At 55.6% G+C, this 53,502-nt stretch carries 42 protein-coding genes and 1 tRNA gene; 31 read left to right on the top strand and 12 right to left on the bottom strand.

What is annotated here, in order from left to right:
- The first annotated feature begins 616 nt into the window (after positions 1-616).
- A complete protein-coding gene (locus tag LAO21_18790) occupies positions 617-1,870 on the top strand; it encodes a hypothetical protein (protein ID MBZ5554770.1) in 1,254 nt (417 codons plus the stop codon).
- A 641-nt stretch (positions 1,871-2,511) separates the two neighbouring features.
- Here the strand turns inward: LAO21_18790 and LAO21_18795 are convergent.
- Complete coding sequence (locus LAO21_18795) at positions 2,512-3,591, bottom strand: hypothetical protein (protein MBZ5554771.1); 1,080 nt, start codon at positions 3,589-3,591, stop codon at positions 2,512-2,514.
- Positions 3,592-3,638: 47 nt separating this feature from the next.
- Entirely contained in the window at positions 3,639-4,076 is a 438-nt protein-coding gene (locus LAO21_18800; GenBank protein ID MBZ5554772.1) for a hypothetical protein, read from the bottom strand.
- A 53-nt stretch (positions 4,077-4,129) separates the two neighbouring features.
- Here LAO21_18800 and LAO21_18805 point away from each other — a divergent pair, with 53 nt between their 5' ends.
- On the top strand, positions 4,130-4,420 hold the full coding sequence (locus LAO21_18805) for a hypothetical protein (protein MBZ5554773.1): 291 nt from the start codon (positions 4,130-4,132) through the stop codon (positions 4,418-4,420).
- 154 nt (positions 4,421-4,574) lie between these two features.
- On the opposite strand, the gene LAO21_18810 is transcribed toward LAO21_18805, so the two are convergent.
- The 4 genes from LAO21_18810 to LAO21_18825 form a co-directional block, all read right to left on the bottom strand.
- A tRNA-Met gene (locus LAO21_18810) sits at positions 4,575-4,651 on the bottom strand.
- 218 nt (positions 4,652-4,869) lie between these two features.
- Positions 4,870-5,310 carry a type II secretion system GspH family protein gene (locus tag LAO21_18815; protein ID MBZ5554774.1) on the bottom strand — a complete coding sequence of 147 codons (441 nt, stop codon included), beginning with the start codon at positions 5,308-5,310 and terminating at the stop codon, positions 4,870-4,872.
- Between the two features lie 10 nt (positions 5,311-5,320).
- Positions 5,321-5,836 carry a type II secretion system GspH family protein gene (locus tag LAO21_18820; GenBank protein MBZ5554775.1) on the bottom strand — a complete coding sequence of 172 codons (516 nt, stop codon included), beginning with the start codon at positions 5,834-5,836 and terminating at the stop codon, positions 5,321-5,323.
- 7 nt (positions 5,837-5,843) lie between these two features.
- The gene (locus LAO21_18825) at positions 5,844-8,183 is read right to left on the bottom strand and encodes a hypothetical protein (protein MBZ5554776.1); all 2,340 of its coding nucleotides are present in this window, start codon (positions 8,181-8,183) and stop codon (positions 5,844-5,846) included.
- Between the two features lie 257 nt (positions 8,184-8,440).
- Here LAO21_18825 and LAO21_18830 point away from each other — a divergent pair, with 257 nt between their 5' ends.
- From LAO21_18830 to LAO21_18915, 18 genes are all read left to right on the top strand, one after another.
- Complete coding sequence (locus LAO21_18830; protein MBZ5554777.1) at positions 8,441-9,187, top strand: NTP transferase domain-containing protein; 747 nt, start codon at positions 8,441-8,443, stop codon at positions 9,185-9,187.
- Between the two features lie 127 nt (positions 9,188-9,314).
- A complete protein-coding gene (locus tag LAO21_18835) occupies positions 9,315-10,757 on the top strand; it encodes a sugar transferase (GenBank protein MBZ5554778.1) in 1,443 nt (480 codons plus the stop codon).
- A gap of 313 nt (positions 10,758-11,070) precedes the next feature.
- Positions 11,071-11,781 carry a hypothetical protein gene (locus tag LAO21_18840; protein MBZ5554779.1) on the top strand — a complete coding sequence of 237 codons (711 nt, stop codon included), beginning with the start codon at positions 11,071-11,073 and terminating at the stop codon, positions 11,779-11,781.
- Positions 11,782-12,061: 280 nt separating this feature from the next.
- Entirely contained in the window at positions 12,062-12,532 is a 471-nt protein-coding gene (smpB, locus tag LAO21_18845) for an SsrA-binding protein SmpB (GenBank protein ID MBZ5554780.1), read from the top strand.
- A gap of 89 nt (positions 12,533-12,621) precedes the next feature.
- Positions 12,622-14,112, top strand: coding sequence for a leucyl aminopeptidase (locus LAO21_18850; protein ID MBZ5554781.1), 1,491 nt, complete (start codon positions 12,622-12,624; stop codon positions 14,110-14,112).
- Between the two features lie 528 nt (positions 14,113-14,640).
- The gene (locus LAO21_18855) at positions 14,641-15,354 is read left to right on the top strand and encodes a Fic family protein (GenBank protein ID MBZ5554782.1); all 714 of its coding nucleotides are present in this window, start codon (positions 14,641-14,643) and stop codon (positions 15,352-15,354) included.
- Between the two features lie 461 nt (positions 15,355-15,815).
- Positions 15,816-17,417, top strand: a complete 1,602-nt coding sequence (locus LAO21_18860) for an APC family permease (protein MBZ5554783.1) — start codon at positions 15,816-15,818, stop codon at positions 17,415-17,417.
- A gap of 32 nt (positions 17,418-17,449) precedes the next feature.
- Positions 17,450-17,722, top strand: coding sequence for a hypothetical protein (locus tag LAO21_18865; protein ID MBZ5554784.1), 273 nt, complete (start codon positions 17,450-17,452; stop codon positions 17,720-17,722).
- Positions 17,723-17,729: 7 nt separating this feature from the next.
- The gene (locus LAO21_18870; protein ID MBZ5554785.1) at positions 17,730-18,323 is read left to right on the top strand and encodes a universal stress protein; all 594 of its coding nucleotides are present in this window, start codon (positions 17,730-17,732) and stop codon (positions 18,321-18,323) included.
- Positions 18,324-18,402: 79 nt separating this feature from the next.
- Positions 18,403-19,557, top strand: a complete 1,155-nt coding sequence (locus tag LAO21_18875; GenBank protein MBZ5554786.1) for an NAD-binding protein — start codon at positions 18,403-18,405, stop codon at positions 19,555-19,557.
- A gap of 6 nt (positions 19,558-19,563) precedes the next feature.
- On the top strand, positions 19,564-20,661 hold the full coding sequence (locus tag LAO21_18880; GenBank protein MBZ5554787.1) for a DUF1972 domain-containing protein: 1,098 nt from the start codon (positions 19,564-19,566) through the stop codon (positions 20,659-20,661).
- 295 nt (positions 20,662-20,956) lie between these two features.
- Positions 20,957-21,412, top strand: coding sequence for a dTDP-4-dehydrorhamnose 3,5-epimerase family protein (locus LAO21_18885; GenBank protein MBZ5554788.1), 456 nt, complete (start codon positions 20,957-20,959; stop codon positions 21,410-21,412).
- A 661-nt stretch (positions 21,413-22,073) separates the two neighbouring features.
- A complete protein-coding gene (gene rfbB / locus LAO21_18890) occupies positions 22,074-23,081 on the top strand; it encodes a dTDP-glucose 4,6-dehydratase (protein ID MBZ5554789.1) in 1,008 nt (335 codons plus the stop codon).
- Between the two features lie 12 nt (positions 23,082-23,093).
- A complete protein-coding gene (locus LAO21_18895) occupies positions 23,094-24,374 on the top strand; it encodes an ABC transporter ATP-binding protein (GenBank protein MBZ5554790.1) in 1,281 nt (426 codons plus the stop codon).
- A gap of 27 nt (positions 24,375-24,401) precedes the next feature.
- Positions 24,402-25,565, top strand: a complete 1,164-nt coding sequence (locus tag LAO21_18900) for a methyltransferase domain-containing protein (protein MBZ5554791.1) — start codon at positions 24,402-24,404, stop codon at positions 25,563-25,565.
- 28 nt (positions 25,566-25,593) lie between these two features.
- Entirely contained in the window at positions 25,594-26,805 is a 1,212-nt protein-coding gene (locus tag LAO21_18905) for a glycosyltransferase (protein MBZ5554792.1), read from the top strand.
- A gap of 19 nt (positions 26,806-26,824) precedes the next feature.
- Complete coding sequence (locus LAO21_18910; protein ID MBZ5554793.1) at positions 26,825-28,090, top strand: glycosyltransferase family 4 protein; 1,266 nt, start codon at positions 26,825-26,827, stop codon at positions 28,088-28,090.
- Positions 28,065-29,279, top strand: coding sequence for a radical SAM protein (locus LAO21_18915; protein MBZ5554794.1), 1,215 nt, complete (start codon positions 28,065-28,067; stop codon positions 29,277-29,279). The genes LAO21_18910 and LAO21_18915 overlap by 26 nt, the downstream gene beginning before the upstream one ends.
- A gap of 262 nt (positions 29,280-29,541) precedes the next feature.
- On the opposite strand, the gene LAO21_18920 is transcribed toward LAO21_18915, so the two are convergent.
- Positions 29,542-30,519, bottom strand: a complete 978-nt coding sequence (locus LAO21_18920) for a class I SAM-dependent methyltransferase (GenBank protein MBZ5554795.1) — start codon at positions 30,517-30,519, stop codon at positions 29,542-29,544.
- Between the two features lie 452 nt (positions 30,520-30,971).
- Between LAO21_18920 and LAO21_18925 the strand changes: the two genes are divergently transcribed.
- The 10 genes from LAO21_18925 (at position 30,972) to LAO21_18970 (ending at position 44,597) form a co-directional block, all read left to right on the top strand.
- The gene (locus LAO21_18925; GenBank protein MBZ5554796.1) at positions 30,972-32,597 is read left to right on the top strand and encodes a glycosyltransferase family 39 protein; all 1,626 of its coding nucleotides are present in this window, start codon (positions 30,972-30,974) and stop codon (positions 32,595-32,597) included.
- Between the two features lie 14 nt (positions 32,598-32,611).
- Positions 32,612-33,991 carry a glycosyltransferase family 4 protein gene (locus LAO21_18930; GenBank protein MBZ5554797.1) on the top strand — a complete coding sequence of 460 codons (1,380 nt, stop codon included), beginning with the start codon at positions 32,612-32,614 and terminating at the stop codon, positions 33,989-33,991.
- Between the two features lie 76 nt (positions 33,992-34,067).
- Positions 34,068-36,293, top strand: a complete 2,226-nt coding sequence (locus LAO21_18935) for a hypothetical protein (protein MBZ5554798.1) — start codon at positions 34,068-34,070, stop codon at positions 36,291-36,293.
- A 205-nt stretch (positions 36,294-36,498) separates the two neighbouring features.
- Entirely contained in the window at positions 36,499-37,470 is a 972-nt protein-coding gene (locus tag LAO21_18940; GenBank protein MBZ5554799.1) for an SDR family oxidoreductase, read from the top strand.
- A 152-nt stretch (positions 37,471-37,622) separates the two neighbouring features.
- Positions 37,623-38,600, top strand: a complete 978-nt coding sequence (gene galE / locus LAO21_18945; GenBank protein ID MBZ5554800.1) for a UDP-glucose 4-epimerase GalE — start codon at positions 37,623-37,625, stop codon at positions 38,598-38,600.
- Positions 38,601-38,888: 288 nt separating this feature from the next.
- Positions 38,889-39,782, top strand: a complete 894-nt coding sequence (locus LAO21_18950) for an NAD-dependent epimerase/dehydratase family protein (GenBank protein MBZ5554801.1) — start codon at positions 38,889-38,891, stop codon at positions 39,780-39,782.
- A gap of 563 nt (positions 39,783-40,345) precedes the next feature.
- Positions 40,346-41,158, top strand: coding sequence for a class I SAM-dependent methyltransferase (locus LAO21_18955; protein MBZ5554802.1), 813 nt, complete (start codon positions 40,346-40,348; stop codon positions 41,156-41,158).
- 9 nt (positions 41,159-41,167) lie between these two features.
- Positions 41,168-42,562, top strand: a complete 1,395-nt coding sequence (locus LAO21_18960; protein MBZ5554803.1) for a glycosyltransferase family 4 protein — start codon at positions 41,168-41,170, stop codon at positions 42,560-42,562.
- A gap of 26 nt (positions 42,563-42,588) precedes the next feature.
- Positions 42,589-43,575 (top strand): glycosyltransferase, encoded by a 987-nt coding sequence (locus LAO21_18965; protein MBZ5554804.1) that lies wholly within the window; start codon positions 42,589-42,591, stop codon positions 43,573-43,575.
- Positions 43,557-44,597: a glycosyltransferase family 2 protein gene (locus tag LAO21_18970; protein MBZ5554805.1), complete on the top strand. Its 1,041-nt coding sequence runs from the start codon at positions 43,557-43,559 to the stop codon at positions 44,595-44,597. The genes LAO21_18965 and LAO21_18970 overlap by 19 nt, the downstream gene beginning before the upstream one ends.
- 898 nt (positions 44,598-45,495) lie before the next feature.
- On the opposite strand, the gene LAO21_18975 is transcribed toward LAO21_18970, so the two are convergent.
- From LAO21_18975 to LAO21_18990, 4 genes are all read right to left on the bottom strand, one after another.
- On the bottom strand, positions 45,496-46,629 hold the full coding sequence (locus tag LAO21_18975; protein ID MBZ5554806.1) for a glycosyltransferase family 4 protein: 1,134 nt from the start codon (positions 46,627-46,629) through the stop codon (positions 45,496-45,498).
- Between the two features lie 323 nt (positions 46,630-46,952).
- Entirely contained in the window at positions 46,953-49,364 is a 2,412-nt protein-coding gene (locus LAO21_18980) for a hypothetical protein (GenBank protein ID MBZ5554807.1), read from the bottom strand.
- Between the two features lie 991 nt (positions 49,365-50,355).
- On the bottom strand, positions 50,356-50,619 hold the full coding sequence (locus tag LAO21_18985; protein ID MBZ5554808.1) for a hypothetical protein: 264 nt from the start codon (positions 50,617-50,619) through the stop codon (positions 50,356-50,358).
- A gap of 24 nt (positions 50,620-50,643) precedes the next feature.
- Entirely contained in the window at positions 50,644-51,429 is a 786-nt protein-coding gene (locus LAO21_18990) for a hypothetical protein (protein MBZ5554809.1), read from the bottom strand.
- Between the two features lie 264 nt (positions 51,430-51,693).
- Between LAO21_18990 and LAO21_18995 the strand changes: the two genes are divergently transcribed.
- Complete coding sequence (locus LAO21_18995; GenBank protein ID MBZ5554810.1) at positions 51,694-52,584, top strand: IS1595 family transposase; 891 nt, start codon at positions 51,694-51,696, stop codon at positions 52,582-52,584.
- Between the two features lie 413 nt (positions 52,585-52,997).
- Here LAO21_18995 and LAO21_19000 read toward each other — a convergent pair whose 3' ends face one another.
- Positions 52,998-53,366: a hypothetical protein gene (locus LAO21_19000; GenBank protein MBZ5554811.1), complete on the bottom strand. Its 369-nt coding sequence runs from the start codon at positions 53,364-53,366 to the stop codon at positions 52,998-53,000.
- Positions 53,367-53,502 lie beyond the last annotated feature (136 nt).

Below are 53,502 nucleotides of genomic sequence, written 5' to 3' on the forward strand. Positions count from 1 at the left end.
TTGGAGAGTGCTGTCGAACTGTTGGAACACGGCATTCGGCAATTGTTTGAGGCAGCCGACACCACGAAGCCCATGACGAGGCGCCGAAGGGGTGTACCCGCGAATCGGCGGAAGGCGCGACCGCGCAAGTAGTCACCGAGCACCGCCTGTTGCAGCCTCTATCCACTTGCGTTGGGTCATGATTCTGGCCTGTCCTGAGGCTCGAATCGGACTGTCTCGACAAGCGGGGATTTCGGCAGAATCCGACGCCGATTCCAATCCGTCCTTGGTGGCCACAGGCCGTTTGTGGTTCACATTCCTCAACCACCGCCGCGGCAGGTCCGGTAACACTCTTCCGCTAGGGCAGGGTGTGTGAAGCGCAGAACCTGATCATCGAACATACTAGGGACAGGTACCTATTTCCGGCGGGAGATAGGTGTGATGGAATTGTCCCGTTGTCGGAACCGATCCCATCTCCCGCTACAACTCGGTCCTGAAAAACAGGGGGTTTTGCAGCAAAATCGAATAAATAGACCCTCAAATACGAAGAGCTAGCAGTCCCTAGAGCGTGTTTCATAAACCCCGAAGCGTCAGCGATGCATTTCAAGTGAATCAGACCCGAAAAAGGAGATTCCTAATGAAAAGGCTGTTGAATAGAGCTCCTCTTATTGTGTTTCTGTTAACGATGCTTTTCAGCGCGGCAGGCTCGGCGCAAGAGCCTGGTAAAAGTCCGCTGCCCCTTCAGGGCCCAACCGATATGCCAGCCCCGAATCCCAAGGGAAGCAATCCGAAACCCGGGGATGCCGAAAAGACTCTTCTCGCTGCGTTCAACAACTACGAAGTCGTTGGCATGAGCGCCGCGCACGGCAATAAGGATCTCGACGATTTTATTCTCCACCTCATCCGCAATCCCGCCTTTCCGAGCAAGGTCAACGTGGTCGCCGTGGAATGCGGCAATTCGCTATACCAGCCCGCCCTTGACCGATACATTGCGGGCGCCGATGTGCCATCGTCCGAAATACGGCAGGTTTGGCGCAACACCACCCAGCCAATGTGTGGCTTGTCCGGCTTTTACGAGGCGTTTTTCCCTTTGGTTCGCAGGATCAATCAAACGCTGCCATCGGAAAAGAAGCTCCGCGTGCTGGCGTGCGACCCTCCCATTGACTGGAGCAAAATAAAGAGCCCCGAGGACTACGGACGAGGACAATACCTGATGCGCGACGTCAGCATTGCCTCTGTGATGGAAAAGGAAGTGCTCTCGAAAGGCCGCAAGGCGCTCATGCTCTTTGGCACAGCACATCTTTTTCATGTGGGAAACACAGCAGTCGGACTCTATGAGAAAGTTTATCCGGGCGTGACCCTGGTGATTGCCGATCACACAGGATTCGGTAACTGGACACCTCTGGCGCAGTACAACGGGGAGTTTGAAGCGCGAATGGCGTCCTGGCCCGTTCCATCGCTCGTACAGATGAAAGGCACCTGGCTGGCAGACTTACTGGACCTGACTCACACTACGGGGAACGTCTTCTTCGGGGTGGCAGATAGCGGCAAGCTTCCGGCAGGCCCGGTTCCACCGAAAGGTACCTTCTCAGAAATGCCGGTCGAAGCGGAAGCCAGATTCTCGAAAATGGTGGATGCTTATCTCTATCTTGGCCCCAGGGATTTGTTGCTGAATGAACCAACGCCAGCGGAAATTGTCATGGACAAAGATTACATGACCGAACTCCAGCGAAGAGCAGCGATCATGGGAGGTGGACCGATGGCAGACCAGGCGAATCCAGAAAAACTTTCCAAGCGTGATTCCAATCCGTTCTTCTACGACCCGGACGAACTCCAGAAACTAATGCATCCTCTCGGCAGCAATTCACCGCCGTCAGGCAAGGAGAACTAATTTTCGGGTCTAAATTTTCAATGGTTCTCCTGCACAGGAATCAAGATTGAAAATTTAGATGTGTGACCCGAATAGCGCTTCCTGGCGTGCGCGACACGAGAATGTTATGACATATGAACAGTTTCGGGAAAACCTGTATCATTCAGCGCTAGACGAAGGGGAGCGGCAGCTTGTGCGACATTAGATATGTCACCCCTAAAGGGGTTCAACCCAAAGAGCAGGAGCAGCCGATCTATAGAGATTCCACTCCTACGGAGTTGAGTCATGGCCACATCGGGAGGATCGTTCAGATCCAGCCTGCCGCCCGACAAGGCCTGACCGCAAATCCCCGCGGATGGTCCGCCTAGGCGGAGGGGATCGTTCAAGCGCAGCCGATCTCCGGCTGCCGCGCCTTCGCTCCAATCCCCCCAATGGCCCGCTAGGCGGAGGGGATCGTTCAAGTTCAGCCTACCGACGATCGGCGCATCTTCACCCCAATCCCCCCGATGGCCCGCCTAGGCGGAGGGGATCGTTCAAGTTCAGCCTACTGGCGCCTTCGGCTTTCCAACCTCCAATCCCCCCAATCGCAGTTGGGGGATACTTCAGGTCCGACCTACGTTGCCTGACGAGCATGCTCGTTGAATCACCCCTTTTACTATCCATCAGGCGGGCCAACGGTCTTGTTCTTGCACTCGCCGGAGCCGGTCTCGGAGTGAAATCATCCTTTCGCAAACGATTCGCCAGTCTTTGAGATCGTATCCCTGCGAATACTCAAACCCGGCGGAGGCGAGGCTTTGACCAGCCTTGCCCACGAAACGCACGCCTGATTTCAGATCGACACCGTCCAAGTGCTCACCCGCTCTGTTCTGCGCAATCGCTTCCTCTAAGGGAATCGTGGAAGGCAGCTCCAGCACGAACTTCCCGTTCCGGATATGGAAGGGATACCCTCCCGGCAGACCGCCGACCCCGGGGACGCTGCGGCGAAGCGATCGGCCGGTCAGTAAAGACATCATGATTGAGACCGCAGTCGCGGCCGTCACTTGATTCAATTCATCGTGGATCGGCCCCAGATTGGGCCGAAATGCGAAACTGTCGATCTCTTGATCGTCAACCCAGACACGCGGTCGCGCCCGAAGCCGCTTTCCCTTCAGCCAAGGGCCGAGGTGGCCATGGTGCGCTATGACGCGAACGTCCTCGCTCTTCACCTTTTCATGAGATCGGCAGAACGCTTCCACAATCGCGGAGTTGCCGATGCCACAGGTGGTGCGGAGGCCCAGCCGGTGGAGCACCGGATTCACACCATCGGGATAACTCGCATTCACGAGGGCCGCTTCGCTGTCCGCAGCACCACGGCTAAGCTCTGCCGCCAGGGCCAACTGCAGAGGGAGGGTGATCCCGAACCCGGCAGCGGCCACCATCTTCGTCCAGCCGCTTGGCCGTTCGACTGCTTCCCATGGGGATTGGAGGGAAGCCACGTGAAGGATGACTTTCGGTTTGAGGGCCCGGATCGCCCGGGAAAAAGCCTGAGCACTAAATTGAGGAATCTCAAACGGCACGAAGGTGACCGCTGTACCGAATGTGATAGATCGTGCGTTGGCGATATGGGCCAATTGCGCCATCTTGAGCGTGGATCGACCGACAATGGCAATTCGAAGTCGTCCGATCGACGCCTGGGAAAGCGAGTTTACGACTGCTGTCGCCAGCGAGCCTGTACCTACAATCAGAATGTCGGCTGTCTTCATAAGCTCTGGTAACGTGGATGGGGCAAAGAAGGAGTCTGCCCGTGCCATCATAAAGCAAGAGCATAGCTTGTACTTCGGCCCCCTGCCGCGCTGCGCCCCAGGATGCCCCGTCCGATGAGTTCCAGAATGTCGCGGTACGCCGTGTCATGAGACGAGTCCGTCAGCTTCGCCCATTGGGTCGTCGTGAGCTTGCCCTCGAACCCATCGAGCAGCTTGTTCAGCACCCGACGCTGGCGGTCGTTCAAAGGAGGCTCGCCGACCCGCTCCCAGAACCGCGCTTTGGCCAGCACACCGCGGAGCAGCGTCTCCGACCCATCGATGGAGCGGCCAAGACAGCCCAGGAACCACACCTGCCACCGCGTAATGTCTGTCCCGCCATTCTGCGTCTCTTCCAGAATGTCGTAATAATCGTTGCGCTCCTCCCCGATCTGCGCGGCTGATTGCCATCGACTCTTCTCCTCAACTTCGCGGGGTGGCGCCCACATGCGCTTTTTGCATGTGGGCGCCACCCAGCCCGATAGGTGCTGCAGGTGATGTAGTGAAGATTGCTCTCTTCATAAAAGCAACGATGGTTGAACATGATGATCATTCCCGGGGGGAGGGTTTAAGAAACAAGGGAGTAAAAACACTAGCAGGGGCTGCGGGGTTGCATCGCATCCGCCTGGGCGGACAAAGAGCGCATGTGGGCGCCACCCGGCCTCAGTTCGCAGGCATTGCAAAGAACGCAATGCCTGCGGCACCCGGTTTACGGCACTTGTCACAAAACAAAAAAGCTCAGCTCCGCATGGGGGAACTGAGCTTTGAAATTGGTTGCGGGAGCCAGATTTGAACTGACGCCGCGGTTCTATGGGCCCGACGTGCGAGCGGGAACCTCAGTTCGCAGGCATTGCGCTCTCTGCAATGCCTGCGGCACCCCGATTTACGGCGCCTGTCACAAAACAAAAAAAGCTAAGCCTCCGCATGGGGGAACTGAGCTTTGAAATTGGTTGCGGGGGCCAGATTTGAACTGGCGACCTTCGGGTTATGAGCCCGACGAGCTACCAGGCTGCTCCACCCCGCGTCACTGAACTGTGCGATCAGGGAAAGGATACACTCGCCTGAGAAAATTCGTCAAGGGTAAAAAAAGTTGCCAGTGGTCAGTTCTCAGTTGTCAGTAGAACAAATAACCAAGGCTCTTGTGCGTCTTGACAAGGGGACTTCTTCACCACGCTAATGGGCTGACCGCGAAGGTTTGCAACTGAGGACTGGGAACTGACCACTGGCCACTGACAACTGCTTTCACCAGCTGCTGTAGGCCGTGCCGTCGATGGAGCTGCCGTTGGCCCCGCTGTGGACGTCAATAATCCCCGATTCGGTCTGGCCGGGGTTGGTGACGGAGTCGTCGAAATCGACTTTCCAGCTCTGATTGGAATTGGTGAAGGGGTCTTTGGGGATCTGGCGGATGTATCCGGAGGTCACCAGATCTTCGAGCGATTGAGGGGCCTTCTGCTTGTCAACAGTGTACTGGTCGATCAGGGAACGCAGATTGTGCAGGTCGTCCTTGAGCACTGCCTCCCTGGCGCGGGTAATGGATTGTCGATAACTGGGCAAAACGACGGTCGCCAGGATCATGATGATGGAAACAACAATCAACAGCTCCAGCAGCGTGAAACCCCGCCTCGCCCGCGGCTGTTCCCGGAGCGGTGACCGGTATCGATTTTTCAACTTGGCCTGAGCCATCACCTTCGCCCTACCAATCGGAGTACTTGGTCCCATCCAGGGCAGTGCCCTGATTCTTCGTAAAGACATCAAACACGTTCTGACCGCCCCAGGACGAGGAATCGGGGTCATCCTGATAGGAGCGCAATCCCCAATCCGTGTTGCCCATCATGGGGTCTTTGGGGATCCGCCTCAAAAACTTGATCTTCTTGTCCACCGTGTTCATCAGCTCGACGCCGTCCACCAGCGTCTGAAGGTCGGGCGGGTACCCTTCAGTATCCAATTTCTTTTCGATCATGTTCTGATCCGAAGCCATCTTGTATTTGTCGATGGCGTCCCTCATTTCGCGAAGGGCGCGCCGGAGCTCGATCTCGCGTTCCCGCTGGATGGTCACCCGCGCCAGGGGAAGCGCCGCGGTCGCCAGGATCGACATGATAGTAAAGGCGACAATCAGCTCGACGATCGTAAAACCCTGCCGGCGTCGACTCTCCGAAGACCTGGGATGCCTCACGCTTACATACCTTCCATCCGGGAGTTTATGACTCATCCGGAGATTATTTCACAACCACCTGGCCGGGCGCGGCGATCGCCGCGATTCGTCCGCCATTGGCGTCCTTTGGAAACATCTGCGTAAAAGCCAGGGTCGTCTGACCCGGGGCCACCGGATCAAAGACCATCGTGAGCAGGCTACCCGAACCGCTGACCGCAGCGACCTCGGGAGGGCGTGACAAGGTGATCACGACGGTCCCCGCCTCGTTGTCGGGTCGTTGAACCAATGCGATCGGTTCATCGTCCTTGCCAAGGAATCCTCCCTCGGAGGCGTCCTTAAGCCGCATCACCTTGGGATCCCAAACCAGCGCAAACGTACAGCCATAGAGATTTTGAATGTTGTCCACATTGACGGTGAGCATAAACGGCCTGCCCATGGGAAACGAGCCAGCGACCGGGTTGATCCTGAAGGCGGCACCCTGACCCGCAGTCGGAACAGGGGATGTCGCTTGTCCTGGGGCAGGAGAGGGAGTCGTGGGCGTCGGAACGGGAGCCTGAGCGCGCGGCGGGGTTTGCACCGGAGGTGGAGCCACTGGGGGCGCGGCCGCCACATCGCCCAGTCGAGGCACTTTGTTCTTGTACTGAATGACCGTGTCGGTCCCGACGTAGAGGCCCCGGAGATTGATCTCATCATACGCGGGCAGGCGCACGATGTGGGGCGTCATGACAATGATAAATTCCTGGGTGTTGCGCTCGGTGTGTTCGTTCGAAAAAAGGAATCGAAGGATGGGGATCTGGGACAACCCGGGAACTCCCGAAACCACCCGCCGGTCGTCGTCAGAAATAATCCCCGCGAGAACGTTCGCCTCACCTTCCTTCAGGGTAATTTCGTGCTCCACGGACCGGTTATTAAAGATCGGTTCGAGCAGGCCGTTGAAATTCTGCTGGCCCGCGATAGAAGATATTTCCACTTTCACGGTCAGCGTGATTTCCCGGTCGAGATGGACCTTAGGGGTGATGTCCAGATTCACACCCACGTCCTGATACTGGAATTGGCTGAAGATATTCCCGGCGGTGGCGCCACCCCCGGTAAAGGGAGTGAAGCTGCCCGTCGAGATGGGCACCTTCTGCCCAATTCGGATCTTGGCCAGCTTTCCATCGGAGGCACGCAGCTGGGGGTTTTGAAGCACCCGGGCCCTCGTATCGGAGAGCAAGGCCTGGGCTGTCGCGGAGGGAATCACTACGCTGAAGCTTCCTCCAGCCAGATGTCCCAGCCGGTTGACCGGGACTGTCCCGGGGGATGCTGAGGTGGTGGTGCCGCCGGTCGTGGTTCCCGAAGTCGTCCCGCCCGTGACGGTTGCGTTCCCGGTCAGCGCATTATTGAATGAGGCGGACGTTCCCACTCCGGCGCTGCTCCCGAAGAAAGGGCTGATCCCAAGGTCCCGGATGCGGTCCCGATCGGCCTCCATTACCGCAACGTCAATAATAACTTCGGGCTTTGCCTTGTCGATCGATTGCACGATCTTTTCGGCGATGGCGACCTTGTCCGGGGTATCGCGAATGATAATGGCATTGAGGGCATTGGACTGGACGATGTTTCTCAGGGAAAGCAACTGACGAAGCGCATTCACGGTTTCGGTCAGGTCGGTAGCCGCCAGCGAGTTGGAGAGATAGATCGTCTTGATGACCTGATCCTCATAATCCCGGCGTTTGCTCTGGTTGTCGGGGATCACCAGCAAGGTGTTGGCGCTCAGCGGCTTCCAGAACGTCCTCGTCTTAATCTGCATGATTTCGAGCGCTTCCAACAACGTCACGTTATTCAGTTCGATGGTAAGGCGTTCCTGACCCTGGGCGCGCTCCCAGTCGGGGTCGAAGACCACGTTGATGCCGGCCAACTTCGAGATCGTTTCGTACACGCGTTTGCTGGTGTCGGTGACTTTAAGCGTGATCGGCGTGGTGATGACCGGAGAAAGCTCAACGGCGCGCGAGGGATTGGTCTCATTTTGTTTCATCAGGCTCTGAATCTCGGGAACCTGCTTGGCGGGACTGGGATTCTCAAGGAACCCTTTGACGCGAGCGTAATCGTCGCGGGCGACATCGTTCGCTCCGTCGATGGTGAAGGCCTTTTCGTATTCAGCCATGGCCTCCGCATACTTCTGGGCTTTTTCAAGTTTCTGCCCGTTCTCGTAATGAATTATTCCGGCTTTCAGGCGGGCACGATCATAGTAGACCTTGTACAGGAGATTGTTGGGATTCTTCTCCAGAGCCTTTTTGAAATCGATCATCGCCTGGTCGAAATTCTTTGCCGCTTCCTGCTCTTTACCCCTTCGAAACTCAGGGTCCCCGCCGCATCCCGACAGCCCGGCGGCAAGACTAACGAGGATCAGTACGGAAAACCATCTCAAGGGTTGAAATCTCACAAAAATTGCTCCATGGATAAAAGGTTTCCTGCCAGTGATTGGGGTATGCGTTGTGATTTATCCTTCGATGAGAGCGCGTTAACTGTCTTGCTAACATCAATTTTGACGAAGAATATCACGGAAAAGTTTGCCTCACAACAAATTCTTTGACACTCTGCGCGGCGCCGCGCTACACTGCGAGCGCCTCCAGAAAGCGCAAAGGCGCTCATTTTTTGCATGTTAGATCCATTGTGGTGAGGACTATGAAGGGTGTGGTGTTGGCAGGCGGACTCGGGACCCGGCTTTATCCTTTGACTCGCGTTACGAACAAGCACTTGTTGCCGGTGTACAACAAGCCCATGATCTACTATCCCATTCAAACACTGGTAGATGCAGGGATCACCGACATCATGATTGTGACGGGCGGCAACCATGCGGGCGAGTTTCTCAAGCTCCTGGGGAATGGCAAGGAATTCGGGTTGCGGCATATAAATTACACGTACCAGGAGGGCGAGGGGGGCATTGCGCAGGCCTTGTCCCTGGCGGAATTTTTTGCTGACGGGGACTCGATCTGCGTCATTCTGGGTGATAACCTCCTGGAGAAGTCCATTCGGGCCTCGACGGAGTGCTTTCAGAAACAAAAACAGGGGGCGCGAATCCTTCTGAAGGAAGTGACGGACCCGGGACGATTTGGGGTGGCACACCTGGACGGCAATCGCGTCGTCGCCATCGAAGAAAAACCCAAGGTCCCCAAGTCAAACTATGCCGTCACCGGCGTTTATTTTTACGATGCGGAGGTGTTTGAGATCATCCGCACGCTCAAGCCTTCGGGACGCGGCGAACTGGAAATCACCGACGTCAACAATGCCTACATTGCCCGGGGCACGATGGCCTACGACATCCTGGAGGGTTGGTGGACTGATGCGGGGACCTTTGAGTCCCTGTTGCGCGCCAACCAGCTCGTCGCACAACCGCGTGTCAGTGCGGCGGTGAACACAGCCGAGTTGTGAAAGCCGCCCGCGCGTCTCATTCCGGATTCGCGGACCTTGTTTTTCATGCCTGGCTGCAGGGAAGACCCCTCCTTCGGCATCTTGACGGATGCCCGAGACCCCGCGCTTCCAATGAACCCGCAAGCGCATGAACTCCAATCCCAACGTCGGCAGCATGCTCAAACGAAAGAATAGGATCACCGCGATCGTCCTGGCGCTGTTGGAGAGCGCCTTGAGCGCCTTGAGCTTCGTCATCGCCTTCGGGGTCCGCCGGGCATTGCCGTTCCAGCGGGAGATTTACCCCCTGGGTGAGTACAGTAGTTTGCTGGCGGCGATTCTGATTCTGTGGGCGATCATCGCCGTCCTGCTGGATGCTTATCGCGTCGTGGAACGGCAGGAGAACATTGTCAGCGTCCGTAAAGCAGTCCAGCAGGTTGCGATTGGAGGCGGCCTGGTGTTTGTTATGGTGGCCGCCCTGAAGCTGGACCTGAGCCGTTCGCTCATCGGTATCTTCCTCATCATCAACCTCCTTTCACTTTCCGTCTTTCGCGTCTCCACGAAGCGGCTGCGGCGGGCTGTGCGCAAACGATTCGGGGGATTCCAGTACTTTATTGTCGTCGGGACCAGCGACGAAGGCCTGGCAATCGCGCGAATGATCCACGATCACGAAGTTCTAGGGGCCAAACTCTCAGCTATCGTCCGCGTCTCGAATGGGGAAGAGAACATCGAGAAGGCCCAGGCCATCTGTCCTACCCTGAAGACAATTGAAGAGCTCCCCGAGCTGGTCCATGGGCGCGTGGTTGATGAGATCATCTTCGCCGTGCCGAAGGAAAAACTGGCCGGCCTGGAGGAAATCTTCCTTCTCTGCGAGGAGGAGGGGGTCAAGACCCGGATCCTGTTGAACCTCTTCCCTCATGTCATCTCGAGAATGCAGTTGGACTGGTTGGAATCGACGCCGTTGCTGACCTTTTCGACCACTCCCGACAACGAATACCTCCTCTTCTTGAAACGCAGCTTTGATTTTTGGGGGGCGTTGGTTTTGGCAGTTATTTTTTCACCGCTGATGCTGGTGGTGTCTCTCCTCGTCAAGCTCACTTCGCGTGGACCGGTGATCTTTCGGCAAACACGATGCGGACTGGGGGGACGGCAATTCACGCTTTACAAGTTCCGTTCCATGGTGGAGGGGGCCGAGGCCCAGAAGTCGGGGCTCGAAGCGCTGAACGAACTGGATGGGCCGGTCTTCAAGGTTTCCAATGACCCGCGCTGCACCCCGGTGGGACGCCTGCTTCGGAAGCTTTCCATCGATGAGTTGCCTCAATTGATCAATATCCTGAAGGGGGACATGTCGTTTGTGGGACCGCGGCCCCCTCTGCCTGATGAGGTGGCAAAGTATCGCCGGTGGCAGCGCCGGCGTCTGCGCATGCGTCCCGGATTGACTTGTCTGTGGATCCTGGAAGGCCGGAGCAATCTGAATTTCGAGCGGTGGATGCAACTGGATCTGGAGTACATTGACAACTGGTCGATATTCCTCGATTTGAAGATTCTCCTCAAGACGGTTCCAATCGTCCTTTCCATGCGCGGCGCACACTGAGCTGGCTCATTTCATCCCTCCCTCCCCACCCCCACCCGAATTCAATGCCGAGATTCCGCGGGAATATCCTTGTCCGGTGTGATAAAATTTGTGAAGGCGGCCTTGGCGGGGCATTAACCGGAAAGGCGCTGAAGAGGTCGATCTGGCATTCCGGCCCTTCGAATAGGATCTTCAGTGGTAACTCTTCGAAGGATCTGAAGACAATCTGGGGCGTGATCTTGCGAGGGACGGGGTATCAGATCCGACCGGGCCAGAGGCCGTCCGGGGAAGCAATCAGGGGCGGATGTCGCAGTGCCAGGAGGGGAGAATTATCATGAGGATTAAATCAGCTCTTAAGAGCTGGGTGGGTTGTTTGATTTGTTTTGGAATGTTGGGTGCTGTCCCGGTTTACTCCCAAACGGCCGCCTCCCCCGTGCTGTGGCAGGATTCAAAACTGTCGGTTCAGTTTGACAACGCCACGATTTCGCAGGTTCTCAATGCCATTTCACGTGCCACCGGGATCAAACTCTCGGTTGATCCAAGCGTGGCCAACGTTCAGCAGAGTATTTCCTTCAGGGACCTCTCACTTCGGGAGGGAGTCTTGAAGGTTCTCGAAGGCAGCGGAATTGATTTCATCGTTGTGGGAACCCCTCAGTCTCCTCAAAGCGTTAGTCAAGTGCTCCTGCTTGGGCTTTCGCCGAAGGGCCCGGTGATTCCGTCGGTTGCCAGTGTTCCCGCTGCGCCTGCGGGACAATTTCAGAGGCCGAATCCGTTCGCCTCGGCGACCCCCCAGAATCCCTTTTCCGGGCAAGCCGCCCCGGAGCAGGCAGGACCTCCCCAAGCAGATTCGGGAGGTTTTCTGCCATTTCCTGAGGCAAGTGACAATCCGAATGGGACAAATCCCCAAGCCCCGCCTGCTCAGAATCCGGTGCCACCGAATCCCTTTAATCCAAACCCGTCTGCCAACCCCCCTGCTCAGCCGCCTTCTCCTACGGCGCCTGTGCCGGATCGACGGGCGCCGGGAACGCCCCCGGTTCGTCGGTAACCGATTTTCCTGAAATGTTTTCTTTGTCCTGCGGTAGAATGAATACCGAAGCACGGCCTTTGACTATTCAGCCACGGTTGGGGTGAACTCACCCTTACTACCGTCTCTCAGTGATCCCTTTCTAACCCGGATTCCGAATTTGAGGCTTACGTTTGGATGCTGCCCTCTCGAAGAGCGCCGCGAAGGTCAAAAGGGGGTTAGGCGAAGGAGCGGAATGAATGCAACCATTCCTCTGCCTTTTGGGGGAGAGGGGCGTGCTGAAAGTTGGGATTAGGACCTCATGCAGCATACGTTCGAGAACAAGGTATTTGCCTTTAACCGGGCAGCTTCCCACAACTATTTTCTCTTCGACCGGTATGAGGCCGGCATTGCACTGCGTGGAACGGAGGTGAAATCGATCCGGGAAGGCCGCGCCAATCTGAAGGACAGCTATGCGCAGGTGAAAGCCAATGAAGTGTGGCTGCTTAATTGTCATATCAGCCCCTATTCTCACGGCAACCGGCAGAATCATGATCCCTTGAGGGCGCGGAAATTGTTGCTGCACAAGAATGAGATTCGACGCCTCATTGGAAAAACCGTGGAACGGGGATTCACATTGGTCCCCTTGCAACTGTATTTGAAGAAGGGAAGGATCAAGTGTGAATTCGCACTGGCCAAGGGCAAGCACACGCACGACAAGCGCGAGACCCTGCGGCGTAAAGAGTCGGATCGGGAGGCCCGTGCCGCCATGCGACGGCGAGGAAAGAATTAGATCGGGGCCGGTGATCTCCACGATGACCATCAAGAAGTGGAAACATAAACTGAAGCACACACACTCTCTTATTTTGGAGAATCGTATTTATGAAATTTGATCTGACGTCCAAGAAGTTCAGTGATTTGCAGGTCGAAGCCCTGGTGGTCTACGTATTTGAGAAGGAACCCGAGTTGAAAGGGAGCATCCGCGATGTGGATCGGGTGACCGGCGGCCTGATTACGTCTCTCTTGTCGAGCAAGGAGCTGACCGGGAAACTCTTTGAGTACGCCTACGCCCGAAACCCGCAAGGACTTCAAGCAAAGCGGATCTTTGTTTTCGGGGCCGGGAAGAAAGAGGCTTTTGATCTGGGACAATTGCGAAAACTGGCGGGAGCGATTGCGCGAACCCTGCGCTCAAAGTCGATTTTGGATTTTGGCCTCCTCAAGCGCAGTGCCTTTGACAGTGCGGAGGCTGCGCAGGCGGTGGTCGAGGGAATCATCCTGGCCCACTTCGATATTGATCGTTACAAGACCGACAATGAGCCCAAGAATCCGATCCAGACGGTGTGGCTGGTGGGCGGAGACATGGCGAGGAAGTCCGCTATCCTTCAGGCCATCGAGCGGGGGCAGATTATTGCGGAATCTCAAAATTTTGCGCGCGAACTGATCAATGAACCTTCGAATAAACTCACGCCGACGCGACTCGCGGAACGGGCGGCTGCCATGGCCGTAGAATTCGGCTTGCACATCGAAGTCCTGGAACAGAAGGAGATGGAGAAGTTAGGGATGGGCGCTTTATTGAGCGTCGCCCGCGGCAGCGAGGAACCTCCCAAACTGATCGTCTTGACCTACGACCCTCCGGGCGTCGAACATCCTTCCAAGACGATCGGGCTGGTGGGGAAAGGGATTACGTTCGATACCGGAGGCATCTCCTTGAAACCTCCTGAGGGAATGGAAAAAATGAAGTATGACATGAGCGGCGCTGCCTCTATGATCGCCGTGATGCGGGCCCTCGCGCTGTTGAAACCCAAGACCAAGGTGATTGCCACAGTCCCGGCCACGGAGAATATGCCCGGCGGGAAGGCCCAGAAGCCCGGGGATGTTCAAAGCGCCATGTCTGGAAAAACCATTGAGGTCATCAACACCGACGCTGAAGGCCGGTTGGTCCTGTCCGATGCCATCTGCTATGTAAAGAAGCTGGGAGCGACGCACCTGATCGACATGGCCACCTTGACCGGCGCCGTGTCGATTGCCCTGGGAGATGTACGGGTGGGCGTCATGGGGAACCACCAGAAGTGGATGAACGCGTTCCTCCGGGCGGCAGAGGAGTGTGGGGAAAAGATGTGGCAGTTGCCCATGGACGTCGAGTATGGAGACTTAGTCAAGAGCAAGATCGCTGATTTAAAAAACACGGGAGGCCGCTATGCCGGAACCATTACGGCGGCCAAGTTTCTGGAGGCTTTTGCCGAGGACACGCCCTGGATCCACCTCGATATTGCCGGCACGGAGTGGCTCGAGGAGGCCAAGCCCTATTGTTGCGAAGGCCCCACGGGCGTTGGCATCCGCTCGGTCATTCAGACCGTGTGCGGGCAGAAATGAGGGGAGGTGTCAGGTGCCGGGTGTCAGGTGTCAGGGGAGAGGCGGGAGGTTATAGGTAATAGGGAAGGAAGCCGGAAGTCAGAGGCCGGAAGCCAGAGGCCAGAAGCCGGAAGTCGGAGGCCGGAAGCTGGAAGTCGGAGGGCAGAAGCAAAAGCCCTGTTCTTGACTGTGGTTTCCAGGCCTCCTCTTTGTTTGGAATTTGGAAATTGTTTGGAATTTGGAGTTTTGACTTGTTTCTTGAACTTTGAACTTGGAACTTTGAACTGGGTTTTTGGACTTTGGACTGATTTTTGAACTTGAAACTTTGAACTGTGTTTTTGGACCTTGGACCTTGGACTTTGGACTGATTTTTGAACTTTGAGCTTTGAACTTGAAACTTTGAACTGGGTTTTTGGACTTTGGACCTTGGACTTTGGACTGATTTTTGAACTTTGAACTTTGAACTTGAAACTCTGAACTGTGTTTTTGGACTTTGGACCTTGGACCTTGGACTTTGGACTGATTTTTGAACTTTGAACTTTGAACTTTATGCCCCACGACACTCATTTTTTCGGCAAAGGGATTTTCCATGCACTGGACGGGAAGCTCCAGGAGTTTCGCGAGAAGAGAGTCGATCCTGAGATAAACGGCCGATATGAGTTGATTCTTTCGACCGAGTGGGCCTCCAACGACTGTCAGCTGGATGAAGTACCGGCATCCCAACTGGAAAGGGCCATTGAAAATCATCAAGACGCAACCGCCCTCCTCATGTCACGCCCTGAGGCGATTGTCCAAGTCCTCCCTCTGATCAAGGACGTCCATTCGATGATGATGGAAGGTCTCAGTGATGAGGCCGGGCAGTTCCGCAGCGGTGGAATCGCCCCGCTCTCCGTCGATCACCAGCCGCCCGATGCCGACGGGATTGAGGCGGCGATGGGTCGGCTTGAGGAGTGGGTTTCGGCGGACAGCTTCCTGGAATTGCATGCCGTTCAACGGACTGCTCTGGTGCTTGTCCGTCTTCTCGATATTTATCCATTCACCGACGGGACCCCTCGCACCTGTCGCGTTATGGCCAGCTCCTGCTTGATTTCGGCTGAATTTCCTCCGGCGATTTTTCAATTCAGGGAGGCCTCCTTGTATCAGCAGGCCATTCATTCGGGCTTGGCGATGGATACGACCGGGCTGACGGCCCGAATCGCTGCCTCCGTCGTCCGCACCTTGGACTATTGCCTCACGGGAACCCTTCCATCCCCGGTAACTTGACACCCCGTTTATTCGGAGTAGAATGGGCGGGCTCGATAGCAAGGTAAGCAAGTGAGATGTGAGATCCGTGCCGCCTAAATCCGCCGACTGCGGATGTGGGGGAACCGTAGAAGAGGGGTGAATCCCCGGCCTTTGAGCCGGGGAAGAGTACTTTCAAGCTCGAACCCGTCAGCTAACCCCGCCGGCGAATGAAGATTCCTGGGATCTTTACCTGATCGGCGCGATCGATTTTTTTCAGGAATCAAAAAATTTGGAAGGGCATGATTGAAATCAGGGAATCCATATGTCCACAGCCACCCTGTGGATTTTTTTTGCCTATTCACTGAAGCAGCTCGGGGTGGCTCGAGACGATCCCCGGGGGCTCTTTTCCAGATGGCCGAACGCAGAGGGGTGCCGGCCTTCCCATTCTTGCTTTGGAGCGCACCCGTGTTCAATTCTAGATCCCGAGTAAGGAGTTGCCCTTGAGCACTCATGCGCCACAGGCTCCAGGTGAAGCCGTCGAGCTCCGGCGTGATGTGACCATCTGGGGGTCCTTCATGTGGGGCTACGCGGATGTCGGGGCCGATATCTACACGGCCCTCGGTCTGGTCATTGCGGCCTCGCAGGGGATGGCGAGCGTGGCGTTTGCCATCGCTGGGCTGGTTTATATCTGCATCGGACTGGCTTACACCGAGCTTGCCTCGGCATATCCTGTGGCGGGCGGCGGCCATTACTTCGCACTGCGCGGTCTCGGCGATTTCTGGGGATTTGTGGCGGGCTCCGCCCTCCTGCTCGATTATACAATTGATATTTCACTCTTTGCCGTGGCCTCCGCAGGGTATTTCCTTTCTTTCTGGTCCAAGATCGTGACGCATGCCGACCGGGTCAAGCACAATATCCAGTTCACCGCGAACTTTGTTGTGTACGACTGGGTCATGGTCGTGGTGGCGCTGGGCTTGATCCTGTTTTTGGTCTGGCTCAACATCCGCGGAATGAAGGAATCGTCCCTGTTCAACGAGATTCTCGGAGCAATCGATATCGTGACGGAATCCATGCTGGTCATGTGCGGCTTTCTTTTTGCCTGGAAGCCGGAGCTGATCATTTCTCAATTTCTCGAAACGTGGCGGCATTTTGATCTGCATCAATTTGCCTACGGGACCTCTCTGGGCATCATCTGTTTTGTGGGTCTGGAGTCGATCTCCCAGGCAGCGCAGGAGACCCGCCGTCCTGCCACCATCATTCCCCGGACTTCCATTACCCTCATCTTCACCGTCTTCATTTTTGCCGTGGCGTTCTCCAACCTGAGCCTCGGGGTTTCCAGCTGGCAAAGTTTCAGGGATCACCTGGAGGACCCGGTGGCCTTTCTGGCGACGCTCATCCCGTTCATTGGGATCATTGCCGGTCCCTTTGCCGCATTTCTGGGCATGACCATCCTCGCGATCTCCGCCAATTCAGGGATCATGAGCGCCTCCCGGCTCACTTTTTCAATGAGTCAACTGAAACTGTTGAGCCCCTGGTTTGATAAAGTCCATCGGCGATACCGCACGCCCGCACGGACCATCATGTTCTTCTCGGGCTTAGGCATCTTGTTCGTTGTCGCTTCGGCCTTTACGCCCCAAATCATCGACACCCTGGGCAACATGTATGCTTTTGGCGCGACCCTGGGGTATATCATCGTGTTCATCTCATTGATCAAGCTGCGATTCGCCGATCCTTACACACCGCGGCCGTACAGGGTCCCGCTGAACCTCCCTTGGAAGCGTGATGAGGGTCGGGCGATTCAGATCCCGATCCTGGGCTTTATTGGTGCGTTGGGCGTGAGCATGATATTCTTTTTTGTAGTCTACACTCACGCCATTGGGCGCATCGCAGGGCCGGCCTGGGTCATTCTGTGTTTATCGTATTATCTCTATTATCGCCGGAGGATTGGATTGCCCATTCTGGGAAGCGTCAAGCACAACTGGGAGCAGGAGCAAATCCAGGTGCTGACGTCGGCGGAGGAATTTGATTTGCTGGAACAATACAAGCTGGCACTCCTCGAGCGCGACAAGATGCTCCGGAAGAGAGCTGAGACAACGCCGTGACCGCCTCAGGCAGCCAAGGTCGAGGATCCGTGATGAAAGATATTCAAAGCAGTCCGGTTGAACCCGGGGGCAGGCTCCCCTGGTCGGATCGGTTCAAATGGTTGAATGCCTATATTTTCATCCTCTGTGGTATCGTGATGATTTATCGCACCTACCGCTCACCCGCGACCTGGCTGGTTATGCTCACCGGCATTTTGTTCCTTGTATTCGGTGTCTATCGACTGCGGCTAATTCGCCGTGTACTGGATAGAGAGCACCCTTTGCCGATGGCAAGGGAGAAGGGCCGCGTGTCTTCCCGGTTTTGACAAGACCATGCCTCCATCACTCGCTTTACATCCCCTGGGTATCTTCATCGCAGTCGTCTTCTTCGTCTCGATGTCCTCGATCCTGTGGTGGATGCTTCATCCGCCACCCCAGCTTGAGGCGGCAGTTGCGAAAGCGCGCCGCTCCATCAGCGCCCTGCGCCGCATCATGGTCACAACGCGCGGCATGCGGTACGATGACCGGGCCGTCGAACTGGCGTGCCGGTTAGGGCAAGAGCAGAAGTCGGAGATTGTTGTTACTTACATCATTGAGGTGCCTCTGACGCTGCCGCTGGGCATCACGCTGGACCAGGAAGAAACCAAGGCGCAGGAAGCGGTGACCCGGGCCGCGAATATCGTGAAGCTCCACGCGCTGCCGGCCAAGAAGAACATCGAGCGCGATCGCGAGGCGGCGCGCGGAATTTTGCGGGCGGCCAAGGAAATGGATGTCGACCTCCTGATCCTCTCCATTGATCCGCACAAGACCGCCCTGAAGAAATTTGCCGGAAAGACGACAGAACGGATCCTGAGCGACGCGCCCTGCGAAGTCATCGTGGACCATATTCCGGTGAGCGAGTTAGCCCTGAGCCCGCCGCAGGCCTGAGGCCTGGGTTTTCGGAGACCCCGAAATCCCCGGGTTTTCACGGCGTCGTGGGAGCCGAGAAAGGGAACGGAAAGAATTCATGCGAATCCTCATTGTGGGTTTTGGACGGGTGGGGACCCAGCTTGTCCAGCAACTCAACCCCAAGGAACACGAGGTCATCGTCATTGACCAGGAGCGCCATCTGGCCGATCACCCGCTGGCTTCAGTGCCCACCCGCCTCATTATTGGCGACGCGATCGATGCCGAGGTGCTACGCGAAGCGGGCATTGAAGACGCGGAGGTTCTGTTTGCGACGACGCGCGACGAAAACACCAATCTGATGGTCGCCCAGATGGCTCGAATAGTCTTCAATGTTCCCAAGGTGCTCGCCATGATATACGACCCCAGCCGCGAATTGAGTTACCACGAGGCCGGGATCGAGACCTTTTGCCTGACCGTGGCGGGTGCTCAGTACCTGGCCTCCCAAATCACGAAATCCCCGCTGTCGGATCTCAAGGGGGCCTGGAAGAAGGCGCACGACGAGATGATCAAGCAGGTCAAGGAGCCCGTCAAGAGCGTGGCGACGCAGGGGGGAAATTATTACATCATCATCCTGGGCGGGAGCCTGGTGGGGTATTACCTCGCCCGGAATTTAATGGCAAAAGGGCATGAGGTGACCATCATCGAGGACGACCCGGAAAAATACAACGCCATTATTCATCAGATCGACTGCAACGTTATTTTTGGAGACGGGTCCACCACACCCATCCTCGAACAGGCGGGCGCGAACCGGGCGGATGTATTCCTGGCAGTAACGAACCACGATCACGACAACCTGATTGCCTGCCAGGTGGCGAAATCCCGGTTCGGCGTCAAGAAGACCATCGCCCGCGTGAAGAACCCGAGGAATGAGCCGATCCTTCAACGGCTGGGCGTGGACGTGACGGTCAGTTCCACCGGCATCATCGCGCAGATGATCGAGCGGGAACTACCGATGAGCACCATCAAGACGCTCCTGGACTTTAAGGCAAGCCAGTTGGAAATGGTGGAATACGATTTGGAAGACAAGTCTCCGGTGATTGGCCGGCAGATCCGGCAGCTCACGATGCCCAAGGATTCCAATATCGTCACCATCTTGCGCGCCAAGGATGCAGTCGTACCGCGCGGCGATACCGTTTTTGCCCGGGACGATGTGGTCCTGGTCCTCATGAAGGAAGCCGTTGAACCCGAGGTGAGACGGGTCTTGTTGGGATAACCGCTCATGCAGATTGCGATCATGGGCATCCGGGGCATTCCGGCGAACTATGGCGGGTTCGAAACGTTCGCCGAGGAGTTGGGCTGGCGACTGGCTGCGCGGGGGCATGAGGTCACCGTCTACGGCCGGTCCCATTACGTCGATCCCAACCTTACTTCCTACCGCGGGGTTCACCTCACCGTCCTGCCGACAATCCGGACCAAGTACTTTGATACAGTTGTCCATACCTTTCTTTGTGCCCTCGATTCCCTCAGTAAGAACTACGACTGCGTGCTGATCTGCAACGCCGCCAACGCCCTTTTTTCCTGGGTGCCGCGTCTCACTGGGGCGCGGGTGGCACTCAACGTGAATGGGTTGGAACGCAAGCGCAAAAAATGGAATGCGGCCGGGCGTTTTTACTACCGTATTTCCGAGCGGCTTTCCACCCTGCTCCCCGACGCTATTGTGACCGACGCCGTGGCCATTCAGGAATACTACCTTTCCCGCTACGGCGCTGATTCAACCTTCATCCCTTATGGGGCCACCGTGGAGCATGACGCGAGCGAGGGGACCCTCACCCGCCTGGGCCTCGAGCCGAAACGCTATTTCCTTTATGTGAGCCGTCTCGAGCCTGAAAATAATGCCCATCTTGTCATTCGCGCGTATGAAAAGGCCGACACCCGGCTGCCGCTGGTGATCGTGGGCGATGCCCCCTACAGCGCCGACTATGTGTCCGGTCTGAAGACCACCCGGGATCCCCGCATCCGTTTTGCAGGCGCCGTCTACGGCCTGGGCTATCATGAACTGCAGGCGAATGCGCTGTGCTATATTCATGCCACGGAGGTGGGAGGCACCCATCCCGCCCTGGTGGAGGCGATGGGCCACGGCAACGCCGTCATTGTTCACGATACCGCTGAAAATGAGGAGGTCGTGGGGGAGGCGGGGATTCTCTTGGACATGAACGAGGAGGCGAAGTTGGTGGAGGCGTTGCAGGGGATGGCCGACGGGAAATTCGACGTGCACCGGCTTGGCATGCTGGCACAACAGCGCGTCGAGAGCGGTTATTCCTGGGATGCCATCACTACGGCTTACGAAAAACTGTTTGACTCCCTCATGAGAAACTAGATACTTTAACTGTCTTGGGATTTATACACCGCTGAGACGCAGAGGACGCTGAAGTTGTGGGGTTAAAGCTCCGGTAGCCTAGGCATCTTTTTTGCCGGGCGCTTTTGCGGGCATTCACACAAGATCCCCCGGTGAGAAGAGCGCTCACCGGGGCTACCAAATCATGTATTTTGCGTGAGTGCTGCGAAAGGCCCACGGCACAGAAATCCGCTCCGCAGCGGGCACAGGGGTTACCAAATGAGTCGGCGACCTCGGCGTCTCTGCGTTAATAAATGTCCTAAAATAAGGAGAATTAATGATAGACGGGGTTCGAGTCAAGGCGTTGAAGGTTATTCCTGATGAACGGGGCCGGTTAATGGAAGTCCTGCGCAATGATGACGATATTTATATCAAGTTCGGCCAGATCTACGTCACGACGGCGTATCCCGGGGTCGTAAAAGGGTGGCATTATCACAAGAAGCAGATCGATAATTTTGTGGTTGCCCGGGGGATGATGAAGCTGGTGCTTTACGATTCGCGGAAGAAGTCCAAAACTTATCGCGAAATCAACGAATTCTTCATGGGGGAGCACAACCCGATCCTGGTGCAGATTCCGGCGTGGGTGTTTCATGGATTTAAGTGCATCAGCGAAACCGAGTGCATCGTCATTAACGCACCGACCGAGGTCTATCATTACAAGAACCCGGATGAATTTCGCGTCCCGTACAACAGCCGGAAGGTTCCGTATGATTGGGATATTCAGATGGGGTGAATGAGGTTTCGGGTGTCAGGCCGAAGGTCCGCCGGCTTTTTGGCGGCTGCCAGGGGGTAGGTAATAGGTGATAGGTAATAGGTGATAGGTGGTAGGGGAAGGAAGCCAGAAGCCTGAGGCCAGAAGCCAGAAGCCTGAGGCCAGAAGCCAGAAGCCTGAGGCCAGAAGCCAGAGGCCAGAAGCCAGAGGCCAGAAGCCTGAGGCCAGAAGCCAGACGCCGGAAACCTGAAGTTAGAAATCAGAGCTCGGAAGCCTGAAGCCGGAATTCTTCTGTAGGGGCGCACTGATGTGCGCCCTCTTTTAAGTCGGAAGTGAGATAAAAGACAACAGAAGTCAGAAGTCGGTGGTTAGAGGTCAGAAATCGTAGGTTGGAAGTGTGAAGCCGGAAGCCCGATGTCGGAATTTAGAAATCAGATTCCTGACCGGATAACTAAGAACATAAGAATGAAGAGTCGACCTCTTACTCGGGAGCGAGTAGAACTTCTATCCGACTTCTGACTTCCGACGTCAGGCTTCTGGTATCCGGCCTCTTGCTTCCGACCTCTGGCGTCGGACTTCCGACTTCCGGTTTCCGGCGTCTGGCTTCTGGCCTCTGGCTTCGGTTGAGGTCTCAGGGCCACCGCAAGAAAGTATTCGTAGAGCATTTGGCTGGATCGAACTCATGAAAATCCTCGTCACCGGCGGAGCAGGCTTCATCGGATCGAATTTTATTCGGTTCATGCTCGAGAGCTATACTGATACAGAGATTGTGAATCTCGACAAGCTCACTTACGCCGGAAACCTCGATAACCTCAGGGACCTGGAGACGCATCCTCACTACACCTTTGTCCGCGGCGACATTTGTGATCGCACCCTTGTTGAAAAGCTTGTGTCCGCCGGGCTGGACGCCGTGGTGAATTTCGCCGCCGAAACTCACGTGGATCGTTCCATTGAGGATGCGCGGTCGTTTATTGAAACCAATGTTTTGGGGACCCATTGTCTGCTTGAAGCAGCCCGCGGGAACAAGGTCGCTCGATTCCTCCAAATTTCCACCGATGAAGTTTACGGCTCACTTCCCGATACCGGCTTTTTCACTGAAGAGACTTCGCTCCGTCCAAACAGCCCTTATGCGGCATCAAAGGCTGCCTCGGATTTATTGGTGAAGGCCTACGTGCACACCTTCGCGTTTCCGGGCATTATCACGCGTTGTTCCAACAATTATGGTCCGTATCAATTTCCCGAGAAATTTCTTCCCCTGATGATCAACAACGCGCGGCAGGGAAAACCCTTGCCTGTTTATGGGGATGGCCTTTACGTCCGGGACTGGTTGTTTGCCCGCGACCATTGCCGGGCCATTGATCTCGTGCTGCGCCGGGGTCGGGCGGGCGAGGTCTACAACATCGGCGGAAACAATGAATGGCGAAACATCGATATCGCCAAATTAATTCTCCGCCACCTGGGGCAGCCGGAGTCGCTTCTCACTTTTGTGAAAGACCGGCCCGGCCATGACCGGCGTTATGCTATCGATGCCAGCAAGATTTTTCGTGAGCTGGGCTGGAAACCCGAGACCCCGTTTGAAGAAGGGCTCCGGGCGACCATCGGCTGGTATCTGGAGAATAAGACCTGGCTTGACAAAGTCACGAGTGGTGAATATCGGAATTACTATGAGCGCATGTACAGCAATCGTTAAAAAGGGCAGGCTATGATTGCCGTTCGCGCGGAACACCTTTCGAAGAGCTATCGCATTTATTCCAAGCCCTCGGCGCGTCTGCAGGAACTCCTCTCGTTCAACCGGCTGAATCGCCATAAGGATTTCTGGGCGGTGGAGGATGTCAGCTTCGAGGTGGAGCGGGGCACGACCGTTGGCATCATCGGCGTGAATGGCTCGGGGAAATCCACACTGCTTCAGCTCGTGGCCGGCATTTTGCAGCCCTCCCGCGGGACGGTGACGACTCAGGGGAGGATCTCGGCCTTGCTGGAGTTGGGTTCAGGTTTTAATCCGGAATTCAGCGGCCGGGAAAACGTTTTTATTAATGGGGCGCTACTGGGATTGAGTCGCGGTGAGATCGAATCCCGGCTGGGCTCCATCGAGCGGTTTGCGGAGATCGGCGAGTTCTTCGACCAGCCGGTCAAGACCTACTCGAGCGGCATGTTTGTGCGGCTGGCGTTTGCCGTGGCCATCAACGTCGAGCCGGAAATCCTGATCATTGACGAGGCGCTTGCCGTGGGCGACGGCATCTTTCAGCATCGCTGCATGCACAAGATCCTGCAGCTGAGGAACGAGGGGAAGACAATCTTCTTTGTGTCCCATGATAACTCCGCCATCAAACGGCTCTGCGACGAGGTGATCCTCCTCGACGGAGGCCGGCAGGTGGCGTCGGGCGACGCGGATTCGATGGTTCAGAAATATCTGGAGCTCATGTATACCCGGGAAAAGCGCTATGCCGCCGAGTTCAGCTCAAAATCGAATGGAGATTTCGGGGAGTCGAAGAACTTCTTTGATATTCCGCCGGAGGCGGTGGTCTCCACGATCCCCAACGTGGACCATCGCTTTGGAGACGGCCGGGCCGAGTTGCTGGGCATCGAGATTTCGGGCGAGGAGGGAATTCCGAAAAGGAGCTTTGCGCCCGGCGAGCGGATGCAGGTCAAGATCTCCGCGCGGTTCAAGGACGCCCTGGAAACACCCATCATTGGATTCATCATCCGCGACCCCTTGGGGGTTGATTTGTCGGCCACCAACACTGACTATGACAATGCGCCGCTGGGCCGGGTCAAGCCCGGGGAAATTCGCACGGCGGATTTTGAAGTTCAGCTGCCGCACCTCCGGCCGGGAAATTATTCTATCTCCCCCGCGGTCGCTGAGGGAACCGCCTTCCGTCACACCATGTGCGACTGGATCGACAATGCCGTGGTCTTTTCCATTGAAACCGGCGAATTGATCCACGGTTTGATGCGGTTCAACATTTCAGTTAAAGTGCATTAGTTGCGCTGTGCCTGTGCGGTGAATTCTATGACAGACTCGACCAAGACAGACTTGACATTTACCGGCGAGCGGTTTGTTCCCGGTGAAGGCGGGGCGCGGATCGCCTACGAGCATTATCACCGCTATTTTTTTGCGCAGAGCCTTGCCCATGGAAAGGTGGTCCTGGATCTCGGCTGCGGCGAAGGCTACGGCGCGAGCCTGCTCGCGGAAGTTGCCGAACACGTCACTGGGATCGATCTTTCGCCGGAGGCGGTTGAACACGCCCGCTTGCGCTACCCACGGGCGAATCTGAACTTCCTGTCTGGCGACTGTCGAAAGACCGGTTTGCCCGAACGGCACTTTGATCTTGTCGTCTGTTTCGAGATGATCGAGCACATCGCCGAGCACGAAGAGCTCTTGCGGGAGGTTCATCGACTGCTCAAGCCGGGCGGGGTGTTCGTGGTTTCTTCTCCGGACAAGGAGTTCTATTCCGATCGGGAAGGATTCGAAAATCCGTTCCACTTAAAAGAACTGTATCTCCGGGGTTTTGATGGTTTGCTGCGGAAGAATTTTTCACACGTTATCCTGTTTGCCCAAAGCCTGTGCCTGGGGTCCGTGTTGTGGAGAATCGCGTCGCCGTCAAAGGACGTCGAATACCGGCCTGAACTCATCGAGGTTGAAGCGAAACGGGAGAAATCGTCCCTCCGTCTGGCGCGGGTCGAAGGACACACCAAGTATGCCGTTGCGGTGTGCTCGGCGGAGCAGCTGGGACCTGAAGTGGAAGGCCTGGGGCTTTCCTGTTTAAACGACAACACCGAAACAGTTGCCAAAGAGCTGGAACAATATAATCGGGAACTCCTTGCGATGATCGACTCGTTGCATGGCCACCTCCGCAATGTCGGAAACCTGCTCATTGACAAGGATAATCGGATCGCCCAGCGGGATCTGGCCATCCAGGAAAAAGAAAATCATATCGCCGTGCTGCATCAGGTGATCGAAGGCAAGGATCGGACCATCACGGACAAGGATCAGGCCATTGTCGCCCGCGATCTACTTATCCAGGACAAGGAGGCGCGGATCATGGGCTTGGAGCAAGCAGTCCAAATCCTGCGCGATTTCGAGATCAAGGTCAAGAGCACCCTGATGTGGCGAGCCTACCGGGCATTTGTGCGCCCTTTGCGACTGCTATTCAGGCGCGGACCAGCCTCTTGAAGAACCACTCCGCTCGTTCAATCGATTTGTGACAAGAATATCCATTGTCATCCCCACGAAGAACGCAGGGCCTGAATTTGAGACCACCCTTGCGCGCCTGAGAAGCCAGGAGAGCGATGCCGAGACCGAATTGGTGATCATTGATTCGGGGTCGACAGATTCAACCGTTCCCCTCGCCGAGCGCTTGGGGGCAAACGTGTTGCACGTTCAGCCCAGTTCGTTCAACCACGGAGAGACTCGAAATCGCGCCATTCAGGAAGCGAGCGGAGAAATCATTGTCCTGACCGTTCAGGACGCCGTGGCGGCAGACACACAATGGCTGCGCCGGCTCACGGAGTGGTTCTCAAGCGATGCCCAAGTGGCCGGCTCCTTCGGAATCCAGGTGGCGCGGCCGGACGCCGATTTACTCGCCACCTGGGAAGTCGAGACGCACAATAAGATCTTTAATAAGGGAACCCGGGTCAAATCGCTCTCCTCCTGGGACGACTTCTTGCGTCGGGATTTCATGGGACGCTTTGACCTCGCCCTCTTCGATAACGTGAGTTCAGCCATCCGAAAGTCGGTGTGGCAGCAGATCCCCTTCAGGCCGGCTGAATTCGCCGAAGACATGGAGTGGGCGCTCGAGGTGATGAGGGCGGGTTACCGGATCGTGCACGAGCCCAAGGCGGCGGTGATTCACTCCCACACTCGGCCGGCCCTATACCGGTTGAAGCGGCACTTTGTGACTACCAAGCGAGTGATGCAAGTGCTGGAGTCTGAAGCGGAAGACTATTCACGCTACACGGATGTGACGCTGTTCAATGATATGCTGGCATTCGCTATACAAGTGGAGGAGTTGATCCAACGGGCACAAGACTCCTCGCCGGGGATGACCGTGGAGGTTCCACCACTCGAGTTCCGCCCCCTGAATGCCGTTACTCCCGCGATTGACAAGGAAGGACCGGGAATTGCAGCGGTCTTGAAGAAACTGTTTGGCCGCCTGACATCAGGGCGGGTGGTTGTTCCCCCGGGTGTGCCTGCGAGTGAGGATCCCCTGCGTGGGAGCTTCAACTTTACCATGAAGGAATTGCTGAGGCGGTACCCTTCGTTGAAGCAGGAAGAACTCCAGTTTTTGTTTCTCAATGTGGCAGCACGTGCCGCCGGGGACGTGCTGAGTAAATATTATTATTGGTGCAACAAGAACCAGAAGCTCAGCGAGTCCATGAGAATGCTTGGCGCCAGCCTTTCCCAGGGAATTTAGATATGCCGTTGAAGGCCTCATGAAAATTCTTCAGGTGATTCACCAGTACCTGCCGAAGCATCAAGCTGGAAGCGAGATTTACACCCATTCTCTTTCAAAGGCACTGAAGCAACTCGGACACGAGGTCAGGGTCTTTGCCTTTGAGTATGGAGGCGGGCCCGACGGCGGACAGGCCCGCTGGGAAGAGTATGATTCCATTCCCGTCTACCGTGTTCATCACACTCCGGACGCCTGGGGTCGCCTCTACTGGATCGGACAAGCCGCCTATTCGTTCAAAGACGATTGGGTGGGGATGCGGTTTGGAGAGATGCTTAGGGAGTTTCGACCCGAAATCGTCCATGCTCAGCATTTGCACAATGTCTCCGGAGCCATCGTCCGCCACGCCAAACAGGCCCGAATTCCCGTGGTCATGACCTTGCATGATTATTGGCTCATGTGCCCGAGGATTAACCTGTACGACTACCAGAAACAGATTTGTACACATTCCTATGGCGGGTGGCGTTGTGGGCGCTGTATGGAACTATCCCCCCAGATGGGTCTTGACGCCCGGCTCTCGCACCTTTTTGCCCCGTTGTTTGCCTACCGTCGCCAGTATCTTCGGACGGTGATTCGAGAGATTGATTTGTTTATTTCCCCCTCGAATTTCTTGCGCCAGCATATGATTGAGTTTGGAATCCCTTCACGGAAAATCATCGCCTCCGATAATGGCTACGACGTCACACGATTCCTCGGGTACCAGAAGACTGAATCGTCCCAATTCCGGATCGGTTACATTGGATCCCAAATGGAACACAAGGGGATCCATCTTCTCATTGAGGCCTTCCGTCGACTGGAGGGGAACGCCGTGCTTAAATTCTATGGCGATACTATGGTTCAGCCGGAGTACGGGAGGCGTATCAGGGGGATGGCGCAGGGGGACCCTCGAATCCTCTTCTGCGGCCGGTTCGAGAATGACCGGATCGCCAAAGTACTATCAGAGATCGATGTCCTTGTGATACCCTCGCTGTGGTACGAAAATTCTCCTTTAACCATCCACGAAGCCTCCTTGGCTCGAGTCCCCGTGGTAGCGGCGGGCTTGGGTGGAATGGCCGAGTTTGTTCAGGACGGCGCGAATGGACTTCATTTTGAGTTTGGGAACAGTGAAGACCTCTACCGAAAGCTGTCGATGTTGGAGCAAGATCGGTCTCGGGTGGCCGCCCTCGACCAGTTTCCCGCAGTGAAGACGATTGAGGAGAATGCAGTGGAAATGGAACACCTCTATGAGACGCTTAAACGATCGGTATAATCGGCTGAAGGAGTTGAATGCCCGTTACGTGGACGAGCAGGAGTGCTCCCGCGCGGTGGTGTGTCACGGGCTGCCGGTTCACTTCACGGTCGAGAATACGAATCGCTGCAATCTGCGATGCCCGCACTGCCAGATTCACAGTCCGGAGTACAACTACACTTACGCAAAACGGCATGTGGATATGGAGATGGCCTTGTTTGAAAAGCTGGCTCGAGAGACTTTTCCTTGGGTGAAGCGGGTCTGCCTTTCCGTTTCTGGAGAGGCGATTATGTCGAGAAATTTTGATGCGGTGTGCGATGTGCTGGAGGCTTATGGGGTGGGCCTGGAAATCAATTCGAATGGCACGTTGCTGACAGAAAGGAACGTCCGGAAAATGCTGGGCTTGCTCCAGTGGGTCACAGTCTCCTTTGATGGGTTTCGAAAGGAGACCTTTGAAAAATGGCGCGCTGGGGCGGACTACGATCGAGTGATTGACAATGTCAAATCCCTGAATCGGCTTCGAGAAAGGCTTCCCGTAGGCCTTCGGCCGCATTTGAATTTCACGTATGTTCTCATGCGAGAAAACATCGAGGAATTTCCGGCGTTTGTAGATTTGGCCCACACGCTCCAGGCGGATTCAATTGCCGGAACTCATGTGGTGGTCTTCGACGAACACATGCGTAACCAGTCGTTGATTTATCACAAGGCCTTGGCGAATGAATGCCTGGGGCGAGCCCGAAGGCGGGCTGCCGAGATCGGACTGACTGCTTACCTCCCACCCGAATATGATCTGGCGGATGGCGCAACAGTCAGTCGCCTCCGAGCCGCATCCCGCGCGAGCGGACCCCCGCTGGATTGTTCCTTTCTATGGCGACGGAGTTACCTCGAACTCGATGGGGATGTTCCTACCTGTTGCGTCTCCGGTCGGCCGGTCGTGGATAATCTGAAAGAAAAGAGTTTTTGGGACATCTGGAATGGCCAAAATTACCGCTGGATGCGGGCCAGCCTGGGCAGTCAGAAGAAACTCGCGTGTTGTGCGAACTGCTGCATTGATCCTTTTCATATTCAAAGTGGCACCGAGCGGGCCTTCATTATTCCACAGAACAAAGCGAACAGCCGAAGTCAAGATGAGTTGTTGACGATGGTCCCCGCGGGAGGCCGATCATCATACGATGGTCCGCCGGGTACCGTCCTCCGGGCGAGTCTTTAAGTGTCAAATGTGACCGACCTTGGCGCTCCTCCCATGGGCGCAACTCCTTCTTTCCTCCGAAGAAACCTTTTCAACCGTTCGTTGAGGCCCCCGATTGCCACCCCCGCAGACACCAGGCTGCAAGGCTGCCGAATTGATGGAGGGCTCGGCGGGAAATTGACCCATCCAGATTCGATTCGAGAATCGGCATTTCTCAACTGAGAAGTGCGCCGGCGCCCCTAAAAACGCCAATGGGAGTGTCGGCCATAGTTTCCGGTGGATATCATCCAAGCGACCCCGTGACGAAAGCTGGGGATTTGTCTTTGGATCCTAAGGTTTTTTGGGACGCTACTATCAATGCGAAGTCACTGCCGATGAGGCCGGCGTCTTCGAGAGTGTTTTCGAGGTATGCCAGCACATCAAGCCAGGCCCTGTGTTCCGCTTGCTTCTCATCGAAGTTGCCCGCAATGTTCTCCAATATGAATTGAAGCAGGGTTCCCCCATACGGTTTGAATTCGATGATGCGAAAGAAGCGTTGCAGGAGGGGGAGTATATCGGAGGACCGGACGGCCTCGGAAGGATCGTTGTCATCAAACCAGGAGAGGGGGTGGATTTGATGCCCGCTCTTTATCTCCGTGGTCACCTTTCCTTCACGAATGATCCGGCGTAAATCTTGTGGCAGGATATTCAAGAGATCATTAATCAGCTTTATTTGGATCGGCGGAAGTTGAAATCGCGTGGGACCGATATATTCGTTCAAGATGAAATAGCCTGATGGTTTCAATCCGTTTCGTACTCCTTCAAATACTGCTTCTAAAGCTTGAACATGATGGATGCTCATTGAGGCAAAGACAGCTTCATACCGGTTTATCGGCACCTGTAATTGGTTCAAATCCGCAACCGCATAATTGATCCGAGGGAGAAGGCCTTCAATTTCAGCGGTCTTCCTTGCGGTCTCAATGGCTCCCGAGGAGGCATCATAAGCATCAAAAATAGCGACCGCCCCGGCATGAAGTGCATAACGTTCCAATCCTCCGTCTCCACAGCCCAGCGAGAGAGCACGGTTTACAGGGGTGGGGAAGTATTGTTGGAGGATGTACCTGAACCAGTCGAGCGATTCATCCCCCGTCGTTCTCCGGTTGATATGCCTCTTGATATGTTCATGCTCCATCCAAGCAATGAGGGATCTCTGTTCCAACTCTTCGGGGGATTGATCCCACCATTTTGAGACCTTGCTGAGGGATGAATCATCGCTTTTCATTCTGAACGCTTGCCTCCTCTCTGAGCTTCGGCGGGGCCCGAGGTGAAGTTCAGGCGCGTGAAGAAGCCAGAATCCCTTCTGTCATCTGGGCCCGTCAAATCTTTGTCACCCTGCAGTTTCTATTGAGTCGCACCTAAGAGCTCCACCCGGTTGGGATAGGGCTTTTGTTGAAAGTATCGCGAACAAGAGGACCCTCATGTGGATGATATGGTAAAATCCGCTCGAAGGTCTTTCCTGAGCAAGAAGCATGTGGGATCGCCGACTCTCGCACCTGCTTGGTCCGCTGGCGTTTGCGTGTCCGCTTAGATTCCTGTGGCTCCCCGGTTCGTGGGGGCCTCACAGGGTCGATCGAATGAGCCAGGCAGCGCACCCATGGTCTCCAGCGATCCGAGACAGGATTGCCCCCCGAACCTGAGATGACATTCAAAAAGACTGCGAACCGAAATTATAGCATGTCCACCAGGGCCGTATACCTGTGGGCATTCCTGTTGTGGGTCGCGTTTGCAGCCGTTGATGTCTGGTGGATTCTTTATGACCGACAACCTCAAGGGTGTGATCAGGCGGGTCACCTAATTCGAGCCGCTGCTTTTGCTCATTCGCTCCATCCATTTTCACTCAATGACCTATTAAAATCCTGGAACACTGAGGTCGGCCAGGGCGGAGAGTATACGTATCCGCCGTTGTACCATCTGGTGACCGGAGTTTTCATATGGGTGCTTGGTCGGCCGCCAATTGCGGCGGTGGCGACAAATGAGATCGCTCTGTGGTTTCTCCTGGTCAGCGTAATTCAACTGGGAAGACGTGCCTTTACCCTGTCCGTAGGAGTGGGATCCGCCGTTTTGGTCGCGCTATACGCCACGTTGGCGCAGTTTCGCCACGAGGCCTTCGTTGATTTTGCATTGGTGGGGATCACTTCTTGGAGTGCCTGGCAGCTGGTGAAGACCGAAGCGTTCTCCCGACGTCGAGCTTCGATCGGTGTCGGAATCTCGATTGGCCTGGCTCTCTTGGTGAAACAGGCAGTCGTTATTTTTCTTGCCCCCCCGGCTCTGTATGTGCTGTTTCAACATCGGGGGGACCAGATTCGAAACCGGTGGGTGAACGTACTCTGTGCCGCCGGATCGGGTCTGCTTGTGGCGTCTACCTGGTATGGGCTGCACTGGCGTGCGGTCATGGCGAATCTCGCGCTCAATCAACGGGTGGCCCCCATCGAGGGAGATCCCATGCCGTGGACATTGATTGGGGCGATCTACTATCCCTGGGTCATGAGCTGCATCCAGATCGGGTTCCCGTTGTTTGTCGTCGCCATCGCATCTGCAATGGTTTGGTTATTTAGAAAGAGACAGCAAACAGCAACAACGAACGAGAAACGGCTCTGCCGCGGCGTCATTGTCACTTGGATCGTCGGGAGTCTCCCCGTCTTGACTTTTCTCCTGCTTAATAAAGACATGCGCTATTCCTTGCCAGTTCTCCCGGCCGTCGCCTTGCTAACGTGCAGCCTCTTGACCTGGATCTCGAGACGCCCCATCCGGATCGCAGGGTGGCTCCTGCTGATGCTCTCTGCATTCCCATATTACACGTTCGTAATGTTCGCTTGGCCGCCCATTCGCCAGGAGATTGGATTCTATACAGGACAAACCCACTGGCTGGTCTGGTCAGACAATAACTATTTCGGGATGGGGCCGAAAAAGGAAGACTGGCATATCCCAGAAATGCTGACCCGGATGCGGTTAGAATCGCCTCAGTCGACCCTCCTGAAACCCATCCATATCGCGATACTTCCCTTCCTCCTTCGATTCAATCCAAATTCGGTGACCTTGGAGGCGATTGAACGGGGGATTCCCGCTCAGGTCACCGCGATTGGAAATGACACGCCGGCCCTGACCCCAGAGGATTTGCGTCCTTTTGATTTTCTTCTTGTGAAGACGGGAGATCTGGGTTTGCCCTTTGCAACGGAACGCGCTCAGGAGATCCAGAATCTGGTTTCTCTTCACCCGGACAATTTTGTGCCGCTGGCAACATATGCTTTGCCGGATCATTCCACGGGGACGCTTCTTCGGGTCGTGCGGGAAAAGGAATAGACTCAAACTCTGGAGTGCCTTTTGGCAAGGTGATTCAGCGGATCCATTGGGGAGTCGAGATTGTGCGAATCTGTTACTTAATTCATGTGTTTCCCCCGGAGTCGTGGGGGGGATCGGAAAACTATGTTTTTCGGCTGGCGCAGCAGCTGCGCCTTCAACATGAAATTCGCGTGCTCACTCGAACCCACCGATCGGATGAACCAGAGTATAAGATTTTCCGAGAGAATGTCGACGGTTTGGAGGTGTTTCGGCTCAATAATAATTTTCGGGATGTGGATCGATTCGAACGGATTTACTGGAATCCCAAGGTCGACGAAATCATGGAAACTTTCTTGGGGGAGTGGCGTCCGGATATCATCCACGCCCACCATCTAACATGTCTTTCGACCAATCTCGTCAATATCGCCCATCGACATTCGATCCCCTTCGTCCTCACGCTTCACGATTTCTGGATGATGTGTCTGAGGGGTCAGCGACTGCATCCCACGCTCCGTTTATGCGAGGAAGTCCTTCCTTCGGTGTGTGGCCAATGTGTGAAGCCCTGGATGGATGGGGCGTACGCCAAAGCCATCACGGATCGATTTGGATCCGACAAGGATCAGAGAAATCTTTTAAATCGAGCACGGCGCAAGCTGTTCAAATTCCTGACACGCCCCAACCCATCCCGGGAGATTGAAGCCTTCCATCAACATAGCCGCCGCATCTTGAAGGAAGCGGATCTTCTTATCTCCCCATCCGTATTTCTTCGGGACGAATTTGTGAGGTTCGGCTGTGACCCGGAGAAAATCCTCCTTTCAGACAACGGGATTGATCCCGGCCTCGTCGGCCGCGAGGACTGCCAACCGTCCAGCAAGGTTCGTTTTGGGTTCGTCGGGACACTCATTCCCTCCAAAGGGGTGCATGTGCTGGTGGCGGCATTCAGGCAAATGCCTCCGGGGAGAGCGGAACTCAAGATCTTCGGAGGAGCCGCAGAATTCGAGGGATTTCCGGACTATTTTGAAAATCTGCAACGGCAGGCACAGGGGCTGCCCATCGAGTTCAGAGGGAAATTTGCGAACAAAGAAATAGGGAGGGTTCTTTCAGAGATCGACGTTTTGATCGTCCCATCGATTTGGTTCGAGAACGCTCCGCTCACCATCCGAGAGGCGCTGCTGGCCCAAATCCCTGTCATCACGGCCGACCGCGGGGGGATGGCGGAGTCAGTGCAGGATGGCGTGAATGGGCTGCTGTTTGAGATGGGAAATCCGAAGAGCCTGGCAAACGCCATGCTCCGGCTAGTGGAGGAGCCGGCTCTCCTAGAGGAACTTGGTTCCGCTGAAACGCCGGTTAAGACTATTGCCGACAACGCCCGAGAACTTGAGGAGATTTACGCAAGACTGTGCAAGATGCAGTGACTCCATTGCCGATTAACGGCCCTTTTTTGGCTGACAACGGACACCGTCAAGCCTCCCCCTCAGGAGCGAATCAAGGATGGAATTCTGGCCCAAACAGTCCACCCCCTCCCGTGCCTCCCTATGGCTTTGGATTTCGACCTATCTCGTGGTCCTTCTATACACGGTTGCCTTCAGTAGCCTGATCCTCAAACACAAAGCTCTGCCTTATTTTGATCAAGCCGGCTACATCGCCAAGGTGTACAGAATTTCCGACAAGGTCATGCATGCTGAATCATTCCTTACTCTGGTTAATCCAAACACATATCTGTCCGTCAAACCGCGTCAATTACCGGCCCTGATGCCGTTTCTGGCGGCGGTCATTCTGGGTGGAAGGGCGCATCCGCCCTCAATCGCGCTCTTCTGGTTGGGACTGAGAATCTGCGCGTTAGTCCTTGCATTGCATCTTTTGGCCAGACTCGTCAATTCATCCCGTTTTGTACTGCCTGCCGCGCTGGTGATTCTGGGCGGCTTACCTGCTCTGTGGCTCGAAACAGGGATGTACATGATGGATCAAAATTTCGCATTCTTTGGCTTGTTGACTTTTGCGCTTCTCCTTTGGGACCTGCGCCTTCACATACCTCTTACCGCAGCGATGAGCGTACTCAGCACGCTCATCCTTTGTTTGATCAAGCCGATGGCATTATCGTTTGTTTTTCCCCTGTATTGCATCGTCGGCGTGACCGGTTTGCATACCTTCCGGCGTCTCCTCAGTCGCGGGGAAGCCGCCGTTCTCGATGCCCCCAGTCGTGAAGTGCGGCGCCAGTTCTTGGGGTGGTCGATGTCATACCTTTTTTTAGGCGTTGCGGTCCTCTTCCTTTGGAGATCACCTTACGGTCAGGCCGTCATCAAACAATTTCAGTTGGGCGAGAGGGGGTATTGGCGCTGGAGTTTGAGTACCGAACAATTTCTCATTTACGTAAATATGATTCTCCCGGTGTGGTTATGGGTGCTGGTAGTTTGCAGGGTTATAACGAAGAGGAGCCAATCGCTTCATGGCTGGCTTACTCTCTCGACTGCCGCTTCCTTCTTATGGTGGATGGGTTTCAATCTTTTTTTGACATACACCACAGATCCCAGGATCCTCTATGCCATATGTCCCTTCGTGGTGACAGCGGCTCTCATCATTGTGTGCTGTGATCGAAGATGGACGGCTGTGGCGACCGGCCTGGCGGGCATTTTCTTTGCGATGGGGATTGGACAAGCATACGGTCGCATTCAATTCCCACGCTTTGCGCGCACTTTGCTTTCAGTGGCCCCATTGTCTTTTCAGCAGACTCCCGTAACCGAGGAGGTGGGTTTGCTTCGAGTAGCAAAGGATCTCCAGAGCGAACTCCACGGCGTGCCAGGCTCTCAGAGGGGCGCGGAGGTCATGACGGTCGTCCAGGATGCGTTTATTGAGCCGATGGGACTTGAGCTTGCCATGCGCGAAATCAACCATGATACGTGGTCCGACGTTGCTATTTTGCCGGCGCCATTCACCAGTTCGAATTTTGATCTGACGTCTATTTTCAACGTCCGATGGTTTCTCACAAAAGAAAAAGAAAAGGCCCTCCCTCTGCCGGGTGATATCTGGACCTCGCTCTATGCATTAGACTCCCTCATTACTGATTTGCACAGCCCCCTGCACCCTTTTTTTGAAATCCGGTTTCGGGATGTGGTCAAACAGCCTGGCCTGCAGGATACAGTAACGTTATGGCACTTAAAGGAAATGCCCCCAGCTCAATCTCTCTTGGAGGCCATGCTCTGGGTCAAACCGCAATTTCAGGGAACGCCCGGCGCCTCAGCCCACGAACGGCGGATTAGGTGGCTCGACCGCGCCGTTGTGCAGGGAACATCTGTCGACATGATCGATTCAACAACCGCGCAAGGGATCATCAATTCGAGTGATGTCGCTTTTCATGGCATCAGGTTTGGCGATCAGTTCCTCTTACGAGGAATGCATCTGGAAAGGCTGCCGGAGGGAGTACAGATGGAGTTAGTCTGGGAAGGCCTGAAAGACGAGAAGCTTGAATTCATTAACTTCGTCCACGTTTTGGACAGCTCGGGCAAGATAATCAGCCAAGCGGATTACCCGCAAGATGTTCTACACGCCGAGATCAAGAAAGGTCTGATGTGGCGCGATCGCGTAAAACTTTCCACTCAACAATTGGCAGGTGCACGGCATATTGGGCTGGGGATTTGCCTTCCTCCCGATCCTCCGCTAAGGATCGATCATGGGCCCACTGACTTAGATGGGCATCGCCTCCTGATAGGACTCCGCTAACTGACCATGGGGCGTCAGATTTTCGGCTGTTTCATTCAACTGAGTCGAACTGGGATCGCGCCTAATAGCTTCTCTGCGGATTGACATCACCGGCAATCACATCAATAATACATTATCCTAAGCGTTGTCACTCTGAACTCGCCTTGGACGCCATCACGCTTTACAAGGCATTACCGAAGGGAAACACTTCAGAAGGGTGTGTTGAATGCGAATACTGGTTACCGGCGGAGCTGGTTTTTTGGGATCTCATCTGTGCCAGCGATTGCTCCAGCAGGGAGATGAAGTCATCTGCGTGGACAACCTCTTCACCGGGTCGAAACGCAACATCGAGGGTTTGTTCGTCAATCCTAACTTCGAATTTGTCCGGCACGATATTGTCCATCCGATCCTCCTCGAGGTGGATCGGATTTACAACCTGGCGTGTCCGGCCTCGCCGATTCAATACCAGTACAACGCCATCAAGACGGTGAAGGCGAATGTCGTCGGCACTATGAACATGCTGGGGATGGCCAAGCGGGTCCGGGCTCGCATTCTCCAAGCGTCCACATCGGAAGTGTACGGCGATCCCAATGTGCATCCGCAGCGGGAATCGTACTGGGGACACGTTAATCCCATCGGGATTCGAAGCTGCTATGACGAAGGCAAGCGCGTGGCGGAAACCCTCATGATGGATTATCACCGCCAGAACCACGTGGACATCCGGATTGCACGGATCTTTAACACCTACGGCCCGCGCATGTCGCTGAATGATGGCCGGGTGGTTTCGAACTTCATTGTGCAAGCCCTCCAGAACAAGCCCATCACGGTGTTTGGCTCCGGCTCGCAAACGAGGTCATTTTGCTACGTGGATGATTTGATCGACGCGCTGATCCGCTTCATGGGTTGTGAACACTTCATGGGCCCGGTCAACCTGGGAAACCCGCATGAATTTACGATCCTGGATCTTGCGAAAAAGGTCATCACGCTCACGGGATCACGATCGAAGATTGTGCGCAAACCTCTGCCCCAGGATGATCCACGGCAGCGGTGCCCGGATATCTCGTTGGCCCGCAAGAAACTCCGTTGGAAACCCACCACCTCGCTCAGCGAAGGACTCAAGAAGACGATCGGATACTTCGAAGAGGAGCTGACGAACCTCAACGCAGAGGCGCGGAGAGCGCAGAGGGAAAATAGGTAAAAAGCGAAAACAATTATACGAGTGGGCAAGGGCGGATACGATCCTCTTTAAGCTACAAAGTCCTGGTGATGTGATATGCATATTAGGTTCTGCGTTCTTTGCGCCGCGGCGTTAAATATTTGGGTTCCGTCCACGATATTGAGGACAGGTAGATGAAAAAGGTCTTGGTCACGGGTGGGGGCGGTTATATTGGGAGTCATGTCGTCAAGGCGCTTCTCGAGGCGGGCGACGAGGTGGTCACCTTCGACAACCTGTCGGAAGGACATCGCGAGGCGGTCGTTGGCGGCGATCTGGTCCAGGGCGATCTGAGCGACGGGCCCCTCCTGCAATCACTATTTTCAAAATATGAGTTTGATGCCGTGATGCACTTCGCGGCGAATTGCCGCGTAGGCGAATCGGTGGAGGATCCCGAGAAATACTATAAAAACAACGTCAGCAATCTCCTCAACCTTTTAGCGGTCATGCGAAGGCATCGCGTCAAGCGGATCATTTTCTCATCCACTGCTGCGGTTTATGGAGATCCCGCGGCGACCCCGATTGCAGAGTCCCATCCCCTGAAGCCCATCAACCCTTACGGCTTCACAAAGTTCGTTGTTGAGAACATCTTGGGAGACTACTCACGGGCTTATGGATTGAGATCCGTGTCCCTGCGCTACTTCAATGCCGCAGGTGCCGATCCATCGGGCCGGTTGGGTGAGTCGCATGATCCGGAAACCCATCTCATCCCACGGGTTCTCGCAGTGGCGTCGGGTCGTCTTGCCGAAGTAGAAGTGTTCGGCACGGATTATCCAACGGAGGATGGGACCTGCATCCGCGATTACATCCACGTGAATGACCTTGCCCTGGCCCATCTCGCAGCACTGGAGCATCTCCGCGGGGGGGGCGAGAACCTGATCGTTAATCTGGGGAATAGCCGGGGCTACTCGGTCAAAGAAATCATCCGGGCAGCGGAAGGGATCACTCAGCGGAAAATCCGGGTTGTCCACTCCCCCCGCCGGGCGGGTGACCCTCCAGTCCTGGTGTGCGATAACTCTCAGGCAAGACGGCAACTCCATTGGCAGCCGAAGATCTCCTCCCTGGAAGAGATCATCCAGACCGCATGGAATTGGGAGCAAAATCGGAGATACTGAGGCTGGATGTTATAATGAAGCGGGATACTCTATATTAATGCAGGGTTAATTTGGCAATTCTGAAGTTACTGAGGTCAGAAGTCGGAAATCGGAAGTCAGACATGGCATTGTCGAGCTCTTGAATGCGAAGCCGGTCTACGGCGTCCGGCTTCTGACCTCCGACCTCTGACTTCCGACTTCATTATCCGGAGCGTCGCTTCCTCTGGCTAGAGTTACGGCACGAAAGGTGGACAGTTTGTGTCTTCGAGCAATAATGTCCGCTGCTTGATTCTCGGGGGTGGGGGTTTCATGGGCTCCCATCTGGCCGAGGAGTTGCTGGCAGCGGGATATGTCGTCAGGGTCTTCGATCGCGCCAATCGCGACCGACGCAACTTGGCATCGATTGCGGACCAAATCGAAATTATTGAAGGGGATTTTTCAAACCGGGCCGACCTTCAGGCCGTCGTTTCGGGAATGGATTTCGTGTTCCATCTCGTTGGGACCACCCTTCCCGCCAGTTCCAATTCGAATCCGGCGTATGACATCGAGTCCAATGTCATCGGGTCCGTCCGGCTGTTCGAGCTCTGCCATAAGGAGAAAGTCCGAAAAATTGTATTCGCCTCCTCGGGAGGTACTGTCTATGGAATTCCGCAGCGTCTCCCGATCGATGAATCCCACCCCACCCTTCCCCTGTGTTCCTATGGCATTTCGAAACTGGCCATCGAAAAGTATCTACATCTTTTCTACCATTTGTATGGGATAGATTATGCGATTCTGCGCATCTCTAACCCTTATGGCGAGCGACAAAGGCTCGACGCTTCTCAGGGAGTGATTGCCGTGTTCCTGGGATGCCTGGCCCACCACCTTCCTATTCATCTCTGGGGGGACGGGTCGGTGACTCGCGATTTCCTCTACGTGGGCGATGTGGTCCGTGCCATGCGGTTGGCAATGGAGTATTCCGGTGATCGAAAGATCTTCAACGTTTCGTCGTGCCGCGGGGTCTCAGTGTCAGAACTCCTGGAAATTTTGCTGAGGGTGACAGGAGCCCATCCTGAGATTCTCAGGGAACCGGAACGGTCTTTTGATGTGCCCAAGAATATCCTGGATAATGCGGTGATACGAGAAACCCTGAATTGGACGCCTGAGGTGGACCTGGAGGAGGGGATTCGATGCACCTGGGAGTGGGTGAAGAAGCAGGTGTGAGGTGGTAGGTGATAGGGAATAGGTGGTAGGGGAAGGAAGCCGGAAGCCAGAAGCCAGAGGCCGGAAGCCAGAGGCCGGAAGCCGGAAGCCAGAGGCCGGAAGCCAGAGGCCGGAAGCCAGAAGCCAGAAGCCGGAAGCCAGAAGCCAGAAGCCGGAAGCCAGAAGCCGGAAGCCAGAAGCCGGAAGCCAGAAGCCGGAAGCCAGAAGTCAGAAGTCAGAAGTCAGAAGTCGGAAGTCAGAAGTCAGACCTGAAAAAAGGGGAATTGTAGGCTTTAAACTTTGAACCTTGAACTTGGAACTTTGAACCGGTTTTTTGGACCTTGGACTTTGGACCTTGGACTTTGGACAGTGTTTACTAAACTCTGAACCTTGAATTGGGTCTCTAAAAGAAGCGGGTGAATAGGGTAGTGAGAGAGATTGCAGAAAAAAGGCCGGTCCCTTCCGATGCGGCCTTGCCCGTGAGTTGTCTGGTATGTGGACTTGGGGACTTCGAGCTCACTCTGCAGAAGAATGATTTCGAAATCTTCCGATGCCGGCGGTGCGGATTCGAATGTGTCGCCCCCATGCCCGACGATGACTTCCTTCAGCGGTTCTATGAGCAGCAGGAATATTTTCAGAGTGACGGTGTTTTCGGGTATTCGGATTACGAGTCCAAGCGAGATTTTTATCTGGGTCTTTTCCGCAATCACCTCCGGATCTTGAAGGGCCACAGTGAACCGGGGCGACTGCTCGACCTCGGCTGTGGCAAAGGAGATTTTCTGAGTTTGGCCCGCGAAGCCGGTTGGGAAGTTTATGGGGTGGAGATCTCCGACTCCTGCCGCCGGGAGGCCGAACGTCGAGCAGGAGTTCAGGTTTACTCTTCACCCCATGGTCTATCGGACAAACGCGAGTTTTTTGATGTGATCACCATGTGGGAGGTCATTGAGCATTTGCCGCGGCCCGACACGGTCTTAAACGAAGTTCTGCCCTTGCTGCGCACCGGGGGACTTCTCGCCATGACGACTCCGAACACGCGGAACATGACGACGCTTCGTTCGCCGGCCCGGTGGACGGAGTATAAGCCGCCTGAACATCTGCTCTACTTCGATTTTGACACGATTCACCGCTACCTCTCTGAAAAGTTCAGACTTCAGGTGGTAGAAGTGAAAGGGATTCACCCGGACCTCCGGCTGGCGTCATCGGGCTGGATTGAGGGGATTCTGGGCTGGGCGTCGAGATTGCGCTCCCGCCATAATACCCGTCTCGATCCCCGGTGGTGGATCTATGCGGCGCTCGTCCGGGTGTTCAAGGAAGTGCCGCGCCGATTATCGATGGCGTGGGGAATGCTCGATCCAGAGCTTATTCATACCGGAATCTTTGTGCTGGCCAGGAAATAGAAGGGGCCGATGAAAATCCTTTACGCCTCGCATCTCTTTTTGCCGAAGTATTATGGAGGGACGGAGGTCTATACCTATAACATCGCCTCGGAAATGAAACGCCGCGGCCATGATGTTCATGTGCTGGCGTGCGAGTCCTTCAAGACGGGCAAACGCAATGAAGTTCGCGCCAATGATGATGTCTATGGCGATTTGAAGGTCCATCGGGTGTTTCTGAACATCATGCTCATGGACGATCCGGTCCGCGCGGAATATTTCAACCCTTATGTGGAGCGGCATTTAATTGACTACTATTCAAAGATCCGTCCCGATATCATCCATGCCCATCATTTCGGTTATCTTTCAACCGCCGTTTTTACCGCGGCGCAAAAGCTCCACATCCCCACCGCCTTTACGGCCACCGATTTCTGGCTGGTCTGTCCCAACTCACAATTGCTGCGGTGGAACGGGACCTTGTGCGAAGGCCCCACCAATATCGCCGATTGCCTTCGCTGTTACACCCATCTCTCGAATCGCGCCCGGAAATATCGCTGGCTGACGAAGGCCCTGCCCGACGAGATTCTGAATAGGCTGGTTCGGGCTGCCATCCACCTGGCTTCAAAGCCGATCTGGCAGTTTCGCGTCTTAAAAGCGGCGGGCTCGCGTGCCGAGTGGAACCGGGAGGTTTTCAACTCAGTCGGACTCTTCATCTCTCCTTCAAAATTTCTGGAATCGATGTTTGTCCGGAACGGACTGAACAATCCCGGCCAGTTGAATATCCCCTTCGGGGTGCGGTCGCCGCTGTTGGAGACCAGCAGTCAGAAGACCCCTTCGCCCATTCTGCGATTTGGTTTTATCGGAACCATTTCAAAACACAAGGGGCTTCATATTTTGATCGAAGCCTTCCGGGAACTCAGTCAGGACGAGCCGGCGAAATTGAGGGTGTACGGCAGCCTGGAGTTCGATCCGCCCTACGGGTCGAAAATCCGGCAATTAGCCACGGGTGACCCGAGAATTGAATTTGCCGGCACTTTCCCGCATCAGCAGATGACCGAGGTATTTCGCGAGATCGATGTGCTCATCGTGCCCTCAAACTGGTATGAGAATACACCCCTGGTGGTTTATTCTGCCCTGGCAATGGAAACCCCCGTGATCTGCAGCAACCTGGGCGGGATGGCCGAGATTGTCCACCATGGCGAGAACGGGTTGACGTTCGAAGCGGGGAGTCCGCGGGCATTGTGCGGTCGAATGCACGAACTCCTGAATGACCGGTCACTGGTTGAACGGCTTCGCCCGGACCGGACGAAGGTCCATACCGTGGAACACAATGTCGACCAACTGGAAGGGGCCTACGCAGACCTTCTCGGACGCGAGATGACCTCGAATTCCCCGATTATCCGGAGTGCGGCCGTGGCTCCGCGCTGAGCCGGGCCGGAGTGCGATCACCCCCCATGAGCGACCTGACCACTGATATCGTGATCGTGACATGGAATAGCGCACGCACTCTGGAGGGATGCCTGTTGGCGCTGCGCCGAAACCGGCCATCCGCCTCGCGACTCGTGGTTGTCGAGAACTCCTCTCAGGATTCCACGCTTGAAATCCTACGATCCCATCAGAATGAGATCGCGACCCTGATCGAAAATCCGCTGAACCGGGGATTCGCTGCAGCCTGCAATCAGGGGGCGAACGCCGGAAAGTCCGAGGCCATCCTTTTCCTGAACCCTGACTGCGAGGTCCAGGCGAACGCCATCTCCGCCCTCAGCGCGGTGCTTCAGGAAGATTCCCGGGTGGCGGCCGTGGGCGCAAGGCTTGTCGGGTCGAATGGCGTCCCTCAGGTGGGATTTGCCCTCCGCTCTCTCCCACGCCCGGTCGATCTGTGCTTTGAAGCCCTGTTGGTGAACCAGATCTTCCCGCACAACCACTGGAACAAACACTATCGCCTTTTTGATTTCTCATTTGATAAAAGCGCTGAGGTCGAACAGCCGGCGGGAGCTTGTTTTATGATCCGCCGATCCATCTTTGAAGAGGTGGGTGGATTCGACGAGCGGTTTCATCCGGCTTGGTTTGAAGATGTCGACCTGTGTCAGCGTCTGAAGTCAAGAGGCGAGGCGATCGCCTATTGCCCCGCCGCTGCGGTGGCCCACAGCGGCGGGTCGAGCATCCAGTCGATGGCCGCCGGGCGTGCTTCGGAATACTTCTTCCGAAACATGCTTCGGTACTCCGGGAAGCACTTTGGCCGCGCCCGGACCCTGTTGTTGAGGGCGTCGTTGGCGGTCGGAATGGTGGCGAGAATGTTGATCGTTGCCGCGTGGCCGTCAGCCTGGCAGCGTCGTCAACCGTCTGCGCCCCGCGGCAGGATCGAGCGGCGGGAGCGAGGGGCGTTACAGCGGGCGTACTGGAATGTCGTGAGAGGGGCGATATGGCAATGGCGCCCCTGATCACAATCTCTCTGGTGACCTTTAATTCAAAGAGTGAAATCGCGCGCTGCCTTCAGTGTCTGGCCGACCAATCCTTCCAGGATTTCGAGGTCCATATCTGGGACAACGCCTCCACCGATGGCACAGCTGAATTTCTGAATGATCTCTCCCGCTCCCGGCTCTCCCTTTTCTGCTCGAAAGACAATGTAGGTTTTTGCGCCGCGCACAACCACGCCATTGCGGAGTCAGAGGCGGAATTCGTCCTGGTGTTGAACCCGGATTGCTACCTCGAGAGCCATTACCTTGAGACCGCCTGCCAGGCGGCGAGGAAGAGTCCGCGCATTGGGGCGGTCGCCGGGAAGCTCTATCGGCTCCGCACTCCGGCGGAGGATTTCGAAGTGGCGCGGAGGGCGGGCATTCTCGACTCGACTGGAATTTATTTCACGCCGTCGTTCCGGCACTTTGACCGGGGTTCCAACGAACTCGGGAGGGACCGCTTCAATGCGGAGGAGTGGGTCTTCGGGGTGACCGGGGCAGCGGGCCTTTACCGTCGCGAGATGCTGGAGGATATCCGGATCGACGGCGAGTATTTTGATGAAGGTTTTTTCGCCTACCGGGAAGACGCTGACCTCGCCTGGCGCATGCAGAGTGCCGGCTGGCAATGCCTGTACGTGCCTCAGGCCGTGGGCTACCATGTTCGCAAGGTGTTTCCTGCGGGCCGATCCCGGGTCGTCGAAACGATTAACATGCATTCGGTGAAAAACCGCTTTTTATTTCGTCTCAATAATGTGGCATGGCCGACGTGTTTTCGATTCCTCCTTCCCATGTTGATCCGGGATTTAGCCGTCCTCGGATACACGATCCTGTTTGAGCATTCATCCCTGCCCGGGTTGAGTTATGTTGCGCGGAATTTTCGCGCCCGCTGGAAAAGACGGCAGAGGATTCAAAGGAAGCGAACGGTCAGCCTCTCATCCCTGCACCGGTGGATTCACTGGCGCCCTACGGCGTTTCCAAAGGAGACGGCTCTGCAAGATGGTATGTAGGCACGTTCGGGAAGCGGGGCAGGCGTCCTCGCCTGCCTGAAACCTGAATTTCGAATTTAAGGACGTCAATGGAGCGTTAGGCTCTTCGATTCAAATCGATTGGGATGGACTGAAGGAAGGATGGAATTGTTGCGCCCTTGAAGGGATTGGAAAAAGAGGGAGAGACGTCTGTTCTGTTGTGCATGCTTTTCGGGCCAGCAGCTGTCGCTTTAGGCCCGAAGGGCTGTCAGAGTGTAGCCCCACCTGAAGCTCCGCGTTCTTCGCGGAGCGAGGGCGGGGTACCGAGGGGAGAAAATAGGAGAGCCCCGCTTGCGGGGCGAAACATTGCCCTCAGTTCCAAGTATACCAAACGTCCTATGTGAGGCCCTTCACTAGGATGGATCTCGCCCAGCCCTGCGGGAACGTGATTTTTCAACAGTGTTCCAACGGCCAGGAAGATCTCCAAAGTCCCCACATCGCCCGGTGAATCCAACCGGTGGAGTTGATCTCCACTCATTCGTGAAACGAGAAGGTTAACGGGGGGGTCGAAAGAGAGCATTGCGGAGACGAACAAGACAGGGAATTGTTTTAGGGTCGTCCGAGGATCCATTCGGCAGATTCTTTCGCCCCGCAAGCGGGGCTCTAATGTCATTGTGCAGACCGGGACCCCACCCTTGCTCCGCCCCGCATAGAACGCGGGACGGAGCTTCCCGCCACGGCGGATCTTCGACAGGTGGGGTTACACTCTGACAGCCCTTCGGGCCTAAAGGGACAAAAGCCTTACTCGAAAAGCATCTACTAATGGGAATTGACTCTCCCTCCGACATGGATCATGGCCTTCAACTTCAGAATTCGGGCTAAGACTTTGGGGTCGGATGTTCCGGGCCAGCCGTCCACGTCTGCCCCACGCGACTGGATTTCACTGGCAGGTGAGTTGATACAACCGGAGCGTCTCCCGGGCCGCCGTGATCCAGGAAAACTTCTTGACCTGTTCGAAGCCCTTTCGAACGAGTTGTTGGCGGAGATTTTCGTCACAGAGGATCTGTCTCATCCCCCGGGCCACTTCAAACACATTTTCCGGGTTGACCATCACCGCGGCATCGCCGACCACTTCGGGCAGCGAAGATGTGTTTGAAGTCAGGACGGGGGTTCCGCACGCCATCGCCTCCAGCGGGGGGAGTCCAAACCCCTCGTAGAGAGAGGGAAACACGAAGGCGCTGGCATTCTCATAGAACACCTTGAGAATTTCGTATGGGACGAACCCGAGAAATCGGACTTCGCTCTGGACACGGCTGATGATGACGGTGCGCCGCAAGGCCTGGTGCGAGGCCAGTTCGTCACCGATGATCAGGAGCTTCAACCGCGAATAGGTGGGATGGTCTCTCAATTCGGTCCGCGCCACGGCAAAGGCTTCGATCAGGCGCGTCACGTTCTTGTGCGTGCGCACGTTGCCGGCGTAGAGGAGATAGGGATCGTGGATCTGGTAGCGTTCCAGGACGCTCCGGGTGTCGAGGGAAGGCTGGAGGGTCGAAAGGCGCTCATCCAGGGCGTGATGAATCACGGTAATTTTATCTTCCGGGATCTGGTACAGCCGGACGACGTCCCGCTTGGTGGCTTCGGAAACGGCAATGATGTGTTCGGCGCGCTGCAGTCGCCGCCGCTTGGAATAGAGTCGGGCCTCCCGGATCCAGCTGAATTCTGTCCCCCGGGGATAAAGGATGTGGACGCAATCGTGGACCGTCACCATGTAACGGCAGGGCAACCGCCGCGGGACGTCATCATGGGGGATATGACAGACATCGACGCCCTGGCGTCTGAGGAAACGCAGGACCTCCGCGTGGTTGAACTCGCCGCGCCTCCGCTCCTTGAAGCGGATCCGCTGGAAATTTTCGGCCGTGGGAAGCGCGGTGGAATTGGTGGATTCACTCTCGAGGAGAAAGTACGTGTTGGTGGAATCAATCTTCGCCAGGTGGCTGACTAAATTCCGGATGTAGGTCCCGATGCCGAAATCGTTTATCTTGCCGAGTTCCAGCGCCACTTTCATGCGGCGCATGTTAGCGCATGGGATGCAGACAGGGAATGGTTTTTTTGAATTGGGGTGAGAGGGGATTCCACCGCAAGAGACGCGGAAGACACCCAGTCTCGTGGATAAACGCAAGGACTCTTTGCGTCCTCAGGCGCTTATCAACGGAATTCACGGCGATAGAGGCAAAACAATTCATCATTAGGAGGCCAGGAATACAGGAAGTTAAAAACCTTCTCTGTGAAAACAATGTGACTCTCCCGCAGTGGCGCACTTTCCACAAATGAACGGTTCCTCGGTTTCCTGGCTTCCTAATCAAATCTGTTTTGGTTCCGGTTCGTCCGGGTTAGGGCCTACTTTGCGATCTTTGCGGTTTGCTTTTCCCGGGGGTTGAACTCGATCAGCATTTCTTTTGAATAGGGGAGGGGAGTTGGGATCAGAGTCCTGCCGTTTCCACTTGTGACCCGCCGGTCGTGTTCGGGCAGGGCCTTTCGCGCAAAGTGTTTTTTCAGCCGGTCAAAAGTCCAGCCGAAGTGGATCAACAAGCTTTCCGCGGCCTTGAACAAAAACTCCTCATATTTTTTCTGGTCGTAGGTCACGGTGCCGTCCAGGTGAGCCAGGGCTTTGGCGCGGTCACAGGGCAGTGCGGCGTCCGCATCCGTGATAATGCACTGAATGCGTTCCCCCGGGCTGAGTGAAACTCCGCGGGCCGTCAGTTCCTGGCTCACGATCGCCGTCAGGGAGGCCACCCGGTAATCGAGCGGATCGCGGCTGATCCGGAGGGAGATGGCCAGATCTTCGGGGTCCATCTGTCCGCCGCGCAGGTCAGCGAGCCGCGCTTCCACCTCCTTCAAAATTTCGGGCACCCGCGTGTCACATTCCTGGCGCGACCGGCAGGGGGACCACAACTCCAGCGCGCGCGCTTGAAACTGCTTGATGAACATCGGGGTGTCGGAGCGGCGCAGCTCGATGCCGCGCACTTTCAGTTCGCCCGATTCGAACAGGCCAAAATAGCGGTTCGGGACGCTGACCCGGGCGTCGCGGCGCGAGGGCAGGAAGGCCACCCAGCGATACACGCCCTCCAGCGCGATGGGGATGCGGGTCCGTTCCGTGATGTGGCAGGCCAGTTGTTCGAAATCTTCGGTCGTGGCGCCTGGTTTTTGCACCCACAGGGCATCGGTCAAGGCGTGCAGCATGTGGTAGCCGGCGCGCTCGGCCACTTCCTTGGCGATCAGCAGGATTTCCCGCCCATACGCGGTAGTGCTTTCGTGCGCCTCGATACGCCCGAAGCGCGCATTCTTATAGCCGAGATACCCGAAGCAGGTGACCAGCACCCATTTCAGGGCCGTCTGTTTGCGGTCGTTGATCTCGAAGTCGGCGCGGGTGAGCGCCGCGCGTTTTTTCTGTTTATAGAGGCGGCGCTTTTCGAGGATGAGGTCGAGCGCTTTGGGCACCAGACCCCGCCGCCGCTGGCACACGCGATAACCCGTCTCCGGAACGCGCGGGGCGTCCGGGCAACAGGGGCAGTTGATCGTTTCCGGGCTGAGGTTGTAGTCGCGCATGAGCGTGGGATACATGGAGGCAAAATCGAGTTCGGCGACCTGATCGTGAAACCCCAGCACCGGTGCGTAGGTCAGGCCGCCCTTGTCGATGGTCAGCAGCTCCAGGCCGTCTTTGAAATCCTCGGCCACATGCTTGCGGTAGGGAATCAAGTGGTTGTCGCGCAGCGCCACTTCCACCTGCATGGAGGAAATGCATGTCCCTGTGGAGAGGCGGGCCAGCCGTTGCACCGGGATCTTCGAAAGCCGTGCCAGCTCGAACAATCCTTCCAGCCCGCTTTCGTGGGTGATAAAAGAGTTGCGCCGGTCGATGTGCCAGCGGCCGCGCAGGGTGTGAATGGCGTCGATGTGCACAATCCGTCCGTAACTGAAATAACTGCGCTCCTTTTGAACGGGGGCCGGCGGCTCGCCCTGGCGGTCGAGTTTCAAGGGGGTCCGCTCCTGCCGCGCCAGGCGGTACAACTGCGGCAGGATGTAGGAATCCCCCCAATCCGTGAGCACCAGATGCGGGTCGGCGCGCTCGACCAGTTTGTTCAAATGCGTAATGAGACGATCCCCGTCCAGAACGATCTCGCGATCGTCCATGAGGGCGACCAGGTTTTTTCTGCCCCCATGCGCCGGGTTGTGGGAACAGTTTTCCAGCTTGAGATGCAGCACCCGCAAGGGCGGAAGCAGGTAATCACACTCGCGCGCGCAATCCTGCAGCTCGAATCCCAGGATGCGGGGAGGCGCCCCCGGCGGCGCCGCGGGATCCACCACCGCTTCCAGCCCCACCTTCGCCAGGGGAAACAGTTCCGATTCGTAAAAAAATAATTGGGGAAGGGGAATGTCACAATTATAAATTTCCACTCCCCTGAAATCGCTGTCGGGGGACCTTCGCGCTTCCTGATCCGGCATGCTGCTTTGACGCAACAGCGCCTGCACGAGCGGGCTGTAGTCGAGCGGATTGGCCGTCCGCACCGAAACGACCGAAACCCAATCGTTGGTGTAAAACTCGCGCTTTTCGGCGACATCGAACCGGACCGGGATGTGTTGTCGTTCGATCCAGCGGACGGCGTTCTTCAGGGTGCGGTCCGTTCCATGCAGGAAAAAGGACGGTTGAAAAGGATAAGAAAAATTCAGGGAGCGGCCGGCGGGGTCAATGATCCAAATCGTCAAACCCTGTGGCGTAGGGTAGACATCGAAAATCCAACCGGTGTGTAGCATGGGAATACAGTCCCAAGTCCAAAGTCCAAGGTCCAAAAGAACCAGTTCAAAGTTCCAAGTTCAAGGTTCAAAGTTTAAAAACACAGTCCAAAGTCCAAGGTCCAAAGTCCAAAAGAAGCAGTTCAAAGTTCCAAGTTCAAGGTTCAAAGTTTAAAAACACAGTCCAAGGTCCAAAGTCCAAAAGAAGCAGTTCAAAGTTTCAAGTTCAAGGTTCAAAGTTTAAAGCCTACAATTCCCCTTTTTTCAGGTCTGACTTCTGACTTCTGACTTCCGACCTCTGGCCTCCGGCCTCTGGCTTCCGGCTTCTGGCTTCCGGCCTCTGACTTCCGGCCTCTGGCCTCCGGCCTCTGGCTTCCGGCCTCTGGCTTCCGGCCTCTGGCCTCCGGCCTCTGGCTTCCGGCCTCTGGCTTCCGGCCTCTGACTTCTGACTTCTGACTTCCGACCTCTGGCTTCCGGCTTCTGGTTTCCGGCCTCTGGCTTCCGGCCTCTGGTTTCCGGCTTCTGGTTTCCGGCCTCTGGTTTCCGGCTTCTGGTTTCCGGCCTCTGACTTCTGACTTCTGACTTCCGACCTCTGGCCTCCGGCTTCTGGTTTCCGGCCTCTGGCTTCCGGCTTCTGGTTTCCGGCCTCTGGCTTCCGGCCTCTGGTTTCCGGCTTCTGGTTTCCGGCCTCTGACTTCTGACTTCCGACTTCTGACTTCCGACCTCTGGCCTCCGGCCTCTGGCCTCCGGCCTCTGGCCTCCGGCCTCTGGCCTCCGGCTTCTGGTTTCCGGCCTCTGGTTTCCGGCCTCTGGTTTCCGGCTTCTGGTTTCCGGCCTCTGACTTCTGACTTCTGACTTCCGACCTCTGGCCTCCGGCCTCTGGTTTCCGGCTTCTGGTTTCCGGCCTCTGGCTTCCGGCCTCTGGCTTCCGGCTTCCTTCCCCTATCACCTATGACCTACCACCTACCCCCTGACACCTGACACCCGACACCCGACACCCGGCACCTAACACCTATTCCCTAAAACCTTCCTCTTTCTGTTCCAATTCCAGCCGGCGGATGCGCTTCATCATTTCAATCAGCATGGCGATCAGGACCGCCTCCATGGGTGCCGGTGTGGAGGCATAGGCCATGGGTGCCGTGTGGAATCGAGCGAGCGCAAAGAGCTCGTCGAGCACTTTTTGATCTTCCTGGCGCAAGGCGCGGCGAAATTTCGACCAGTCATCGTCCTGGATTTTTTGCAGAAGCTGGGTGGAGGTAATGACTGTTCGACCCATGGGAATCACCTGTAAAATATGGCCCTATTGAAACAGTCTCAGCTGGCGCGAATAGCGCATGGGCCCAACGGGCGCGGCGTTCAAGGTCCAGGTCTGTTTGAATTCCTCGGGCTGTTCCAGGCGCAGGACCATCTCCATCGGGGTGTGCTGTTCGCAAGCCAGCCGGAAGATCGCGTCCCGTTTGAGCGCTTCGAGGTATTGGGAACGCTGTTTCACCGCCGGCTGAGGACAGGCCAGCAACACCTTCAGGCCGCGCCGGGCGAGGTCACGTAACGTGGACTCAAATTTCTTGAACAGTTTATTGGCTTCGAACAACGGCACGTTTTCGTCGTAGAAAGTGGCCAGAGGGTCGAGCGCCACCACCAGCGGGGAATGATATTTCTCTGCCGTCTTTTGCACGCGTTCTGCCAGGGACACCATCTGGTGGCACGTGAAGGCGCGCGAAATTTTCATCAGCCGGAGAAACTCCTCGGGCCGGCGGGCGAAGTGCCGGGCCATGCGTGTGTACAGATACAGGTTGAAGCCATTGTTTCCATCCACGAGGATCACGGGGGTTCGCGTGATCAACGGGCGCGACAATATTTTCTGCGTCAACTCCAGGACATAGGCCTCGCCATAAATCAGGTAAAGCCCCTCCTGCGGTTTCATGGACTCCCAGGCCACATACAATTGCCCCAGCGAAAACCGGGGGGCCCCAAGCGAGGGCCTCAGCGCGGGGAGCGGAACGGCAGCCGGGTCGCCGGCGCGAGCGGGGGCGATTGGAACCGCGCTCGCCACCGAACCGGATTGAGATTTTTCGAGAGCGTTCATGGGTTCTTTCCTTTCGCCATGCAGAAGCAGTATAGGCGAACAAAAAGCGAAAGTCAAGGGAAGGTCACGATTATTTACTTGACACAGGGTATGGGTTGTGCTACCTTCTAGGCGTGATGATATCAAACCCTATGCTTACCAACACTTTCAGCCCTCTTGAGTTCTTGTTGAATGTAATTGATTGCTTCTTTGGGGAAAAGTTTATTCAAAATACTTCTCGCGCTCTTCTCTTTCTTAGATGCAGTTTTGCCTTTAGGAGATGCCATGAATGACAACCTCACTGAGATGATTGAGAAATACGGAAGCGAGGATAAGTGCCGCGCTCACCTTGAGCAATTGCGCTGGCCTAATGGCGTGGAATGCCCTCGATGCAAGGCTACCCAGGTATCGCACATACATGCCAGACATCAATATGACTGCGACAAGTGCCGCTATCAATTCTCTGTGCTCACTGGCACGGGTTTTAGTGATACTCACTTGCCGATCTGGAAATGGTTTCTTGCCGCCTACCTCATTTGCGAATCCCGCAAGGGTGTGTCTGCTAATCAGATTAAGCGAGTGCTGGGGATTAGCTATAAGTCGGCTTGGTTTCTCTGCCATCGAATCAGAAACGCCATGAAAGAGACCAACCCCGCAAAGCTCACAGGAACAGTTGAGATTGATGAAACCTATATCGGTGGTGAGCTTCCCCATAGCGAGGGCGGTATGTATGATAACAAGTCCATCGTTCTCGGTATGCGCCAAAGGCAAGGCAATCTCCGAATGGTTAAAATCCCCAACGCCAAAGCCCGAACACTTCGCAGGAGCATAGTTCCCTATATCAGCCGCGACGTTGAGCGAGTCATTACCGATGAACGGTCCGCTTACATCCCGGCCATTGGCCCACTCTATCCTAGAAAGCTTAAGAGAATTCGCCATGCAGAGAAGTACGTTGATGGAGATATCCACACCAATACGGTTGAAAATGCGTTCTCATTGCTCAAGCGTGCCGCCTTTGGGACGTACCACAAACTCAGCGACAAGCACTTGCAATCCTACCTCGATGAAATGACTTTCCGATTTAATCGCCGCGAAGACCCCAACCTTTTTTCTGAAACATTGAGCCAACTTTTGACAACCAAAAATCTCACCTTCGAAGAATTAACAGCAGACTGACGGCGGTGATATAATAAATAGCGAACGGGATTTTTCCCGTAAGGAGGCCCACTTGAGGAAGCTCACTTCCTACCTTATGCGAATTCCCCGTCGCTATTCATGCAGACAGTGAGGGGTACGACCGCGCCGGACACGGTCATAAACACTGTCTTGCCTCACGCTCTAGACGTGAGCACCGAGGACCATTACCCACCATTTCGTGCAGAGAAGCACGCGCTACCAAAAACACATGGCGGATGTGGTTCGCGCAATCGACCGCGCAATCGGCTGGGTGGCAAACTCGGTCGTCGGAAGTCTGTTAAGGCCCAGCCTAGGTAAAACAGATGAAATCCGCCGTTAAGGGGCCGTTGGCATTCGTACAGTGTCGCGGCCCTGGAATTTAATCTCCCCACTAATTTTTCCAGATCCGTAAATCACTTGAGGCGTGTAAAATCCTTTTCCTCTGTTCCAAGATTCCTGGTATCCGCCTTGAAAACACCGTCCTTTGTTCTCACCCACAATTCATAATTAATAATTCGTTTCTTCTTGTCCTCACCGGAAACATATAGCTCAAACGGAATTCTCATCTCTCCGTTGTTTCCAAGTTTTTCAAGTAATTCCTTGTCTATCCCCTCCGCATCCAAGTGATACGCTCCTTCATTTGGGGTAATAGTGACTGGAGGGCTATCAATGCTTCTTCGCCCGGAGCCCAATCTGTCTCCCCATAGGTATAAATTGGTCTTGCCGCGATTAATTATATTGAACGCCTTGTTTGCATAGAAAACATCTATCGATGGAATCACTGCTGTCCAAATTAGCTGAGATTCAAGACCCTGAGCCGCATGAATGTTGGTTCAAACTGTTGTGATTTTCGATTTTCAAGTTCAGGTCTCCCATTCTGCTGTCCCAGTTAGCGATAGGAAAATTCCAGTTGTTGGA

This window comes from Terriglobia bacterium (genome assembly GCA_020073085.1).
Lineage (GTDB): Bacteria > Acidobacteriota > Terriglobia > JAIQFV01 > JAIQFV01 > JAIQFV01.

Coding starts and splice junctions, on each gene's coding strand:
- LAO21_18950 (MBZ5554801.1), top strand. CDS start 38,889: ATGGGCTCCCATCTGGCCGAGGAGTTGCTGGCAGCGGGATATGTCGTC.
- LAO21_18915 (MBZ5554794.1), top strand. CDS start 28,065: ATGAGACGCTTAAACGATCGGTATAATCGGCTGAAGGAGTTGAATGCC.
- LAO21_18870 (MBZ5554785.1), top strand. CDS start 17,730: ATGCCTCCATCACTCGCTTTACATCCCCTGGGTATCTTCATCGCAGTC.
- LAO21_18970 (MBZ5554805.1), top strand. CDS start 43,557: ATGGCAATGGCGCCCCTGATCACAATCTCTCTGGTGACCTTTAATTCA.
- LAO21_18830 (MBZ5554777.1), top strand. CDS start 8,441: ATGAAGGGTGTGGTGTTGGCAGGCGGACTCGGGACCCGGCTTTATCCT.
- LAO21_18975 (MBZ5554806.1), bottom strand. CDS start 46,629: ATGCGCCGCATGAAAGTGGCGCTGGAACTCGGCAAGATAAACGATTTC.
- smpB (MBZ5554780.1), top strand. CDS start 12,062: ATGCAGCATACGTTCGAGAACAAGGTATTTGCCTTTAACCGGGCAGCT.
- LAO21_18790 (MBZ5554770.1), top strand. CDS start 617: ATGAAAAGGCTGTTGAATAGAGCTCCTCTTATTGTGTTTCTGTTAACG.
- LAO21_18900 (MBZ5554791.1), top strand. CDS start 24,402: ATGACAGACTCGACCAAGACAGACTTGACATTTACCGGCGAGCGGTTT.
- LAO21_18850 (MBZ5554781.1), top strand. CDS start 12,622: ATGAAATTTGATCTGACGTCCAAGAAGTTCAGTGATTTGCAGGTCGAA.
- LAO21_18840 (MBZ5554779.1), top strand. CDS start 11,071: ATGAGGATTAAATCAGCTCTTAAGAGCTGGGTGGGTTGTTTGATTTGT.
- galE (MBZ5554800.1), top strand. CDS start 37,623: ATGAAAAAGGTCTTGGTCACGGGTGGGGGCGGTTATATTGGGAGTCAT.
- LAO21_18940 (MBZ5554799.1), top strand. CDS start 36,499: ATGCGAATACTGGTTACCGGCGGAGCTGGTTTTTTGGGATCTCATCTG.
- LAO21_18880 (MBZ5554787.1), top strand. CDS start 19,564: ATGCAGATTGCGATCATGGGCATCCGGGGCATTCCGGCGAACTATGGC.
- LAO21_18855 (MBZ5554782.1), top strand. CDS start 14,641: ATGCCCCACGACACTCATTTTTTCGGCAAAGGGATTTTCCATGCACTG.
- rfbB (MBZ5554789.1), top strand. CDS start 22,074: ATGAAAATCCTCGTCACCGGCGGAGCAGGCTTCATCGGATCGAATTTT.
- LAO21_18815 (MBZ5554774.1), bottom strand. CDS start 5,310: ATGGCTCAGGCCAAGTTGAAAAATCGATACCGGTCACCGCTCCGGGAA.
- LAO21_18980 (MBZ5554807.1), bottom strand. CDS start 49,364: ATGCTACACACCGGTTGGATTTTCGATGTCTACCCTACGCCACAGGGT.
- LAO21_18925 (MBZ5554796.1), top strand. CDS start 30,972: ATGTCCACCAGGGCCGTATACCTGTGGGCATTCCTGTTGTGGGTCGCG.
- LAO21_18865 (MBZ5554784.1), top strand. CDS start 17,450: ATGAAAGATATTCAAAGCAGTCCGGTTGAACCCGGGGGCAGGCTCCCC.
- LAO21_18910 (MBZ5554793.1), top strand. CDS start 26,825: ATGAAAATTCTTCAGGTGATTCACCAGTACCTGCCGAAGCATCAAGCT.
- LAO21_18820 (MBZ5554775.1), bottom strand. CDS start 5,836: ATGAGTCATAAACTCCCGGATGGAAGGTATGTAAGCGTGAGGCATCCC.
- LAO21_18885 (MBZ5554788.1), top strand. CDS start 20,957: ATGATAGACGGGGTTCGAGTCAAGGCGTTGAAGGTTATTCCTGATGAA.
- LAO21_18995 (MBZ5554810.1), top strand. CDS start 51,694: ATGAATGACAACCTCACTGAGATGATTGAGAAATACGGAAGCGAGGAT.
- LAO21_18875 (MBZ5554786.1), top strand. CDS start 18,403: ATGCGAATCCTCATTGTGGGTTTTGGACGGGTGGGGACCCAGCTTGTC.
- LAO21_18795 (MBZ5554771.1), bottom strand. CDS start 3,591: ATGAAGACAGCCGACATTCTGATTGTAGGTACAGGCTCGCTGGCGACA.
- LAO21_18985 (MBZ5554808.1), bottom strand. CDS start 50,619: ATGGGTCGAACAGTCATTACCTCCACCCAGCTTCTGCAAAAAATCCAG.
- LAO21_18955 (MBZ5554802.1), top strand. CDS start 40,346: ATGCCCGACGATGACTTCCTTCAGCGGTTCTATGAGCAGCAGGAATAT.
- LAO21_18965 (MBZ5554804.1), top strand. CDS start 42,589: ATGAGCGACCTGACCACTGATATCGTGATCGTGACATGGAATAGCGCA.
- LAO21_18835 (MBZ5554778.1), top strand. CDS start 9,315: ATGAACTCCAATCCCAACGTCGGCAGCATGCTCAAACGAAAGAATAGG.
- LAO21_18990 (MBZ5554809.1), bottom strand. CDS start 51,429: ATGAACGCTCTCGAAAAATCTCAATCCGGTTCGGTGGCGAGCGCGGTT.
- LAO21_18920 (MBZ5554795.1), bottom strand. CDS start 30,519: ATGAAAAGCGATGATTCATCCCTCAGCAAGGTCTCAAAATGGTGGGAT.
- LAO21_18960 (MBZ5554803.1), top strand. CDS start 41,168: ATGAAAATCCTTTACGCCTCGCATCTCTTTTTGCCGAAGTATTATGGA.
- LAO21_18800 (MBZ5554772.1), bottom strand. CDS start 4,076: ATGTGGGCGCCACCCCGCGAAGTTGAGGAGAAGAGTCGATGGCAATCA.
- LAO21_18895 (MBZ5554790.1), top strand. CDS start 23,094: ATGATTGCCGTTCGCGCGGAACACCTTTCGAAGAGCTATCGCATTTAT.
- LAO21_18935 (MBZ5554798.1), top strand. CDS start 34,068: ATGGAATTCTGGCCCAAACAGTCCACCCCCTCCCGTGCCTCCCTATGG.